50 protein-coding genes and 3 pseudogenes (2 of these 53 only partly in view) are annotated in these 57,671 nt (G+C 31.0%); 13 read left to right on the plus strand and 40 right to left on the minus strand.

The features are described from left to right. The 3 genes in view from PG912_RS01110 to PG912_RS01120 are tightly spaced (at most 33 nt apart) and all read right to left on the minus strand, a layout consistent with a single transcriptional unit that may run on beyond the window. On the minus strand, positions 1-1,960 hold the 5' portion of the coding sequence (locus PG912_RS01110) for a M20/M25/M40 family metallo-hydrolase (protein ID WP_275688146.1). The gene continues 341 nt to the left of window position 1, outside the view; 1,960 of the gene's 2,301 nt are visible here — the first part of the coding sequence; its start codon is at positions 1,958-1,960; its stop codon lies off the left edge, out of view. A gap of 33 nt (positions 1,961-1,993) precedes the next feature. Continuing rightward, the gene (locus tag PG912_RS01115) at positions 1,994-2,344 is read right to left on the minus strand and encodes a hypothetical protein (protein WP_275688147.1); all 351 of its coding nucleotides are present in this window, start codon (positions 2,342-2,344) and stop codon (positions 1,994-1,996) included. After that, positions 2,334-2,876, minus strand: a complete 543-nt coding sequence (locus PG912_RS01120) for a GNAT family N-acetyltransferase (RefSeq protein ID WP_275688148.1) — start codon at positions 2,874-2,876, stop codon at positions 2,334-2,336. Before PG912_RS01120 ends, PG912_RS01115 begins: the two co-directional genes overlap by 11 nt. A gap of 161 nt (positions 2,877-3,037) precedes the next feature. On the opposite strand from PG912_RS01120, the gene PG912_RS01125 reads away from it, so the two are divergent. Both PG912_RS01125 and PG912_RS01130 read left to right on the plus strand, forming a co-directional pair. Further along, the gene (locus PG912_RS01125) at positions 3,038-3,373 is read left to right on the plus strand and encodes a single-stranded DNA-binding protein (protein ID WP_260585245.1); all 336 of its coding nucleotides are present in this window, start codon (positions 3,038-3,040) and stop codon (positions 3,371-3,373) included. Between the two features lie 144 nt (positions 3,374-3,517). Beyond that, complete coding sequence (locus PG912_RS01130; RefSeq protein ID WP_275688149.1) at positions 3,518-4,375, plus strand: YitT family protein; 858 nt, start codon at positions 3,518-3,520, stop codon at positions 4,373-4,375. 19 nt (positions 4,376-4,394) lie between these two features. Here the strand turns inward: PG912_RS01130 and PG912_RS01135 are convergent, their stop codons facing one another. From PG912_RS01135 to metG, 7 genes are all read right to left on the minus strand, one after another. After that, positions 4,395-6,527, minus strand: coding sequence for a Tex family protein (locus PG912_RS01135; RefSeq protein WP_275688150.1), 2,133 nt, complete (start codon positions 6,525-6,527; stop codon positions 4,395-4,397). A 68-nt stretch (positions 6,528-6,595) separates the two neighbouring features. Then, on the minus strand, positions 6,596-7,660 hold the full coding sequence (locus tag PG912_RS01140; RefSeq protein WP_260585242.1) for a phytase: 1,065 nt from the start codon (positions 7,658-7,660) through the stop codon (positions 6,596-6,598). Between the two features lie 3 nt (positions 7,661-7,663). Continuing rightward, a complete protein-coding gene (locus PG912_RS01145) occupies positions 7,664-10,399 on the minus strand; it encodes a TonB-dependent receptor (RefSeq protein ID WP_275688151.1) in 2,736 nt (911 codons plus the stop codon). Positions 10,400-10,632: 233 nt separating this feature from the next. Then, positions 10,633-11,406: a hypothetical protein gene (locus PG912_RS01150; protein ID WP_275688152.1), complete on the minus strand. Its 774-nt coding sequence runs from the start codon at positions 11,404-11,406 to the stop codon at positions 10,633-10,635. A gap of 65 nt (positions 11,407-11,471) precedes the next feature. Continuing rightward, complete coding sequence (locus PG912_RS01155) at positions 11,472-12,017, minus strand: hypothetical protein (protein WP_275688153.1); 546 nt, start codon at positions 12,015-12,017, stop codon at positions 11,472-11,474. Continuing rightward, a complete protein-coding gene (locus PG912_RS01160; RefSeq protein ID WP_275688154.1) occupies positions 12,017-13,321 on the minus strand; it encodes an AAA family ATPase in 1,305 nt (434 codons plus the stop codon). Before PG912_RS01160 ends, PG912_RS01155 begins: the two co-directional genes overlap by 1 nt. Before the next feature lie 51 nt (positions 13,322-13,372). Beyond that, positions 13,373-15,508 (minus strand): methionine--tRNA ligase, encoded by a 2,136-nt coding sequence (gene metG, locus PG912_RS01165; RefSeq protein WP_275688155.1) that lies wholly within the window; start codon positions 15,506-15,508, stop codon positions 13,373-13,375. Positions 15,509-15,700: 192 nt separating this feature from the next. Between metG and PG912_RS01170 the strand changes: the two genes are divergently transcribed. Then, positions 15,701-16,615, plus strand: coding sequence for a S66 peptidase family protein (locus PG912_RS01170; RefSeq protein ID WP_275688156.1), 915 nt, complete (start codon positions 15,701-15,703; stop codon positions 16,613-16,615). After that, the gene (locus PG912_RS01175) at positions 16,615-16,974 is read left to right on the plus strand and encodes a YraN family protein (protein WP_275688157.1); all 360 of its coding nucleotides are present in this window, start codon (positions 16,615-16,617) and stop codon (positions 16,972-16,974) included. The genes PG912_RS01170 and PG912_RS01175 overlap by 1 nt, the downstream gene beginning before the upstream one ends. 61 nt (positions 16,975-17,035) lie before the next feature. Here PG912_RS01175 and PG912_RS01180 read toward each other — a convergent pair whose 3' ends face one another. Further along, entirely contained in the window at positions 17,036-18,409 is a 1,374-nt protein-coding gene (locus tag PG912_RS01180; RefSeq protein ID WP_275688158.1) for a TlpA family protein disulfide reductase, read from the minus strand. Positions 18,410-18,535: 126 nt separating this feature from the next. Here PG912_RS01180 and PG912_RS01185 point away from each other — a divergent pair, with 126 nt between their 5' ends. Continuing rightward, positions 18,536-19,330: an SDR family oxidoreductase gene (locus tag PG912_RS01185; RefSeq protein WP_275688159.1), complete on the plus strand. Its 795-nt coding sequence runs from the start codon at positions 18,536-18,538 to the stop codon at positions 19,328-19,330. Positions 19,331-19,392: 62 nt separating this feature from the next. Here PG912_RS01185 and PG912_RS01190 read toward each other — a convergent pair whose 3' ends face one another. Next, positions 19,393-19,752, minus strand: a complete 360-nt coding sequence (locus tag PG912_RS01190) for a hypothetical protein (protein ID WP_260585235.1) — start codon at positions 19,750-19,752, stop codon at positions 19,393-19,395. A gap of 263 nt (positions 19,753-20,015) precedes the next feature. On the opposite strand from PG912_RS01190, the gene PG912_RS01195 reads away from it, so the two are divergent. Then, positions 20,016-20,549, plus strand: a complete 534-nt coding sequence (locus PG912_RS01195; protein ID WP_275688160.1) for a CvpA family protein — start codon at positions 20,016-20,018, stop codon at positions 20,547-20,549. A gap of 52 nt (positions 20,550-20,601) precedes the next feature. Here PG912_RS01195 and PG912_RS01200 read toward each other — a convergent pair whose 3' ends face one another. The 13 genes and pseudogenes from PG912_RS01200 to PG912_RS01260 form a co-directional block, all read right to left on the minus strand. Next, complete coding sequence (locus PG912_RS01200) at positions 20,602-21,237, minus strand: carbonic anhydrase family protein (protein ID WP_275688161.1); 636 nt, start codon at positions 21,235-21,237, stop codon at positions 20,602-20,604. A 5-nt stretch (positions 21,238-21,242) separates the two neighbouring features. Beyond that, positions 21,243-23,114, minus strand: coding sequence for a SulP family inorganic anion transporter (locus tag PG912_RS01205; RefSeq protein ID WP_275688162.1), 1,872 nt, complete (start codon positions 23,112-23,114; stop codon positions 21,243-21,245). A gap of 140 nt (positions 23,115-23,254) precedes the next feature. After that, positions 23,255-24,040 (minus strand): universal stress protein, encoded by a 786-nt coding sequence (locus PG912_RS01210; protein ID WP_275688163.1) that lies wholly within the window; start codon positions 24,038-24,040, stop codon positions 23,255-23,257. Between the two features lie 11 nt (positions 24,041-24,051). Further along, positions 24,052-25,631, minus strand: a pseudogene (locus PG912_RS01215) (SulP family inorganic anion transporter). Positions 25,632-25,717: 86 nt separating this feature from the next. Then, positions 25,718-26,014: a hypothetical protein gene (locus tag PG912_RS01220; RefSeq protein WP_275688164.1), complete on the minus strand. Its 297-nt coding sequence runs from the start codon at positions 26,012-26,014 to the stop codon at positions 25,718-25,720. 64 nt (positions 26,015-26,078) lie between these two features. Next, entirely contained in the window at positions 26,079-26,840 is a 762-nt protein-coding gene (locus PG912_RS01225) for a tetratricopeptide repeat protein (RefSeq protein WP_275688165.1), read from the minus strand. After that, on the minus strand, positions 26,840-28,603 hold the full coding sequence (locus PG912_RS01230) for a BatD family protein (RefSeq protein WP_275688166.1): 1,764 nt from the start codon (positions 28,601-28,603) through the stop codon (positions 26,840-26,842). Before PG912_RS01230 ends, PG912_RS01225 begins: the two co-directional genes overlap by 1 nt. Positions 28,604-28,651: 48 nt before the next feature. Continuing rightward, on the minus strand, positions 28,652-29,452 hold the full coding sequence (locus PG912_RS01235) for a tetratricopeptide repeat protein (RefSeq protein ID WP_275688167.1): 801 nt from the start codon (positions 29,450-29,452) through the stop codon (positions 28,652-28,654). A gap of 17 nt (positions 29,453-29,469) precedes the next feature. After that, the gene (locus PG912_RS01240) at positions 29,470-30,510 is read right to left on the minus strand and encodes a vWA domain-containing protein (RefSeq protein ID WP_275688168.1); all 1,041 of its coding nucleotides are present in this window, start codon (positions 30,508-30,510) and stop codon (positions 29,470-29,472) included. 3 nt (positions 30,511-30,513) lie between these two features. Further along, entirely contained in the window at positions 30,514-31,521 is a 1,008-nt protein-coding gene (locus tag PG912_RS01245) for a vWA domain-containing protein (RefSeq protein WP_275688169.1), read from the minus strand. Next, positions 31,508-32,425, minus strand: coding sequence for a hypothetical protein (locus PG912_RS01250; RefSeq protein ID WP_275688170.1), 918 nt, complete (start codon positions 32,423-32,425; stop codon positions 31,508-31,510). The genes PG912_RS01245 and PG912_RS01250 overlap by 14 nt, the downstream gene beginning before the upstream one ends. A gap of 30 nt (positions 32,426-32,455) precedes the next feature. Then, positions 32,456-33,319: a DUF58 domain-containing protein gene (locus PG912_RS01255; protein WP_275688171.1), complete on the minus strand. Its 864-nt coding sequence runs from the start codon at positions 33,317-33,319 to the stop codon at positions 32,456-32,458. A gap of 76 nt (positions 33,320-33,395) precedes the next feature. Beyond that, positions 33,396-34,387: pseudogene (locus tag PG912_RS01260) on the minus strand (AAA family ATPase). Positions 34,388-34,616: 229 nt separating this feature from the next. Between PG912_RS01260 and PG912_RS01265 the strand changes: the two are divergent. Beyond that, on the plus strand, positions 34,617-37,232 hold the full coding sequence (locus tag PG912_RS01265) for a TonB-dependent receptor (RefSeq protein ID WP_275688172.1): 2,616 nt from the start codon (positions 34,617-34,619) through the stop codon (positions 37,230-37,232). Positions 37,233-37,281: 49 nt separating this feature from the next. Here the strand turns inward: PG912_RS01265 and PG912_RS01270 are convergent, their stop codons facing one another. Then, positions 37,282-38,049, minus strand: coding sequence for a UDP-2,3-diacylglucosamine diphosphatase (locus PG912_RS01270; protein WP_260585642.1), 768 nt, complete (start codon positions 38,047-38,049; stop codon positions 37,282-37,284). A gap of 63 nt (positions 38,050-38,112) precedes the next feature. Between PG912_RS01270 and PG912_RS01275 the strand changes: the two genes are divergently transcribed. Beyond that, positions 38,113-38,565 (plus strand): nucleoside deaminase, encoded by a 453-nt coding sequence (locus tag PG912_RS01275; RefSeq protein WP_260585643.1) that lies wholly within the window; start codon positions 38,113-38,115, stop codon positions 38,563-38,565. A 251-nt stretch (positions 38,566-38,816) separates the two neighbouring features. Here PG912_RS01275 and PG912_RS01280 read toward each other — a convergent pair whose 3' ends face one another. Genes PG912_RS01280 through PG912_RS01290 form a run of 3 tightly spaced genes read right to left on the minus strand, consistent with a single transcriptional unit; the run spans position 38,817 to position 40,474 of the window. Continuing rightward, the gene (locus tag PG912_RS01280; protein WP_275688173.1) at positions 38,817-39,296 is read right to left on the minus strand and encodes a methylated-DNA--[protein]-cysteine S-methyltransferase; all 480 of its coding nucleotides are present in this window, start codon (positions 39,294-39,296) and stop codon (positions 38,817-38,819) included. 8 nt (positions 39,297-39,304) lie between these two features. Continuing rightward, a complete protein-coding gene (locus PG912_RS01285; protein ID WP_275688174.1) occupies positions 39,305-39,703 on the minus strand; it encodes an NUDIX hydrolase in 399 nt (132 codons plus the stop codon). Positions 39,704-39,709: 6 nt separating this feature from the next. Further along, positions 39,710-40,474 (minus strand): TatD family hydrolase, encoded by a 765-nt coding sequence (locus tag PG912_RS01290; RefSeq protein ID WP_260585646.1) that lies wholly within the window; start codon positions 40,472-40,474, stop codon positions 39,710-39,712. A gap of 36 nt (positions 40,475-40,510) precedes the next feature. Here PG912_RS01290 and PG912_RS01295 point away from each other — a divergent pair, with 36 nt between their 5' ends. Next, positions 40,511-40,993 carry a retropepsin-like aspartic protease gene (locus PG912_RS01295; RefSeq protein ID WP_275688175.1) on the plus strand — a complete coding sequence of 161 codons (483 nt, stop codon included), beginning with the start codon at positions 40,511-40,513 and terminating at the stop codon, positions 40,991-40,993. Positions 40,994-41,207: 214 nt separating this feature from the next. Further along, positions 41,208-41,423, plus strand: a complete 216-nt coding sequence (locus PG912_RS01300) for a hypothetical protein (protein ID WP_275688176.1) — start codon at positions 41,208-41,210, stop codon at positions 41,421-41,423. 36 nt (positions 41,424-41,459) lie between these two features. On the opposite strand, the gene PG912_RS01305 is transcribed toward PG912_RS01300, so the two are convergent. From PG912_RS01305 to PG912_RS01315, 3 genes are all read right to left on the minus strand, one after another. Next, positions 41,460-42,308, minus strand: a complete 849-nt coding sequence (locus PG912_RS01305; protein ID WP_275688177.1) for a hypothetical protein — start codon at positions 42,306-42,308, stop codon at positions 41,460-41,462. Between the two features lie 127 nt (positions 42,309-42,435). Further along, entirely contained in the window at positions 42,436-43,623 is a 1,188-nt protein-coding gene (locus tag PG912_RS01310) for a pyridoxal phosphate-dependent aminotransferase (RefSeq protein ID WP_275688178.1), read from the minus strand. A gap of 25 nt (positions 43,624-43,648) precedes the next feature. Further along, entirely contained in the window at positions 43,649-44,740 is a 1,092-nt protein-coding gene (locus PG912_RS01315) for a fatty acid desaturase family protein (RefSeq protein ID WP_275688179.1), read from the minus strand. A 146-nt stretch (positions 44,741-44,886) separates the two neighbouring features. On the opposite strand from PG912_RS01315, the gene rsmG reads away from it, so the two are divergent. Then, the gene (gene rsmG / locus PG912_RS01320) at positions 44,887-45,516 is read left to right on the plus strand and encodes a 16S rRNA (guanine(527)-N(7))-methyltransferase RsmG (protein WP_260585652.1); all 630 of its coding nucleotides are present in this window, start codon (positions 44,887-44,889) and stop codon (positions 45,514-45,516) included. Here rsmG and PG912_RS01325 read toward each other — a convergent pair. The 8 genes and pseudogenes from PG912_RS01325 to PG912_RS01360 all read right to left on the minus strand — a co-directional run bounded on the left by PG912_RS01325 (position 45,517) and on the right by PG912_RS01360 (position 56,274). Beyond that, positions 45,517-46,118: pseudogene (locus tag PG912_RS01325) on the minus strand (arsenate-mycothiol transferase ArsC). 18 nt (positions 46,119-46,136) lie between these two features. Then, positions 46,137-46,604, minus strand: coding sequence for a DUF6428 family protein (locus PG912_RS01330; RefSeq protein ID WP_260585654.1), 468 nt, complete (start codon positions 46,602-46,604; stop codon positions 46,137-46,139). Positions 46,605-46,652: 48 nt separating this feature from the next. Continuing rightward, entirely contained in the window at positions 46,653-46,982 is a 330-nt protein-coding gene (locus tag PG912_RS01335) for an ArsR/SmtB family transcription factor (protein ID WP_275688180.1), read from the minus strand. Between the two features lie 3 nt (positions 46,983-46,985). Beyond that, a complete protein-coding gene (locus tag PG912_RS01340; protein ID WP_333780676.1) occupies positions 46,986-48,323 on the minus strand; it encodes a DEAD/DEAH box helicase in 1,338 nt (445 codons plus the stop codon). 68 nt (positions 48,324-48,391) lie between these two features. Continuing rightward, entirely contained in the window at positions 48,392-49,513 is a 1,122-nt protein-coding gene (chrA, locus tag PG912_RS01345) for a chromate efflux transporter (RefSeq protein ID WP_275688181.1), read from the minus strand. A 174-nt stretch (positions 49,514-49,687) separates the two neighbouring features. Then, entirely contained in the window at positions 49,688-50,881 is a 1,194-nt protein-coding gene (locus PG912_RS01350) for a multidrug transporter (RefSeq protein ID WP_275688182.1), read from the minus strand. 39 nt (positions 50,882-50,920) lie between these two features. Beyond that, positions 50,921-53,737 (minus strand): TonB-dependent receptor, encoded by a 2,817-nt coding sequence (locus tag PG912_RS01355; RefSeq protein ID WP_275688183.1) that lies wholly within the window; start codon positions 53,735-53,737, stop codon positions 50,921-50,923. A gap of 209 nt (positions 53,738-53,946) precedes the next feature. After that, the gene (locus PG912_RS01360; RefSeq protein ID WP_275688184.1) at positions 53,947-56,274 is read right to left on the minus strand and encodes a TonB-dependent receptor; all 2,328 of its coding nucleotides are present in this window, start codon (positions 56,272-56,274) and stop codon (positions 53,947-53,949) included. Positions 56,275-56,383: 109 nt separating this feature from the next. Between PG912_RS01360 and PG912_RS01365 the strand changes: the two genes are divergently transcribed. Together PG912_RS01365 and PG912_RS01370 are read left to right on the plus strand one after the other, a co-directional pair. Next, entirely contained in the window at positions 56,384-57,040 is a 657-nt protein-coding gene (locus PG912_RS01365) for a metal-dependent transcriptional regulator (protein WP_275688185.1), read from the plus strand. Between the two features lies 1 nt (position 57,041). Beyond that, positions 57,042-57,671 carry the 5' portion of a metal ABC transporter solute-binding protein, Zn/Mn family gene (locus tag PG912_RS01370; RefSeq protein WP_275688186.1) on the plus strand. It continues 282 nt past the right edge of the window, so 630 of the gene's 912 nt are visible here — the first part of the coding sequence; its start codon is at positions 57,042-57,044; its stop codon lies beyond the right edge, outside the window.

Here is a 57,671-nt window from a genome sequence, read left to right on the forward strand (position 1 = left end):
TAAAATTCAACAATCTTTCATTGTTAATAATTGTATCTTGATTTATAGCAATGTTAGAAATACTAAAGTTTCTGTTTTCTGCTTTTTTGTGATAACTAAAAGTAGTGTTGTATTTACTCTTTCCTTCTGTATATGGAATGTTTCCTTCGATATAATCATCTTCAAAAACTTGTTTGGTAAAACCATCTAAAGTTTTATTATAGGTTGCCCAATAAGAAGTATTATTATCAGAATTCTGAATAAAAACAATGCTGTTTGGTTTTTTCTTGTCGATTGAAAATCCGCTATTAAAAGTTGCGAATCCGAAGAAGAAAATCGTTGCTAACCCTGTAATAGTTTGCCAACCATTTTTCTTTTTTTGTTGATGAAAAATTGGTAGTATAAATCCGAAGACTAAGACTAATAAAAAAGCTGATAGAAACAATATTTTTAATCCTAAGGCTACCGGAAATAATCGGATCATAGGCACAATCATGTAAATTGTAGGAATAGAAATTATGGCAAACAAAGTAGCTTTTGATTTTGCCTTTAGATCCATAAAAATTAAAATCCCTAAAATTAATAAAGCTACATAAATAGGGATGATAAAAAATCCAGCACCTGGTAAATATTGTGTAATAAAGAGGTTTAAAACGAGCCCGATAAAAATAGGCGCAATAAAAAGATCGGTAGTTTTCTCTTCGTTAAATTTATTGTATATTTTAAATAAAAGCCAACAATTTAGTAAGATAAAAGCAATTATATATTGATATCCGTTATAAGTAAAGCCGTGTAATATATCCGCATATTCTGGATGGATAAGTAAAATTAATTGCCATAATCCGTAAGATATACCAGTACAAAGAACAAGTGCGATTGTATAAGGAATAAATCCTTTTACGACACCATGAACTGTTATTTTAGCTTTTTTTAATCCGAAGAAAATAAGTGCGATAAAAATTAGTAAGGCAATTAAAAACATCGGAAAAACCCATGAAAACGGATAGTTTAAAAGTTTCATGAAAGGAAAGTTTACATAAATATAATCTACATCACTATTGGTGTTTGTTAAATTTGAATTTGCAAAATAATTAAGTGAAGTTGTAAAGTATTCCGCCTGATGCTGTAAAGTTGTTCTGTCGAGTCTTTCGTACGAATCTTGCGCAGTATGGTAATCAAAATGATCATCAATAAAGGCAAAGTTGAATCCGTTTATATTCCCGTTTTCTCTAAAAACTGTTAAATCAGTATCGTTGGGTAATTTTTTATAGATGCTGTACATTAATGAGTTTGCAGCTGGATAATTGGGATTAGAGTTTAAAAATTCGGTTAATATTTTTTTATTCTTTCCGTTTGTTTCCATGAGCATATAACTAGCACCTCCGCTTCCTCTGGCTTCAAAATTTAAAACCATTCCGATATTTTTGGCAAGAGGATGATTTTCAACAAAAGCCTGAGCGCCAAGTAATCCTAGCTCTTCTGCATCAGAAAAAAGAATAATAATGTCGTTTTTTGGCTGTTCGTTTTTAGCTAAATAAGCACGAAGCCCTTCTAAAATTGTTGCTACTCCTGATCCAGCATCGCTGGCACCTAAAGAAGAATGTGGATTCGAATCGTAATGCGTTAAAAGTAATAGTGATTTTCCGTTTCCGCTACCTTTAATTTTTGCAATAATATTCTGAGCCGTAGTACTTGCTCTCCATTTTTTATTGATAACTGTTTGTTGTTGTATTTCGGTGGTTAAACCTAATTCTTTTAACTCGTTAACAATATAATCTTGTACAACTTTATGTTCTGGAGATCCAGTATGATGTGCTCTTTTAGAAATGTTTCTTAAATGAAACAGTGCATTACTTAAAGAAAAATCAGTGGTTTTAAACTCTTTATTAGCAGATGGAATTACAGGAGTTGTATCGCTAGAGGCCCAATAAACTGTTAAAATGATGATGATAACAGCCAGGAAATTATTTAATGATTTCATATTGAATTTTATAATATTATAAAAGTAAGTAAATTAATCTTGTTTGACTAACAGAAAAAGTTCGTTCTCTAACTCTAAATAACCTTGATCATATACATAATAATAAGTGTTTCCTGTTTTTGTTGTATAAATTGAGGTAATAAATTTAAAATCGAAACCCTTATCAAACAACTTACGCCTGCTTACTTTTGTTTTACCTGTTGTATTTAAGTCGGTAAGAATTTTATAGTTTTTACGTAAACGATTATTGGTATTTCTTATAAGATTTTTACTGTCCTTATTTACTTTGTTATTATAGGAATTTCGGCAATAATCTGAGCAGAATTTTTTATCAACTCTACCAATTACTTTTTCTTCGCATTCTAAGCATTTTTTACTTTCCATAGTTCGCTTTTTTAAGTTCATACCAATTCACTTTTACTTCTTTGTAATTAAATTGATTTACAAATTGTAATCCGATCTTGCGTAAAATTTTATTAGAACCAACATTTTCTATATCTGCAGCACCGTAAATAGTGTCGTAATTCATCTCTTTAAAACCAAATTTTAAACAAGCGAAAGCAGTTTCAGAAGCATATCCTTTTCTCCAAAAACGCGGAATAAAACGATAACCGATATCTACAAAATCTTTATGTTCATTTAGTTTTTCTTTTTCACCAGTATTATGTTTTAGGCCAGACCAACCTATAAATTGCCCTGTTGCCTTTTCAATACAAGCAAATCGTCCGATACCTAATTCTTTATATTGCTGATGAATAAACTGAATATTCTCTTCGGCTTGTAAAATTGTATTTATGGGTTTTTTGCCTAAATATTTGTGTACTTTTTCATCAGAATCTAATTCGAACATTCCGTTAATATCAGTTTTTCGTATTTCTCTTAAAATTAATCGATCAGTTTCTAAATGAAATTTCATAGTCTAAGTGTTTGGTAAACAAAGGTATTCAATTTAATTAAGCATTTACATTCATTTACAAACGAAAACAAATGATTACTAACCGTTTTTAATTTGTGTTGTGTTTCATCTTTGCAGTGTCAAAACGAATTGGCAAATAATAATCATTAAAAACTTATCTTATGAATACGTTAAGAAACAAAGTACAGTTAATAGGAAACTTAGGTAATGATCCAGAAATTATTACGTTAGAAAGCGGTAAAAAGTTAGCAAAACTATCAATAGCAACTAATGAAACTTATAAAAACGCTGCGGGAGAAAAAATTACCGACACGCAATGGCATAATGTAGTTGCGTGGAATAAAACGGCAGAGATTATAGAAAAGTATCTTAAAAAAGGAAACGAAGTTGCTATTGAAGGTAAGTTAACATCAAGATCTTATGAAACAAAAGAAGGTGAAAAGAGGTATATAACCGAAGTAATTTGTAACGAATTATTAATGCTTGGTAACAAGTAGTATTTTAAAAAGAATGTACAATTTTATACAGTTACAAAACTCAGAATTAAACATAATTCTGAGTTTTACTTTAATTAAAAACAGGGTTAAGCATGTAGCGTTTTTAATTTTAAGAGTATTTTTGCTTTGTGAAAAAGGCAAATTATGAAAGGAAAAAAAATAAAAACAGCGCTTAAAGATTATTTATTTATAATTAGTGGAAGTTTAATTTTAGCGATTGGAGTTGTTGGTTTTTTAGCACCAAATAAAATTGCGACAGGAGGTACTGCTGGTTTATCAATTGTATTAAATTTTGTATCTAATATTCCTATAGGATTATTATTGCTGCTTTTAAATGTTCCGTTACTTTTAATAAGTGTAAAATATATAGGGAAACGGTTTGCATTTAGAACAATGATTTCTATTGTTTCTTTAGCCTTGTTTATTGATTTATTTAGAGAAATGCTACATTTTCCGGTATTAAGTACGAATACTTTGCTTTCGACCATTTATGGTGGATTATGTGTAGGTTTAGGTATCGGAATTATATTTAAAGGAGATGCTTCTGCTGGTGGAGGAGCTATTATAGCCCGTATAATAAAAGATAAATACGGAATTAAACCAGGTACTGTAATTTTAACATTAGATGTTTTTGTGGTTCTTTTATCAGCAATTGTTTTTAAAAATTTAGAACTCGCTTTATGGGCAATGCTAAGTATTTTTGTAGCAAGTAAGTTTATAGATTTGGTACTTACGGGACGTAAACAAAACAAAATTGTACACATTGCGTCAGAGGATTTAAACACACTTAATAAAGTAATAACTTCTAGAATGGGAATTTCAGGAACCTTAATAGCAGGAAATGATTTGTCTCAAACAAATCAACGGAATATTATTTTTTTATCGATAAATAAAAACAGGATTATGACACTTAAAAACCTTGTTGAAAAACATGATCCGAAAGCATACATGATTGTTTTAGAAGCTACAGAAATGTTAGGTTCTTCAAGAGAGGTTAAATAACATTAAAGAATTTAATCTTCTATGAATTATTATAACTCATAGAAAGCTGAATTCTTTTTCTTTGCACATCAACTTCTAACACTTTTACTTCTACATGTTGTAGCAAGCTTACATGCTCACTAACATCTTTAACAAATGTATTAGAAAGGTTAGAAACGTGTACTAGGCCACTTTCTTTAACACCAATATCTACAAAACAACCAAAGTTAGTAATGTTGTTTACGATTCCCGGAAGTATCATTCCAGATCTTACATCATCGATGGTTTTAATATGTTCGTTAAAACTAAAAGCTTTTGCTTTTTCACGTGGATCTAGTCCGGGTTTTTCTAATTCTTTTACAATATCTTGTAACGTAGGTAAACCAAATGAATCAGTAATATAGTGTTGTAGTTTTAATTGTTTTAAAGCGGTTGTATTGCCTATTAAATCTGCTAATTTACAACCAGCATCTTTTGCCATTTGTTTTATTAAAGTATAACGTTCTGGATGTACAGCAGAATCGTCTAACGGATTGTCGCTATTTTTAATACGTAAAAATCCAGCAGATTGCTCAAATGCTTTTCCGCCTAAACGTGGCACTTTTTTAATAGCAATTCTATTTTTAAATGCGCCATTCTCGTTTCGGTAATTCACAATGTTTTCTGCCAATTTCGAGCCAATACCAGAAACATAACTTAACAACGAAGCACTTGCTGTATTTATATTTACACCTACTTTATTCACACAATGTTCTACAACGGTATCTAAGGATTTATTTAATTTTGATTGTTCTACATCATGTTGATATTGCCCAACTCCGATAGATTTTGCATCAATCTTAACCAGTTCAGCTAAAGGATCGGCTAATCTTCGCCCGATAGAAATAGCGCCACGAACGGTAACATCATAGTCAGGAAATTCATCTCTTGCAATTTTTGAGGCTGAATAAATAGAAGCCCCAGCTTCACTTATCACAAAAATATCAACCGTATTTTTAAACGGAATACTTTTTATTAATTGTTCAGTTTCTCTTGATGCAGTTCCGTTACCGATAGCAATTGCTTCAATTTGATGCTTATTAACTAATGAATTAATTTTATTTTTAGCTTCTGATGATTGATGTTGAGGTGCATGCGGATAAATATTTTCGTTGTGTAATAAATCACCTTGCTTATTTAAACAAACCACTTTACAACCCGATCTAAAACCAGGATCGATAGCCAAAATTCGTTTTTCACCTAAAGGAGATCCTAATAATAACTGCTGTAAATTTTTAGCGAATACGGTTATCGCATTTTCATCTGCTTTATCCTTTGCAAGCGTTATTGCTTCGTTGGTTAAAGAAGGTAATAGTAATCGTTTATAAGCATCAGCAATTGCTAATTCGATTTGAGTAGCACAATCGTTTTGAGAGTTGATAACTCTATCTTCAATTTTCTGAAGGGTTCTTTCATTATCGATAGCGATTTTTACACGGATAAAGCCTTCTTTTTCTGCACGAAGAATGGCTAATAAACGGTGAGACGGAATGCGATTTAAGTTCTCTTCCCACTCAAAATAATCTTTAAATTTCTGAGCGCCATCTTCATCTTTTTTAGTTTTTATTATTTTTGTTGAAATAGTAGCATAACGCTCTAATTGATGACGGATATTGTTACGAACATCGGTACGTTCATTTATCCATTCAGCAATAATATGCCGTGCGCCTTCTAAAGCACTCTCACTAGTTTCCACTTCGTGGGATGTATATTTTGATGCGGTAAAATCCAAATCGTTTACGCGCTGACTCATAATCATCTTCGCCAATGGTTCTAATCCGTTTTTACGAGCAGTTTCGGCTTTGGTTTTACGTTTCTTTTTATAGGGAAGATAAATGTCTTCTAACGTAGTAAGATCGTTAGTTTTTTCAATTTTAGCCTTTAATTCACTGGTTAAAACATCTTGTTCTTCCAAAGCTTTAAGAATTGTAGCTTTTCTTTTTTCTAAAGCTTCAAATTGTTCTTTAAGCTGCACTATTTGTCCGATTTCAACTTCGTCTAAATTCCCTGTTTTTTCTTTTCGGTAACGTGCAATAAAAGGAATGGTACAATCTTCATTTAACAATTCAATAGTACTTTGAATCGATTTTTGAGAAATAGTTGTACGAGAAATTATATAATTGAGGAGTTGCATAGCGTAATATTTAAAATAAAAAACCTCACTAAAAAGTGAGGTTTCAAATATAGTAAAATGTTGTTTTTTTATTTAAGATTTAATGCTCTTTCTATTTTTTTCCAATCGACTATTTTAAAATTTTGAGCTAAACTATCCTTGGCTGTGTTATTAGTTCCGTCTTGTGCTAAAAAAAAACCTTTAGGATATTTATCTCCGAATGAAATGCTAGTAACATCAATGCCATCGGTATCATTAGTACCATCAACAATACCATCTTTTAATGAAAAACTTCCTAAATATTGATTGCTTATTCTATCAAAAACTGCATAACTATTGTTTCCTTGAGAAGATAATAAAATATAGCCTTTTCCGTTTCCAGAATCATATAATGTTACGCCTTCAAAATCAGATTTCATATTTAAGTCTCTCGTACCTATTATTTTAACTCTAATGTTTGATGAGTTTGGTTCCGCATCATATTTCCAAAGTGCTTTATCTTCTTGACCGATATAAACTTTTCCATGAAAATCATCAGCAACAATACCTTCTCCTTGTCCGCCTAAAATGATATTTCTAACAATTTTAGCATCTATTTTTCCGTTCTTTTCGAAGAGTTCCCATTGTTCTACTCCTCCTCGTTTACCAACAATAAAAACATAAAAAGTGTTTGTTTTGGTGCTTTTGTACATACCTAAACCATATACTTCTTTCAGTGTTGATTTAATAGTACGTGCGGCAATATCTTGTAGCTCACCATTCTCTTTTACTATTAAAATAGAAAGTGTATTATAAGTTCTATTACTTCCAGTAACTATAGAAACAGTTTTTCCGTTTAAAACAAAACCATTACGAATATCAACATTATTAATGCGCCCTATTTTATAGGTTGCTAAACGTTTACCATCTAAATTATAGGTTTCTAAACCTTCCTTTTTATTGGTTCCTATAATTACTGACTGCATTACATTATTTGGGTTTATCCAAATACAAGGGTCATCAGCCGCATCATTAAAGGAAGTAACAGGTGTTGTTTCTGCATTTGCTGTTATTGCTATAACAGGTTTTAACTGTGGGTTAGTATGTAGTATTTTTGTTACTTTACAGCTAGCCAAAATAACACATACCATACTAAGGCTTATAATTTTTTTCATGAATTAGAAATTATATTTTATACCAGCATTCCAATTAAAATTATAAAATTCTGATTGCATCGTTTGGTTTTTTGTTCCTTGATAAAAACGTAATTCTTGATTAGTTAAATTTTTGGCTTCAGCAAAAACGCGTAAATTTTTAGTGATAGAATAACTAGTATTTAAATCGACAAAAAACTGTGTATCATAAAATCGATCTTTAGAAGCCTCTCCACCGTACTCATCAATATAATCACCTGCGTAATTTAACGAGGCTCTTAGAGTAAATTTATTTGTTTCATAAGCTAAAGAACCATTTATCATGTTTTTTACTGCACCAGCTAATGCTAAACCATCTTCTCTTTCTTGAATTCCAGTAGTTTTTGAATCAGTATAAGTGTAGTTTCCGTAAACTATAATGTTACGTAAAAAGCCTGGTAAAAAGTTCAATTTTCGTTGTATTGATGCTTCAAATCCGTATATTTCAGCAGTACCTCCATTTAAAGGACGTGTTACTTGATAGGTATTTGTAGTTCCACCAACTGTTAAATTTTCATCTTTAGTAATTTCATAAATAAAGTTATCTAAATCTTTATAAAATCCTCCGATAGAAACAATACCAACATTAGCAAAATAATGTTCAAACATTAAATCTAAGTTCATAGATTCGGTAGGTTTTAGATTTGGGTTACCAAATTCTGCTTCTTGATCGTCACTATTTAAATTACGGTAAGGAACCAAATCGAAATAATTAGGACGTGCTATGGTGTTTGTCCATGCTATTCTTGCAATGGTGTTATCTGTAAAATTATATTTAGCTTGTAAGTTAGGTAACCAATTGGTGTAATCTTTAGTTTGTGTAATAGTTGTTACATCATCTAAATTAGATGCTGTTTCAACGTCAATAGAATACCCTGTATATTCTGTATTTGTTTTTTCTACACGTAAACCAACTGAAAGTCTTAATTTATTACCTAAACGTTGTTTCCATAATGCGTAAGCAGCAAATATATTTTCGTTAGCATTGTAGTTTTCTGGCACAAATTCATCTAAAACTAATTCTCCGCTTTTTAAATCTAAATTTCCTAAAAATTCTTTGGATGCAAATGTTCCTGATTTATATTGACTTCCTGGTAAAAATCCTTTTAAGGTATAATCGGCACTTGGTGTAGTTGCTAATGTTGCGTACGAACTAAAATTATCAGTATCAAACTCATAAAAAATATTGTCTCTTAATTTCTCTTTATACTTATTTTTAACACCAAATTTTAAAGAGTTTTTATAATCACTTGAGTTGTTAAAAGGTATTTTAACATCCATATTTGAACTATATTTTTTTTCTTCTGTATATTTGTTTTCTTCAGAAATTTCATCTAATTCAAATTCACTGGTGTTGTTATTAAATCCTGAAACAGATGTAAAGTAAGGAAAACGAGTATTTAATCCTTCTTGAGAGATATCAATATCTGAACCTTTTTGTTTAGCTTCATAAGTTATATAGCGTTCATTTGGTCGTTCTTCTTTTGCTTTTGATAAACTTGTTTTCCAGTTTAATTTTACATTACCAAATATAATATGTTCTCCACCGAAAGATAGTTTATAAACACTCTGTCTTTCTAAACGAGTATTATTGTTTTCATCATTATTGACACCTCCTTTTGTTTGTCTTGAAATTTTATATTGATCTCCTTTCTTTTTATAGCGTAAGCGATAACGGTTTTCATAATCGTTTCGTTTGGTATAAATTGATTTAAAATATAGAGTACTGTTAGAGTTCATTGTATAATCTAAATTCGCAGCTACACTCATACGATTACGTTTAACATCGTAACGACGAATATCATGCTCTTTAATTTCGGTAGGAGACTTCCATTCAAACTCTACGTTGTCAGAACCATATTCATTAGAATTATAAGTAGTGTTAATCACATAGCCTAGTTTTTTGTTAGCAACTCTATTAGCTACTAAAGCAGAAAAATTATAATTAGGTGTGTTTCTAATCGGGTTTTGACCATAAGCACCTGTTAAATAAGCTCTAAAATTGGCAGGAGCAGAACGAGTAACTAAGTTTACTGATCCACCAATAGCATCACCTTCCATATCAGCAGTAACAGCTTTATTTACTTCTACTAATTGAATCATTTCGGTTGGAATTAAATCCATTTGTACACGACGATTATCACCTTCAGCAGAAGGTATTTTGTCACCATTTAAAGTAACCGAGTTTAATTGTGGGGCTAGACCTCTAATGATTATATCACGTGCTTCTCCTTGATCATTTTGCATTGTAATACCAGGTATTCTTTTTAAAGCGTCTCCTATGTTAGCGTCTGGAAATTTTCCTATTTGATCTGCAGCAATAATATTGGTTATATTATCTTTGTTTTTTTGTTGATTCAAAGCTTTAGCTTGCCCGCGAGTAATACTTCCTTTAATAATAATTTCTTTTAAATTATTAGTTTCTGGTTTTAAAGAAAAGTTTTCTAACTTAATTGTGTTAGTTACTGTAACTGTTTTGTTTAAGGATTGATAACCTATAAAAGAAACTTGAAGATTGTAAGTTCCTTCTGATAAATTTAAGATTTCATAGTAACCATTAAAATCAGCATAATTTCCAGAGTTTTCAGAATTAACGATAATAGTTGCCCCTATTAAAGGCATGTTATTTTCATCTAAAATTCTACCTTTTATACCTGCTTTTTTCTGAGCAAAAGTAAGTAAAGTAGTTAATAATGTAAATAGTAGTAGGAATTTTTTCATTGAGTAAGTTTTTGTTGACCACAAAACTATTTCTGTTTACTCGAAATGAAGTTTTAAAAAGGTTAGTAAAAAGTTACAAGTGTATTTCTTTAACATTACCGAAATATTAACAATATTACCTGTAAATTAAATAAACCTAAAACTAATGTATTTTGATTATGAATTTTGAATAAAAAAACCTCACAATTTTTAAATTGTGAGGTTTGTTATATGTATTTTAAAGAGGTAGGGTATTATCCTAAGTTTTTAATATATTTATCTACGTTAATTTCTACATCATCTTCTCCTTGTTGGTCAAAAGGATTTTCTAAATGCGCTTGAATGTTATCTAAAGCGACTAAAATAACACTAAACAAAACAGGAACAGCAAATTGTAATCCGTAATTAAAATTGGTAGCATTTTCTGCAAAATGAGGATCGTAAATTATTGGAAGAAGTACAATGAAAATATCACTATAGGTTCGTAATGTTCTTGGAGTTCTATATTGATAGATATGTTTAATACGCTCGAAAGAAATCATCATTTTACTTAAAAATTGATTCGAACGAGAGGCTTCACCTGATGGCAATCCGTAACTTCTTAATTTTTTTATAAATAGCGATAAGTTTTCAAAACTATTATAAATATCTTTTTCTCTTTTTTCTAATTCAGGTATAGGATGCGTAAACATTTCTTTACAAGATTGCAATAATTCTCTTAAATGTTTTTTTAACTCGGTAGTTAATTCTTTAGGTGGGTTTTCTAACCAATGATTTACAGCAAAATATAAAGCTCTACCATGTGCTTTTATTGAGCCATATTCATCTAAAGCAACTTCTCTACGTTTATAAGCACCACCAATTGAAAATACAATAGGAAAAACAATAGCCGTACTTATTAAGGTTAATGGAAAGTTAGCTTTTATATGAAAGTGCAAACAAATAGTGGTAGATAAAACAGATAACCCAGCAATAATAAGAGTTTTTAAATTGATGATTAAAGAGACACGTTTGAATAGTTTTTTCATAGTTTTTTTGATATAAAAAGCCTCGCAAATTATTGCGAGGCTACGAATATACTAAAATGTTGTTTTTATAGGCTTAAAAAATTTCCTTCATGAAGTTCAGTAAATCCACATGCCTTTTGAAATTCTAATATCCTTACTTGAGTTGCTGTCGTAGGAATATTACTAGGAATACTTAACGGTGAATATGGAGGGAAACAAATTAAACCAGCAACATTATAATTACAAAAATCAATTCCTTTATTTTTAAAGTCATTAATCGTAGACGCTATTTGTGAAGTTGCTTTTTTTCTGTAATTTTTTTTTCGTTTTTTGAACTGTTCTCTACTTCCTTCTTGACTAATTTCTTTTAATTCAATAAACCAAATGGTTTCTTTTTTTGTAACAAGTACATCACATTTTTCAATAGAATTATCACAAATAAGACAGCTATCAACAGCTATGAAATCTATTTTAGTGTTGTCGGTGTTTTCTATTAAACAAGTAGCATTCATAACAGATGTAGAAGTAATGCATTTACCATTTGAAATGTCATTTATATAGAAATTAGTTAAATGTTCTTCGTGACAAATATTATTACAACAGTTGTATTTTTGTTTAATTTGATCTATCATTACACTATTGAGGCTAAATCTTTAAAATCATCAATCATTAATTCAGAAACTTCATCAATAATTGTCTCTTCAATTAATTTAATTTTAGAATTAAATATTTTTTTGACAGTACCATCTTTTACTTCATAAGCATTAAACTTCTCTGGATTAATCCAACTTGATGAGTCTATAATTTCTTGAACTTCATCTTTATTTGTTTTTCCTTTAGAGTTAGCTAATAATAAATTATTTACAGCGGTTAAGATATAAGGACTGTGAGTAGTAATGATTAAATTCTTAGATTTTAGGTTATTTTCCCCTGTTTCTAAACAATTTTTAACTAAATATTTAATTAGCTCATACTGAGCTTTAGGGTAAAGATTTAATTCTGGTTCTTCAACTACATAATTAAGATTAATATAATTTTTGTTTTGTAAGGAAGATTCAATAAGTAATAAAATAGGTAAAACACTTTGAACTCCAGAAGAGGCTTCCTTTAGTTGAATTTTTTGACTTCTATTATGGTAAATATATGATGTTCCCGCTTTTCTTTTGTATTTCAGATCTCCAATAATATTTAAATCGATAGATTCGACATTTTGAATAGCCTTTTCAAATTCCTGAGTGACTTGAATTATATGACTAGGAATATTAACCTTGTTATGTATTAAACCAGCAATATTAGAACTAATAATTGGTAATAACATTCTTTCAGCAGGAATATACATAGAATCCATAGGTCTGATAAAAGGGAAAACTTTACTTACGACATCGAATAAATGTTCAAGAACATTTAAGTCAGTAGTATCCATGTTATAACATTCCAAAATAACTTCAACGTATAGGAAATGCTCTGCAAAGTTTATTTTTTTAAGTTTCTGATTAATCCCAAAAAAACTATTTTTATATAATTCATCGAATAAGAGTGATAATTTGTCATCAATATGAATGCTAATTATCATTAAATTAATAAGATCTATTTTTATTTTTAAATTTTTATTTTCAAGTTTAAAGCTTTTATAATAACTTTCATAATCAAGCTTTATCTCCTCATTTTTACTGTAAGTAAAATTAAAGAATAATGTTTTGTATTCTATCTTAGTATTACTTTTTAAAAATGATTCTAAATTATATTTTTTTAATTCATCAACTAATTTTATATTTTCATTTTGCTTAAAATTAAAATCATTTAGAATGGTAATTAACTTAGCTAAAGTGCTTTTTCCAGAGGATTGTGATTCAATAAAAAGTAACATATCTTTAATGTCTATTAGAGCCTTTTTTATAGGATCAAAATTTTCTATTAATAATTTACTTTTTTCCATATTATCACCTTTATAAAAGGTTTTTTATTTTGTTGTTCAATTTAGTGAATTTTAAGAAATAAACTCTCCGTTAGTTACTTTTTCAGAAGGCTGAACAAAGGCTAGTTTACCATCAGGAGTATCCGTCATTAAAATCATTCCTTGACTTTCTATTCCTTTTAATTTACGTGGTGCTAAATTACAAACAACACTTACTTGTTGTCCAATAATAGTTTCTGGTTTAAAGCTTTCAGCAATACCCGAAACAATGGTGCGAATATCTAAACCAACATTAACGGTAAGTTTTAAAAGCTTTTTAGTTTTAGCAACTTTTTCAGCTTCTATAATTGTACCTATACGAATGTCTATTTTTGTGAAATCATCAAACTCAATAGTATCTTTCTGAGGCTCTAAAACTCTATTTTCAGCTTCGTTTGCTTTTTTAGTAGCTTCTAATTTTGCCAGTTGTTTTTCAATTTCAACATCTTCAATTTTAGAAAACAATAATTCAGCTTCGTTAATTTGATGATCAGCAGCAATTAAAACTTGTTTTTCAGAAACATCCTCCCAAGTTAATTCGTCATTGCGAGTCAAGTTTTTTCTACTTGATGTGGCAATTTCATTATCAGAAGAGATAACTTCGTCGGAAAACTCCTCGTTATGACTGATATTTAAGATGTTTTTTAGTTTCGTAGAAGTAAAAGGTAAGAAAGGTTCAGATAAAACAGCTAATCCTGTAGCAATTTGTAATGCTACATTCATAATTGTTTTAGTACGTTCTTCATCAACCTTAATCATTTTCCAAGGCTCTTCATCAGCTAAGTATTTATTACCTAAACGAGCTAAATTCATTAACTCTTGAGAAGCTTCTCTAAAACGATAACGCTCAATAGATTTAGCGATTACATTCGGAAACTCTTTTAAAGAAGCTAAAGTGTCTTCATCTACTTCAGATAAATCTCCAGCAGCAGGTACTTTACCATCGTAATATTTATTTGTTAAAACAACTACTCGATTTATAAAATTACCGAAAATAGCTACTAACTCATTATTATTTTTTGCTTGAAAATCTTTCCAAGTAAAATCATTGTCTTTACTCTCTGGTGCGTTTGCAGTTAAAGTATAACGCAATACATCTTGTTGGTTAGGAAAGTCTTCTAAGTATTCATGTAACCAAACTGCCCAGTTTTTAGAAGTTGATAATTTGTTTCCTTCTAAATTTAAAAATTCGTTTGCTGGCACATTTTCTGGTAATATAAAATCGCCATGTGCTTTTAACATACTAGGGAAAATAAGACAGTGAAATACAATATTATCTTTACCAATAAAGTGTACTAGCTTCGTATCGTCTTTTTTCCAATAATCTTCCCAGTTTTTACCTTCACGTGCAGCCCATTCTTTGGTAGCAGAGATATAACCGATAGGCGCATCAAACCAAACATATAGTACTTTTCCGTCAGCTCCTTCAATAGGTACAGGAATTCCCCAATCTAAATCACGAGTTACGGCACGTGGGCGTAAACCATCATCAATCCAAGATTTACATTGACCTAAAACATTAGGTTTCCAATCATGTTTATGTCCTTCAACAATCCATTTACGTAAAAAGTCTTCATGTTTATCTAAAGGTAAAAACCAGTGTTTTGTTTCTTTTAAAGAAGGAACATTACCAGTAATTGCCGATTTAGGATTTATTAAATCTGTAGCGTTATGACTTGTACCACATTTTTCACATTGATCTCCATAACTTTCTTCGTTTCCACATTTTGGACAAGTACCTACAACAAAACGATCTGCTAAATATTGATTTGCTTCTGCATCATACAACTGTTCTGTTACCTCTTCGATAAACTCACCGTCGTTGTATAATTTTATAAAAAAATCAGAAGCCGTTTTATGATGAATTTCAGAAGAAGTACGTGAGTAATTATCGAATGAAATTCCGAAATCAACAAAAGATTTTTTGATAATTCCGTGGTATTTATCAATAATATCTTGTGGAGTAACACCTTCTTTTTTTGCACGCATTGGTATTGCAACACCGTGTTCATCAGAACCACAAATGTAAATTACATCTCTTCCTTTTTGACGTAAAAAACGTGCGTAAATATCTCCAGGAACATATACGCCTGCTAAATGGCCAATATGTATTGGTCCGTTTGTATAAGGTAATGCTGCTGTAATTGTATATCTTTTTGGTGTACTCATTTTTTTATGCTAAAATTAAAGCGCAAAAGTACGAAAAAGCAATTTTTTAAACTGTTATAAAATGGGTACATTTACATAGATTATACTTATTAGATTAATAGAATTAAGAAAAAAGACCAAATTTTGAAGAGAAACTTATTAATATTATCTTTTTTACTAACAATTTCATTAGCTTTTTCACAAACACAAACTATGAAATTAATAACTCCGCCTTCTTTAAAAATAGGTGATACAATTGCAATTGTTGCTCCTGCGGGAATTTTAAAAAACAGAAAACATGTTATAAACAAAGCTAAAAAGTTAGCTGAAAGTTGGGGATTGAAAGTTGTTTATGGAAAACACATGTTTAATCAAGGACATCATTTTGCGGGTACCGATGAGGAGCGTTGTGAAGATTTTCAAGAAGCAATTGATAATCCGAATATAAAAGCAATTTGGTCGGCTCGTGGTGGCTATGGTTCGGTACGAATTTTAGATAAATTAGATTTTTCTAATTTTAAGAAAAATCCGAAATGGGTAATAGGTTACTCAGATATAACTGCTTTTCATAATCATATCCACAATTTAGGAGTTGAGACGATTCAGGGAATTATGGGAACAAGCATGCAAGATGCTCCTGAAGTAATAGCAAAAAGTGTTGAATCGCTTAAAAGAGCATTGTTTGGTGAGAGTTTAGAGTATGAAATTCCGAGTTCGAAACACAATCGACCAGGAAGAGTAAATGGAGAATTAGTAGGAGGGAATATTGCCATTTTAGCATCAATGTTAGGATCAAAGAGTCAAATATCTACGTATGGTAAAATTTTATTTATTGAAGAAATAGGAGAGTATAAGTATTCGATTGATAGAATGCTACAAAGTTTAAAGCGTGCAGGATATTTTACGAAAGTAAAAGCAGTAATTGTAGGTGATATGACAAAAATTAAAAAGAATACAACGCCTTGGGGAACTTCAATAGAACAATTAATTTTAGATGTTCTGCCAAAGGATATTCCTGTTTTATTCGATTTTCCTGCGAGTCACGAACCTGATAACAGAGCTTTAATTATGGGTAGAACAGTTGAGATTGGTATTCAAGAAAAAAAGACAACCATAAATTTTAATTAGTGGCACAACATAACGAACTTGGTAAGGAAGGAGAAAAATTAGCGGTTGAATATTTACAAGAAAACGGGTACTTAATTATTGAAAAAAACTACCGATTTAAAAAAGCGGAGGTTGATATTATTGCACAAAAAGAAGCTGTTTTAGTTGCGATAGAAGTTAAAACACGATCGAGTACTTATTTCGGAAATCCGCAAGATTTTGTTAATCCGAAGAAAATAAAATTACTAGTTATGGCAATAGATAATTATGTAATTGAAAAAGACTTAGATGTTGAAGTACGGTTTGATATTATTGCGATGCTAAAAAATAAAGACAATTATAAGATACATCATATAAAAGATGCGTTCTTATATTTTTAAAACAAAAAAAACCAACAATTAAATTGTTGATTTTTTTTGTTTTTACTTATTTAAGTATTCTTTAATTTTTCTCAAAGTATTTTTGAACATCTTCCATGTGATCTGGCATAGCGATAATTTTCTTATTACTATCTAATACAAAATAAGAAGGAGTTGCTAATAATTGGTATGCTTTTACAGTTTCATTATCCCATTTCCATGTTGGATGAGTTCCTATAGCATTATGCCAATTAGGTAACGTTTTAACAAACTCAGTCCATGCAATACTGTCTTTTTCAATACCAAAAGAAACGATAGAAATGTCGTTACGTTCTTTCATAGATTCATGTAAAACAGGTATTTCTTTAACACAATGAGGACAACCAGTACTCCAAAATATTAATAAATACTTTTCACCATCATTTAAGGTAGATAACTTTATTTCTTCTCCGTTTTCATCCCAAGAAAAATCTGGCGCAATTCTACCAATAGTAGCTCTTAATAGTTCTAGTTTTTCTTTCTTAAAGTCTGCGTCAAATTGATCGGCAGGTAATTCATCATAATATTCATCTAACACCCAATCTACAGCTTCACCATTACGTTTATCAGCTAAAGAAGTTATTAAAAACTCTATAGTAGCTTTTTTTAATTTACCACTAGGGATTTTTTTCATTACAGTAACAATAGCTTTTCGAAGAAGTTTTTGTTGTAATTGCTTGTCTTCAGAAGAATTTAAATAGAAAACATAATCGGTAATACGATCCATTAAAAAAGATGAATTGTATAAAGGATCACTATTAAAATCAATATATTTAAAAAAGTTATCGATTGTAGATGTCCTGTAGTCTTCCATATTGTCAATAGGACTAGATGGATTGTATCGTTGTGTTGCTTTGATAAAATGGTTTACAAGCATACCTTCCGATTTATTTTCGTACATATCCTGCACATCCTCAAGCTCTTTTAATCCTTTTTTATATGCTTTTTTGGCTTCTTTGTCGCCATCTGTAACATAAGTACCTTGATTTCCGTCAATTTTATTTTGAACTGAAGCATAAGCTTCTAAATATTCATTATACAATTTGTTTTCTCTAGAAGCAGTAAAAACAACTGATTGGTCTGGATATTTAGGGTTGAAAATAAATTCTACATTTTCTTTGTTAAAGTAAAAATCTACAAATCCGGCACCTTTGTTTCTGTAAGTAGCTCTGTACGCACCAGGTTTAGCGTCTTCTGATAAATCAAGTTGAAACTTTCCTAATACTTGTTTTTCTCCACTAACAATTATAGTATCGAATTTTATTGTGGAATTTGCAATGAATTTTTGCTTAGCTCCTTCTATTTTATAGAGAATAACCCAATCGGTTTTCTCTGGAGGGGTCATGGTTCCTTTAACGGTATATTGAGCGTTAACTATTGAAGTGGCGAATATTAATAGAGCCAGTAATTTTTTCATCATTATAATTTAAAGGGTTGCTAATAAGGTTTTAAAACTAATCATTTGCTAACTTCTATCCAAGAAGTGTACCGTTTTTATTTTTTCTTGCTTATTTTAGTGAAGTTTTATAAAGCAAATATAAATATGAGTCTTAAAAATAAAGTGTTTTGGATTACGGGAGCCTCTTCTGGTATTGGTAAATCATTGGCAATTGAATTATCAAATTATGATGTGAATTTAATTTTATCGTCTAGAAATAAAAACACCTTAGAAGAAGTTAGAAATGTGTGTAAAAATCCTTCAAAAGTAAAAATTGTTACACTTGATTTAGAAAAGTATGAAAACATGAAGCCTAAAGTTGACAAAGCAATGTTGTGTTTTGGAACAATTGATGTTTTGGTTAATAACGGAGGTATTAGTCAACGTTCGTTAGTAAAAAACACGGATGTTTTTGTGGATAAACGTTTAATGGACGTGAATTATTTAGGCACCGTGGCGTTAACTAAAGCATTATTACCTTATTTTATTAAAAATAAAGCAGGTCATTTTGTGATAACTACCAGTATTGTTGGTAAAATTGGTACTCCACTGCGATCGAGTTATGCGGCAACGAAACATGCATTGCATGGTTTTTTTGATAGTTTACGTGCCGAGCATTATAGCGACAATATTTCGGTAACTTTGGTTTGCCCTGGTTTTGTAACCACAAATGTGTCTAAAAATGCATTAACGGGTGATGGAACTCCGCAAAATAAAATGGACAGCGCCACCGAAAACGGAATTGATCCTGACCGTTTTGCTAAATTGATGCTAAAAGCTATTAAAAATAAACGTGAGGAAGTGTATATCGGCGGAGCCAAAGAAAGGTTAGCGGTGTATGTAAAACGTTTTTTTCCTAAAATTTTATCAAAAATGATTAGAAAACTAAGTGTTACTTAAATAAAACAAGAGCAATCTCTTTTTTATGAAATTGCTCTTGTTTTATTAGAAGTAACGACTAATTACTGTTTAAAAAAGTTAATCAATTCAAAATAATTGATTATTGCTTCTTTTATTAAAACAGATTGCTCGCCAGGTTTTAAGTTTGGCAATTCGGTTAAGGTTTTATAATGTGGCCAACCATCTTCATCAAAGAAATCGAACTCGTAATATCCGTAAGGTTCTAAAAGCTTGCAAATAGCAATATGCATTAAGTTTACTTTTTCATCCTTTTTAAATTTTCGTTGCCCTTGCCCTAATTCTTGTACGCCGATTAAATAAATAACAGCATCTACATTTAACTCGTCACCGTCGGCAAATTGATCTGATAAATTTTTTATCAGAAAAGCCCATTTTTCTTTTAAGTTAACTTCTTTCTCCATCTGAGTTTTTTGAGTATGCAAAGATACAAATGAGTTGTGTATATTTGGTGCACAATCTGCACACATAATTTTTGAGTGCTTTTTATTAGAAAAAATGAATCCCCATTTTGATTCATAACTCAATATCAAAGCGTCATTCTGAATTTATTTTAGAATTACATCTTTTTAGTAAATAGTACGTTGTGATGAGAACTTGAAACGAGTTTAGGTTGGCGTAAGGGGAGTTGTTACAATTTTTAGACAAAAGACTTTAAAACATACTGATGAATACATTTGATATTATTATTGCGGCTTTACTTCTTTTTGGCTTTATACGAGGATTGATGAAAGGTTTGTTTGTTGAGGTTGCTTCTTTGGTTGCTTTAGTAGCTGGAGTTTATGGCGCAATACACTTTTCTTATTTTATTGCCGATTGGTTAAAAGATAGTGTTACTTGGGATGAAAAGTATATTTCATTAGCGGCATTTGCAGCAACATTTATTGTTATTATAATTACAATATCCTTATTAGGTAAAGCATTAACTAAAATTGCTGATTTTGCCTCACTAGGAATTATTAATAAAATATTAGGTGGTGTTTTTGGCGCTTTAAAAATAGGCTTAATTCTAAGTGTTGTTTTTATTTTCTTCGGAAAAATGAATGATACGATTCCGTTTGTAAACAAAGAAAATTTAGAAGAGTCTATTTTATACGTTCCTGTTAAAAAGATAGCGCCAACAATTTTTCCATCAATAATTAAAGATGATGGAGAAGTAACAATTCCTGAGATTGAAGAAACTTTAGAAGTCGAGATATAAAAAAATCCGAAGTGATTAGCTTCGGATTTTAAGTTTTAAAAATTATTGTAGTTTATAGTAAAGTTACTTTTCCGCTACTAATGTGGTAAACTCCACCAACAATTTTAATTTCTCCACTTTCTTCCATTTCATTTAAAATAGGACTTTTCTCTCTAATTCTCTGAATGGTTAACTGTACGTTGTTTTCAATTGTTCTGTCAACAAACTCAGTGTTAGAAGAGTTATGATCTCCAGAAATTTCCTCAGTAGATTTTTTTACTGCAGGCTGAATATTGTTTAACATTGATGTTATGTTTCCTAGTTCTACGTGATCACAAGCGGCTTTTACAGCTCCACAACTTTCGTGACCCAATACAAAAATCAATTTGCTTCCTGCAACTTTACATGAATACTCCATGCTTCCTAAAATATCTGTATTTTCGAAGTTTCCTGCTACACGAGCAACGAAAACATCACCAATAGTTTGATCGAAAATTAATTCGACAGGAACTCTAGAATCTATACATGAAAGCACAATTGCTTTAGGATGTTGACTATCTGTTGTTTGATCAATCAACGCTTTATGATCTATTGTGTGAACTTCATCTCTAATAAAACGAGAGTTTCCTTCAATAAAATCTTGTAACACAATCATTGGTGTTAATTTGTCTTGAGCGTCTTTTGTTATTGCTTTATTTCTGTGTGGCATAATTTTTATTTTTTATTTTTTTTATTTGATACATTTAATTTTACCCATGAAAGGCAATCGTTAAAGGTGTCGAAAATATGATCTTCAGATATTAAATCAGGAATTATATCAATACGTTCCATCATATAACGAGGTTGTTTTAATACATCTACCAGTAAAACAGTTACGCCGTTTTTTTCTAAATCTACTAACATATCTTCTAAAGCATATAACCCAGATTGATCTATATACTGCATTCTTCCCATTCGAATCACTACTTTCGATGCCGTGTTAGGAATTTGTTTTGCCAATGCTTGAAAATCGCTTGTTGAACCAAAAAATAAAGTGCCTTTAATATGCTTGATAAAAACTTCTTCTTTTAATTCTTTCGGAAAGTCTTTTTCATCTGCCCAAGCTTCTTCATTTAATGATTTTACATCAGAACGTTCGGCAGTTAAATCGCCAATTTTCTTCATAAACATTAACGAGGCAATTACTAAACCAATACCCACGGCGTATACTAAGTTCCAAAAAGTAGATAATAGTAATACGACGATCATAATGATTACTTCTGAACTAACCTTAAAAGGTCCGATTTTAGCATCACGAGGTAAATTAGGAATTGCTTTTAAACCTTTATAATCCATTACACCAATACCTACAGTAATTAAAATACCGGCTAATACGGCAGCAGGAATTTTAGAAGCAATAGAGCCTAGTCCTAATAGAATTATCAATAACATAACACCAGCTACCATACCTGATAGTTTTGTTTTACCACCAGAATTGATGTTTACAACGGTTCTAATAGTTGCTCCTGCTCCAGGGATTCCTCCAAAGATTGCAGCAACACTGTTACCAATACCTTGTCCTATTAATTCTTTATTAGGTTTGTGCTTTGTTTTAGTCATATTATCCGCAACTACTGAGGTTAATAATGAATCAATTGCACCTAATAACGATAATGTTAATGCTGTAAAAATATAAGGCGTGATACTTGAGATACTAAAATTAGTGAAAATATCCATATTTGGAATCGGAAATCCTCCTGGAATTTCTTCGATAGGACGATAGTTTAAACTAAAACCTAAGGCGATACTTGTCATTACAACCAAGGCAACTAGTGTACTTGGTACGGCAGTGGTAATTCGTTTAAAGCCGTAAATAATAATAATAGTTCCCAGTGCTAATAATAATTCTAACCAGTTGATATTGCTTAAAGCTCTTGGTAATACTTTTAGGGCACCTAAAGCACCAGAAGCTTCTTTACCAGCTAACGTTTTACTTTCTTTTAAAATATCAGCTTGCGTAGTAGCCTCAGATCTTTTAATGGTTTCTCTAAAATCTTCTAAAACTAAAATACCTTCACCTGCTTCTTCTTTTAAGATGTTTTCTAAAATTAGCTCTTCTGCTTGCGGTTTAAACTGTTCTACAAATTGTGCGTCTTCTTTGGCGTAATAACCTACAGAAGGTAAAATTTGAGTGATCAGAATAATCAATCCAATAGCAGTCATAAAGCCTGATACTACAGGATAAGGAATGTAACGGATGTATTTTCCTAAGCCTAAAATACCTAATAAAATTTGAAATAATCCTGCTAGTAAGAATACAGTTAAAATGGCAGGCATGGCTTTATTAATATCACCATCATTGGCTGCTAATATACCAGCAACAACAACCATGCTTACGGCTGTCATTGGGGCAGTTGGTCCAGATATTTGCGTATCTGTACCCCCAAAAAGGGCAGCAAAAAAGGCAATAAAAATTGCACCATATAAACCAGCACTTGATCCTAATCCTGAAGATACTCCAAAAGCTAATGCTAAGGGAAGTGCTACAATTCCGGCAGTAATACCACCAAATAAATCTCCTTTAAAATTTGAGAATAATTTTTTCATAAAAATATTACGTTAAGTAGCTACCAAGATAATTAATTATTAAAAAATAAAATAGGATATATGTATTTATGTTAGCTTTAAAAGAAAACATTTTCTTAACTTTTTATATTTTAAACCATTTCATGGAATTTGTACTGCTGCTATGTTAATACTAGCGATACGTTTAATTTGTTAATTACAGTTTTAATATCTGTTTTTGTTAAATATTCTTTGTTGTCTTTTCTGTTTATATGTAAAAGATGTGTTTTGTTTTTTACCAAGTAACTAGCTAAATTTTTAATAGTATTACTGTTTTTTTCAAAAACATAACTAACATCTTCTTTATCTAAATCATTTTTAAGAACACTTGCTTCTTCTTTGTTTTTAAAAAGGTTAAAAGATACAATTGGTTTAACAACATGTGTTGCAATACTTTTTGTAGTTTTAGATGTTAAAAAAGATTTTCCGCTATTTAATACCCCTAATGATATTGGTTTGCTAGGTTCTAATTCATTTTTATCCTGAATTATAAAAACAGTACCATTAAATTTATTTATAATAAAATCGGTAACATTATTGTTTAAAAGATTAAAAGGCGATTTTTTTTGTTTACCTAAAACAATTACATCGGGCGATTTTTCTTTTATATATTGTTCTACTTCGTTTTTAAGATTACCAACAGAAAATTTATAATTAATAGTAAGACCGTATTTTTTTGCAGTCGGATCTATAATGTTTTTAATTTTCTTACTGGTTTCGATAGAATCTTTATTTAAGGTTCTAATTGCTGATAATTGACTCTCTTTGGTAACAACATCGATTGGTTTTTTTACATGAAGTAAATCGATATTTCCATTAATCATTTTAGCAATACTAACAGCACTTTTTAAGGTGCTGTTAGTAGAGTTTTTTAAGTCTGAAAGCACTAATATGTTTTGTTTTTTCATAATGCTTAAGTTTATGCTGCTTTTGGACGTAATTTAAAAAACTGAATAAAACTAGGTGGGTTTTCGATAATCCCTCTTTCAGAAATAAGTTTAATATTAATATCTCTTTCTTTAGCTTTATATGCAAAGTCTTCTAAAATTTCGACAATATCATTGTCTAAATATCTAGTCTTGGTTACATCTAATTCTAAATACGTATCTCTTGGTAAGCTATCTAATTCTTTTAATACTGCTCCTTTGTTAAAAAAAGTTACTTCTTCAGCAAGGGTCATTTTAATTTTATGTACTCCATTACTTTTATCTTCAATATGTAAAAAGTGAGAGTTTTGGTAACTTTTAATTAAAATTACAACTACTCCTACAGCTAAACCTAATGAAATACCTGTTAATAAATCAGTAAAAACAATACCAAGAACTGTTACTGCAAAAGGAATAAACTGTTTCCATCCTAAAGTGTACATTTGTTTAAATAAACTTGGCTTTGCTAATTTATAACCGACAATCAGTAAGATTGCTGCCAATACAGAAAGCGGTATTTTGTTTAATAAATTCGGAATTAAAATTACCGATATTAACAAAAGTAAACCATGAATAATTGCCGACATTTTTGTTCTACCACCAGATTGTATATTTGCAGAACTTCTAACAATTACTTGTGTAATTGGTAAACCACCAATTAAACCAGATAAGATATTTCCTGTTCCTTGCGCTAATAATTCTTTATTAGTTGGAGTAACATTTTTATGCGGATCTAATTTATCTGTTGCCTCTACACAAAGTAAAGTTTCTAAACTAGCTACTAATGCAATTGTAAAAGCTGTAACCCAAACATCAGGATTAGTAATCGCACTAAAATTTGGAAATGTAAATTGATCTAAAAATGAAGCTAAATTTTCAGGAATTGGTACACTAACTAAATGTGATGGTTGTATAGAAAATGTTTCGCTACCTTGTGTTGCTACAAAATAAATAATACCCACTACAACGGTAACTAAAGGCCTTGTATTAATTTAAAAATTTTACCTTTTTTACTAAGAACTTTATCCCATAATAATAAAATACCTAATCCAATAAAACCAATAACCATTGATCCTACAGTAATATTATCAAAAACATTTAAAATAGCAGAAAATGTATTTTCTCCTGATGCTTCAATAAAACTATCGGCACCTTCTGGTTCTGCATCATATCCGAAAAAATGTGGAATTTGTTTTAAAATAATAATAATACCAATACCGGTTAACATTCCTTTAATTACTGATGATGGAAAGTAGTAACCAATAATTCCGGCTTTTAAAATACCAAAAACAAGTTGAATAACACCTCCTAAAACAACGGCAACTAAAAAGTTTTCATAACCACCTAAAGTTCCGATGGCAGTTAAAACAATGGCAGCTAAACCTGCTGCGGATTCACTAACTCCAATTTTAGAACCACTTAAAGCTCCTACAACGATACCTCCAATAATCCCAGCAATTACTCCAGAAAAAAGAGGTGCTCCACTAGCTAATGCAATACCTAAACATAATGGTAATGCTACGAAAAACACTACAATACTTGCAGGGAAATCGTTTTTAATTTTTTTAAACATAAAATATATATTTATACTCCGAATGAAAATTCAGAGTGATTTTTTTGATTGAAAAATGAATAATTTGTACTAAATAATTTGAAAAATTAGATAGCAAATTCTGGTGGAGGAGTTGTTATTTTTAAAAATTCAGAAACGTAATTTTTAGAAAGATAAATTACATTTTTTATTTTCTGATTTTTTGTGAAAAATATATCTGAATTAGTAGTAGAATATATTTTTATTTCTTTCGTGTTTTTTTTTGCTTGATTTTCCTCTTCCTCTTCAGTTAAGTTTAAAAAGATAGATATATCTTGATCTTGGTCAATCAAAGTAATAATTGTAGGCGCAACAATCATGCTCGTAAATAAAATAAAGAAAAAGAGTGCGATTTTTACTTTCAATGAATTGTTTTTATAATTGCGTGCAAAAATAAGAAAGGTTTTTGTCTTTTTTGTTAAATTAAAATTAAAACTTGTTTAACGACTTTAAATTTTCAGAAAGCATCCATCCTGTTTTTCCATCAGTTAATTTAATTTTATTCCATTTATCAACCGTATCTATTATTTTTACTTTTGTTCCTTCGTGTAGCGTAAATATTTCGCTAGCGTCTTTTGTTGGTTCATTTGTTATTTCAACTTCTTCAGAAAAAATAATAGCTTCTACTGTATTTTTTGATTGGTTGTATTGTGAATAGGTTATAACCAAACCAACAATCAATAGTAAAAAAGAAAAGTTACTAGTTATAAAAAAGAGTCTTTTTTTACTTGGTGTAAACGAAAAATAAAATAATAAAAATAGAGCAGTGGCTAAAAAAGAAAGTATAACAACAAGTGTAGCCCAAGTGTTGTAAGTGAATTTTTGCAAGAAATTTTCATTTATTTTTTGAAAAATAGATTGAGGTAATTCTTCAATTCTATCTAAAGTTAATCGTTTTGCGATGATTAAATTATTAAGAGCATCTTCATTTAAAGCATTTAATTGTAGTGCCTTTTCGTAGTTGTAAATTGCGGGAGCTACTTTATTTAATTTATAATATGCGTTCCCTAAATTATAATACAATTCAGACGAAACGTTTTTTGTGGTTTCTATAGCTTCATAATTTTTAATTGCTTCTAGGTATTTTCCATCTTTATATAAAGCGTTGGCGTTTACAAATAATTTGTCAGCAGTTTGTGCTAACATAATAGTTGTGGTAAAAAACAATAGTAGTGCAATAACTTGTTTCATTATAATTGTTTGTCTAGTTGTGTTATTACTTGTTTTGCTTTTTCATATTCTTCTTTCATCTGTAAGTCGGTAATTGGCGTATATCGAGCAAAATCACAATCATTTAAAACTTCAATAAAGTTTTTTGTAGCGGTATTGTTAACTTTTTTTTCATGTAATAAATCAGTGATTTTATCGCTACTTATATCCAACGTTTCTATTCCTAACTTAGCTTTTAAATAGTTATGTAAAGCTCTTTCTAAAGCTTCATAAAAAGCTTCTTTATTTCCTAGCTCTTTTTCAGCTTCCGATAAATATTTTTTAGCTAAACGATCTGCCTTACGTTGTTTGTTTCCTACAACATCTCCATCGCGTTCTTCTTTTTTCTTGTTGATAAAAATAGCAACAGGAATTAAAATTATAGGCAACAGCAATAAAATGTAAAATAAGATAGATTTAAAAAAATCTGATTTCTCTATTGATTCAAAACTACTTGAAGTTTGAATGTACTTAAAATCGGTTCCAGTAATTTTTACATCTTGTTTGGTCGTAGAATTTGATTGCGTATTTGTAGGCAATTCTTTTCCTTCTAAAACAACAACATATAAATCATTAGTTGTAATAGTTTGGTATACTTTTTCTTTCGGATTAAAGTATGAAAAACTTGTTTTCGGAATTTTATATTTTCCTTTAAATTCAGGTACTACGGTATAAGTATCGGCAACCGAACCTCTTAATCCGCTTGCGGTAACACTTACTTTTTCTTTTCTTTCTGGTTGATAAATCTCTAGTTCTTTAGGTGTTTCTACTTTCGGAAGTTCAAATAATTTTAAATTTCCTTTACCATTAACTGTTACTTTTATTTGTGAAGATTCATTAGCCTTTAATGTTTGTTTACTTAAAGAAACATCAAAAGAAAATTCACCAACTGCACCAGTAAAATTTTCAGGTTTATTATCAAGAGGTAAAGCTTTTGCTCGAACTACTTTTTTGGCAGAAGAAAACTCTTTTCGAACTTGTTTTGTGATTACATTTCCGAAAAAATCGGCACGCCCAGTAGGTACGGCAACAACAATATCCATCTTCATAGGGTCTATTGTTAGTTTTCCGTCTTTTGTTGGTACTAAAAGTGCTTTATGTAATATGGCATAACGGTAACGTTCACCATTATACATTCCTGTTTTTACAGGGCTTCCGTTTCTTTTTATCTCTTGATTCCAAAAACCATTGTATTGTGGAGCTTCTGTAATTGCGTTATCGTAAATACCTACATTGTCACTAAAATATAAGCGATATTCAACATAAATACTCTCACCAACATAGGGTTGCGATTTAGATAATTCTGCAACTAAATGAATATTTTGATCTGCAATATAATTTGGATCGTTAGGATTTTTAGGAACATCAACAGCAGCTATAACAATAATTTTTATAGGGTTTGATTTTACTGTTTTCCCATCAATTTCTATTGATGCAGCAGGAATATTGTATTCTCCTTTTTGCTTTGGCTGAATAATATAAGTATACGATTGGCTAAAGGTTGCTTTACCGTTTATCCATGATTGACTTACCGATTGACTTGAGCCACCTACAACTTTAAAGTTTTTAAAGTTTGGAGCTTTAAAATTATCAGCGCCTTGTTTGTTAATCGAAAATTCAATTCGCAAACGTTGATTAACGCCTAACTTATTTTTACTAACAGTTGCTTTTAATGCAGCTTCTTGTGCACTAATAGTTAGTGTTATAAAACAGATTAATAATGATGTGTATAATTTAAACTTCATATTCATTTTCAAAAGCATAAAATAACTAAGATTTTAAAAATCGGAAATTTACCAATCTTTTTCTTGTTTTACTTTTCTTCCTTTCGATTTTTTAACATTCATTTTCTTTTGCGTCTTCTTCTCTTCATTATTTAAGCTCTCTAGCAGTTGCTTCATTTGCTCAGGAGACATTTTTCCTTGTTGAGGTTTGGGCTTTTGCTTTTCGTCTTTCTTGTCATCCTTGTTAGGCTTGTTCTGGTCTTTTGGATCCTTCTTGTCCTTGTCGTCGCCCTTTTTGTCTTCCTTTTTATCCTTCTGCTTGTCTTTGTCGTCCTTATCTTTCTTGTCCTTCTGATCCTTTTTGTCCTTATCTTTTTTATCTTTATTCTTATCTTTTTTGTCTTGTTGTTGCTGTTTCTTTAAATCTTTTTGAGCAGCAGCTAAATTATAACGGGTTTCATCATCATTCGGATTTCTTCTTAATGCATTTTTATATGCATCTACAGCCTGTTGATATTGTTTTTGCTCCATTTGTGCATTTCCAATATTGTGATATGCCTCGGCTTTTGCAAATTTATCTTTTGATGTTTTTGCGGTTACTTCAAATTGCGCAACAGCTTCCTTATATTTTTTTTCTTGATATAAGGTATTTCCAAAATTATAGCTTGCCTTGTCGTACGTACTGTTTTTTCCTAGCGCTTTTCGGTAAGAAATGGCAGCATCACTAAATTTTTGTTTGTTGTACAGTTTATTTCCTTCACGTAACAAACTTCTTGCTTCACGCTGTAGTTTTAAGGTGTCTAGCTGTGCTGATACAGTTATAGTTATCAACATTAAAAATAATAATAGTATGTTTTGTAGTTGTTTCATTTCTTATAAAATAAGTTCTATGAACCTTCTTCGTTAAATAAATCTGCTTTTTTAACCCATTTAGTTTTCTTCTCGAAAAAGAATAAATCAATAATTAAAAATAGCAATCCGATTCCTAAAAACCATTGAAACTGATCTTTGTAATCAGAAAATTGTTTTGTTTCAAATTCGCTTTTTTGGGCATTGGTAATAATATTTTCAATAATTTTAACAGGATTGTCCGTTTTATTACCGTCAATATATTTTCCTTCGGATGCTTCAGCAATATCTTGTAAAACAGTTGTTGTTCTTTTGGTAATTACGGTTGCTCCTTTTCTGTCTTTTTTGTAACCAATAAGCGCACCATTTAATTTTATAGGAATAGGACCTCCTTTTTCGGTACCAACACCAATAGTATATACTTTTACGCCTTCGTTAGAAATATTCTGAGCAACCTGTTTTGTTTCCTCTTGATGATCTTCACCATCAGAAATGATAATTAAAAAACGATTGGTTTGCTCGTCGTTATCATAATAAGTTTTAGCTAAGTTTAAGGCTTCGTTAATAGCGGTTCCTTGGCTCGAAACCATATCTGGATTTGCATTTTGTAAAAACATTTTAGCCGCCGCATGATCGGTGGTAATTGGTAATAATGGATATGCGTTACCTGCGTAAATTATAATTCCGACTCTGTCACTTCCTAACTTATCAATAATTTTAGAAATAATTTGCTTTGATTTTTCTAATCTATTTGGCGCAATATCTTCTGCCAACATACTTTTAGAAACATCTAAAGCAAAAACTACATCAACACCTTCACGTTTTACTGTTTTTAACTTGGTTCCCATTTTAGGGTTCACCAATGAAACGATTAAAAAAGAGAGTCCGATTAAAAGGAAAATCAATTTTAAAATCGATTTAAAAGTAGATGAATTTGGTGCGATTTTAGCGAATGTTTTTGCACTTGCGAATTTTTTCTGAGTGCGTTTTTTCCACCATAAAACCAACAAGAAAACAACAATTATTATTGGAATAATTGCAAACAGATAAAAATATATTGGTTCTTCTATACGATACATTGTTTATATAAAACTTTTAAATAAGGTGTTTTTTAATGTGAATTCTAGCAATAAAAAGATACCAGCTAAAAATACCAATAATCGATATTTTTCAGTATAATTATAGTACTTAAATTCTTCTATTTTTGTTTTTTCAAGCTTGTCTATTTCATCATAAATAGCTTTTAACTTCGTGTTATCTGTGGCTCTAAAATATTTACCAGCCGTTTCATTAGCAATATGTTTTAGCAAGGCTTCATCTATTTCAACTTGTTGTTTTCTAAAAGAAATTTTACCTGTTCGAGGATCTTTTGCCCAAGGAAAATCTGCCATTCCATTAGTTCCAATTCCGATAGTATATACTTTAATATCGTTTCCTTTTGCTAGTTCGGTGGCTGTTTTCGGATCTACAAAACCTGCGTTGTTTACACCATCTGTTAAAAGAATAATAACTTTACTTTTAGCTTTGCTTTCCTTTAATCTGTTTACTGCAGATCCTAATCCCATGCCAATAGCAGTTCCACCTTCTAATTGTCCCCATTTAATTTCAGAAATGGTTCTTTTAATGATAGATTTGTCGCTCGTAATTGGTGTTTGAGTAAAACTTTCACCTGCATAAACCACAATACCGATACGGTCATTTGGTCGACGATTTACAAAATCGGCCGCCACTTTTTTAAGTGCTTCTAGTCGATTTGGTTTTAAATCTTTAGCCAACATACTTGCAGATACGTCAATTGCCATAACAATATCAATACCTCTGTTTGTTTTTGTTTTTTTACTTACTGCTACATTTCTTGGTCTGGCTAAAGCAACAACCAAACATGTTAAAGCAGCTAGTCGTAATAGGTATAATAAAGGTTTTAATTTCGGTAAAATTGAACCTTGTACTTTAAAACCTTTAACGCTTGATATTGTTAATTGAGCACTATCTTTTTTTCTAGAATAGTAATTCCAGAAAGCTAATAACGGAATTAATATCAGCAACCATAAAAATTCGGGATTATGAAATTCAAAATTATTCCACTTCATCTTCTATTGGTTCTTTTTTAGGTTTCAAATTATCTAATACACTTTTAGCATCTTTACGATCGCTTTCAATTTGATGTGCCATCGGTTTAGACTTCGCAAATTTTACTAAATCGGATTCTTGTAATAATTTTCGTAGCTTATAAATCGTTTCTTTATCTGTTTCAATCGATTTAACTTCGTTTAAATCATCTAAAATAGCAACTAATTCATCCGTAGTAATTTCTAGTGCAGGTATGTTTAATTCCCTTTCTATATAACCTCTTACAATTTCGGTTAACTCACTATAATATTTTTTAATTTTATTGTTTTGCCACAATAATTTTTTATCTAACTCTTGCAGTTTTTCAATAGCTTCTTCATAAGGCGGTAATAACGGAACGATAATTTCTTCTTCTGTTTCTTTTTTCTTTTTGATAACAAAGAAATAAAGTAATAACCCTATTACAATAAGGATAGCAAATGCCCACCAGAAATAATTTTTAAAATCATCAAATTGATATGCTTCTCCTTTAATTCCTTTAATCGGGAATTTTTTAATTTTAGTAGTGTCAATAGCTACGGTTGCTACATTAATTAACAAGCTATCTGTTAAATACGGTTGGTTTTTAATGAAAACCTGTTGCTGCGGAATGTAAAATGCACCACTATCAAAACCTGTTAAAATATATTTTTGAATTAATTTATTTTTAACAGTATCTATTTTTAATGTATCAATTATCTCTAATCCTTTTAAGTTTTCTAATTTAGGAAGGATAACGTTTTCAGTTTCAGCTACCGAAATTTTGTATTGAAATTGCTCTCCAATTCTAATATTGGTGGTATCAATTTCAACTTTTATTTTGTCAGATTGTGAAAATCCAACGCCATAAATAAGTAAGAATATGTAGAGTAATTTAGTCTTCATTTTTATCTTGTCGATTAAAATAGATAGTTTTTATTTTCGTTTAAAATAACCTAGTAATTTTGTCACATAGCTTTCATCTACGCGAGTATTTATGGTTCCTGAACCGCTTTTCTTAAAAGTAGTTTCGAAATAATCAGTTAATCTTAAGGCATTTGCTTTGTATTGTTTTCTTACGGATGATGAGCTTGTGTTTACTAAATGTGTAGTTCCTGTTTCAGCATCAACCATCGGTACCATTCCTAAATTCGGAATTTCCTCATCATGTTTGTCATATACCCTAATACCAGTAACATCGTGTTTGTTACCAACTAGTTTTAGTGTGCGCTCATAATTATCATCCATAAAATCAGAAAGTAAAAAAACAATCGCTTTCTTTTTCATAATGTTTGATAAGAATTTTAAAGCCTCACTAATATCTGTTTGCTTGCTTTTAGGTTTAAATTCGATCAATTCTCTAATAATACGCAACACATGACTTTTCCCTTTTTTAGGAGGGATATAAAGTTCTACTTGATCAGAAAATAAAATCAATCCAACTTTGTCGTTGTTTTGTGTGGCTGAAAAAGCTAGTGTTGCAGCAATCTCGGTAACGGTATCTTTTTTAAATTGATTAGAAGTACCAAAAGATTCAGAGCCAGAAATATCTACCACTAACATCATGGTAAGCTCACGTTCTTCTTCAAAAACTTTTATATAAGGTTCGTTATAACGCGCAGTTACATTCCAATCAATCGCTCTAATATCATCTCCGTATTGATATTGGCGCACTTCAGAAAAAGTCATACCACGACCTTTAAAGGTTGAGTGGTATTCTCCTCCAAAAATATGATTAGACAAACGACGTGTCTTAATTTCTATTTTACGAACTTTTTTTAGTAACTCTTTTGTATCCATTTCTTTTCAATTGTCAGTTAACAGGTTTCATAATCAGCAATATTTTTAATACTGATTGTTGTTTCTTGATAATTGATTATGGCACTTGTACTTCGTTAATTATTGAATTTATAATATCTAAAGAAGTAATGTTTTCAGCTTCTGCTTCGTACGTAATTCCAATTCTGTGGCGTAAAACATCGTTTACAATTGCACGAACATCTTCAGGTATTACATAACCTCTTCTTTTAATAAAAGCGTAACATTTTGCTGCTTTTGCTAAATTGATACTTCCACGAGGCGAAGCACCGAAACTAATTAAAGGCTGTAGTTTTTCTAGATTATAGCGTTCAGGATAACGAGTAGCAAATATGATGTCTAGAATATATTTTTCTATTTTCTCATCCATATATACTTCGTTTACAACTTCACGAGCTTTTATAATCTGGTCTACAGAAATAACCGGATTCACTTTTTCAAAAGCACCACTTAAGTTGGCACGCATAATTTTTTGTTCATCTTCTAACTTCGGATAATCAATCACTGTTTTTAACATAAAACGGTCAACCTGAGCTTCAGGAAGCGGATACGTTCCTTCTTGTTCAACAGGATTTTGAGTTGCCATTACTAAAAAAGGTTCTTGTAACTTAAAAGTTTCATCGCCAATAGTAATCTGGCGCTCTTGCATTGCTTCTAATAAAGCAGATTGAACTTTAGCAGGCGCACGGTTAATTTCATCAGCTAATACAAAATTAGCGAAGATTGGTAGCCTTTTTTAATCATGAAATCGTTTTCTTTCATGTTGTAAATCATGGTTCCAACAATATCGGCAGGTAATAAATCTGGGGTAAACTGCACACGACTAAAACTACCTTGTACTGCTTTAGATAAAGTGTTAATGGCAAGGGTTTTTGCTAAGCCAGGTACACCTTCTAGTAAAATGTGTCCGTTACCAAGAAGCCCTATAAGTAATCGTTCAATCATATATTTCTGACCAACGATAACTTTACTCATTTCGTTTGTTAATAAATCAACAAAAGCGCTTTCTCTTTCGATCTTTTCATTGATAGCTCTTACATCTACATCCATAGTAATTGAAATATGTTTTATTTTTCGTGAAACAAAGCTACAATAATAAGAAAATAACCGTTGTTAAAGTATGGTTAAAGCTGAAAAAATAAAACCTACAATTATGAAATATATTTATTTAGTGTTATAATTTTACACATTTACTTGTTGTGTATTGTATATATTAGTATTTTTAACAAAAATTAACTATTTTAATATGGATATAAAAATTAACCAAAAAAACACAGTAATGCAAAAATTAAAAATTTTTACATGTGTTTTATTAATGACTTTTACCTCTACTTTAATTGGGCAAACAATTAAAGGTAAAGTAATAGATGAAAGTGGAGAACCGCTTCCTTTTGTGAATGTTTTGAAAAAAAATACCGTAAGAGGTGTTAGTACAGATGAAAATGGAGAGTTTTCTTTAGATGTAAAAGAATTACCAGTTACTTTGGTGTTTTCTTCTGTAGGGTTTACATCAATGGAACAAATAGTTTTTGAAAATTACTATGTAAACGTTGTTTTAAAAGAAGGAAATGTTCTAAACGAGGTTGTATTAACAGGTAACCGTTCGAAGCCTAGAACTATTTTAGATTCGGCAGTACCTATTGATAATGTAAGTTTAAAAGAGTTAGAAGCTACTGGTCAAACAGACATTGCTCAAATGTTAACGTATGCAATACCTTCTTACAACTCAAGTACTCAGGCAATTTCTGATGGTACCGCTCACTTTGATCCAGCAGATTTAAGAGGATTAGGACCAAGTAGAACATTGGTTTTAGTAAACGGTAAACGTAAAAATCAAAGTGCTTTAGTATATGTAAACGACACTCCTGGTAAAGGAGAAGTTGGTGTAGATATGAAAAGTATTCCTACAGCAGCAATCGAAAGAATTGAAGTTTTACGTGATGGAGCATCTGCACAATACGGTTCTGATGCCGTTGCAGGAGTTATCAATATTATTTTAAAGAAAGATATCGATTTCACGAAAGTTAATGTTAGCGCTGGAGTAACAAAAGAAGGCGATGGTTTTAATACTGCAGCAGATGTAAACCACACATTTACATTTGGTAATGGTGGTTTTGTAAATGCTACACTTGGGTTGAGTTATCAAGAAAAAACAAATAGACCTAACTCTGTTACGAAAGATGTTTTGTTTGGAGGGGTTATAGATAACCAATGGACACAAGACAATCCTGGTTTAGGAATGCAAATTGGATTGCCAGAAATGAAAAAAGGAGATTTATTTGTAAATGCTGAGTTTCCTTTAAATGAAAACACAAAGGTATATGCTTTTGGAGGGTTTAATATTAGGCAAGGTAGCAGTTTTGCACTTTATAGAACACCTTATTTTCCTGGTATACCTACTGATCCGGCTGACAACCCTTTTAACGATGGTAATGGAGATTATCAAGGTTTTCAACCAACTTTCGAAACTGATATTAAAGATTTCTTGTTTACAGGAGGAACTAAGTTTAAGTTAGGTGAATTTGATGCGGATTTAAGTGCTACTTATGGTAAAAATTCTGTAGGATATACAGTAGGGAACACTTTTAATACATCTTTAGGATTGGCTAGCCCAACATCTTTTGATGTAGGAGCGTATGCTTTTAGTAATATCATAGGGAATTTTGATGTAAGTCGTTCTTTTGGGGACGTAAGTATAGGTCTTGGTTTTGAAGGGCGTCAGGAACAATTTGATGTAACTGCTGGTCAGGAAGAATCGTATGTTAATGGAGGAGCTCAGTCTTTTCCAGGATTACAACCAGGTAATGCTTTAAGTGAAACTAGAACCAATATAGGTGGATATGCTACTTTAGATTGGGATGTTTCTGAAAAATTCTTAATTGCTGGGGCTGTTCGTCATGAAAATTATTCTGATTTTGGAGGAAATACTTCTTGGAAAGTAAGCTCGAGATATAAATTAGGTGAAGCAGGGGTGTTACGAGCTTCATATGGTACAGGATTTAGAGCACCTTCTTTACATCAAGTATATTTAAGTAACGTGCAAACATTGCTTACTGCGGGTGTAATATCAAATCAAGGAACATTTAATAATGTAAGTCCAGTAATTAAAGATTTAGGAGTGGCTTCATTGTTTGCTGAAACTTCTAAAAGTTTCTCTGGAGGTTTAACTGTAAAGGCATCTAATAACTTTACAATTTCATTAGATTATTATAATATTAAAATTACTGACAGAGTTGTATTTTCTGGAGAAATTACAGGAACAGATGATAACGGAAATGCAAATGCTGATGTGCAACAAATTTTAGATGACAATAGTGTAACAAGTATTAAGTTTTTTATAAATGCTGCAGATACTGAAACAGAAGGTATAGATTATACAATGCGTTATAAAAATATTGATTTTGCTTCAGGTAAATTAGGACTAAACGTAGCTTTAAATCTTAATAGCACAAAATTACAAGGTGAGGTAAAAACACCAACGAAATTGTCGGGTTATAAGAATGCTATTTTTAATAGAAAAGAACAGGCAAGAATTATTAGCGCTAGACCAAGTACTAAGTTCTTGTTTGGAGCAGATTATAAAATTAATAAGTTTACAGCGAATTTAAATAACACTTATTTTGGTGAAGTAACATGGCAACATGCAACAGATCCAGCTAATGATCAAACTTTTAGTGGAAAAGTAATTACTGATTTATCTTTTGGTTATGAATTTTCAGATATGATTTCTTTCACAGCACAGGTGAATAACTTATTTGATATTTACCCAGATGTGTTAGATCCTAAAGGTGATCTTTCTACGAATTTAGGAGGCCGTTTTAAATATCCTTGGGAAGTAAATCAATTTGGATTTAGTGGAACAACATTTAAAGCAGGATTTGCATTTAAATTCTAAAAAAACAACAATTATCTATAAATAAAAAGCACCTGAAAAGGTGCTTTTTTTATGACTTATATTTTTTTAAAGATAATTTTTCACCTTCAAAAACTCCGTAGGTAAAATATTGCACCCAATCGCCAGTGTTTATATATTCACTGTTTTCTTGCAGTTTAATTTCTAAAGGAAGATGACGGTGGCCAAAAATAAAATAATCATAATGTTTGGTTTCTAATTTGCGCTTGCAATATTGAACCAGCCATTCTTTGTCCTCTCCTAAAAATTTAAAATCTTCATCGCCAGAAATCATTTTGTTTTTAACGGACATGTATTGCCCTAATCGTACTCCTAAATCAGGATGTAACCAACGAAATAACCATTTAAAAGGTTTAAAAGTAAATACTTTTTTCATACGTTTATAACCTTTGTCTTCTGGGCCTAAACCATCACCGTGCCCAATTAAAAGTGTTTTTCCGTTTATAGAAAACTCTTGTGGACTATGAAATACAGGGATATTTAATTCCTTCTCAAAATAATCAGCCATCCATAAATCGTGATTTCCAACGAAGAAATAAATCGGAATTCCGCTATCTTTAATTTCGGCTAATTTTCCTAAAACACGCACAAATCCTTTTGGAACCACGGTTTTATATTCAAACCAAAAATCAAATAAATCACCTAATAAAAAAATAGCTTCAGCATCTTCTTTAACTTCATTTAACCAGCGAACAAACTTCTGTTCTCTAGGAAAGCTAGCTTCGGCAGTTGGTGCGCCTAAATGTTGATCAGAAGCGAAATAAACTTTTTTATTTTTGGTGGTGTTGATAGAAATCAAAATTGTAATTTTTGGTAAAAATAACTAATTTGAGCTACTTTTGTAGAAAACACTACCAATACCATGGAAATAAATCCGTTTGACGATACTTATTTTATGAAAAAAGCGCTGCAAGAAGCTGAAACAGCTTTTGATAAAGGAGAAGTTCCTGTAGGTGCAGTGGTGGTTTTTAAAGATCAAATAATAGCAAGGGCTCATAACTTAACAGAAATGTTAAATGATGTAACTGCGCACGCCGAAATGCAAGCTTTTACTGCAGCTTCTGATTTTTTAGGTGGAAAATATTTAAAAGATTGTGTGCTATATGTTACGTTAGAACCTTGCCAGATGTGTGCAGGGGCAAGTTATTGGACACAAATAGGAAAAATAGTATACGGAGCCAGCGAGCCAAAATTAGGTTTTAGTGTATTGCAAACAAAACTACATCCGAAAACGAAAGTGGTAACAGGTGTTTTAGAAGAGGAGTGTGGTTTTTTATTGAAGAAATTTTTTATTGAAAAACGTAATTTGAATTAATAAGAACTTGAATCCATTAACCTGAATTTAGTTCAGGTTCGAATTTTTATTATGCAATATTCTTTACAGTATGCGATGCCGAACTAAATTAAATGCATCATGTTGATGTTTATTACTGTTGTGGATTTACGGAAAACACTGAAATTACATGATAGTTTTTGTTTTTAGCCCCGATTGTAGCATTTGTTTGAGCTCCTCGCAGAGAGCGAGTGCGAAAAGCGGGAAATAGCTTCGAATAATTATGTTGAGTTTTAAAATAAGACTTGTTGTTTACAGCCGCTTTCATGTTCTAATAACCATTTTTTGCGCCATATTCCGCCAGCATATCCTGTTAAAGAACCATCTGAGCCAATTACTCGGTGACAGGGAATGATTATCCAAATAGGGTTTTTGCCGTTGGCAGATGCTACTGCTCTAATTGCTTTTGGGTCACCAATTTGTTTGGTTTGCTTTAAATAAGTGCTGCTTTTATTAAAAGGAATGTTTAATAATTCATTCCAAACCTTTTGTTGAAATTCTGTGCCTTGTGGATTTAATTTTAAATCGAATATTTTTCTGTTTCCGTTAAAATATTCGTTCAACTGTGTAACACAGTCTTGCAAACAAAGTGGAATTTTTGCGGAAGTTTCAATCGCATCATTTATAACAGAAACAGTTTGAATACCGTTGGCATCACCTACAATTTTTGCAGTACCAATAGGCGTTTTGTAATATGTAATTTCTGTTTTCAAAATACTAATTAAGTTAACTCTCCTTTTTCTTTTAATTTCTTGAATATCTTTTTATCGACTTCCGAAATGATGCCTAAATCGTTGGAATTTAACCATTTTATTTCTCCTATTTCACTAGTTGGTTCTGGTATTCCTAAATATTCAGCTTTATAACAAGTCATTTTTACAAGAATTCCTGTTTTGTCGCCATCAGATTGTGCTATAAAAGTACCAAAATACATAATTGTATTGGGTGTAATAGCTACATTTAATTCTTCTTTAATTTCTCTAATTAGGGTTTCCTGATCGGTTTCCTGACTTTCTCTTTTTCCTCCGGGAATATAAAACTTCTTTTTTCCCTTAGATCTTGTGCTTAATATTTTTCCGTTTACAATTTTAATTAAAGCGATTTTGTCAATCTCTTTCATGCTTTTTTACACTTTAAAAATGTCTTTTGAATTTTGAGTGGTAATTTCAGCAATTTCATTGAAAGTTAACCCGTAAATATCTACTAATTTATCTACCACATTAGCTACATAAGCACTCTCATTTCTTTTCCCTCGGTAGGGAGTTGGCGCTAAATACGGTGAATCGGTTTCTAAAACAATATGTTTGATATCAATTTCGTTTAAGAATTTATCTATTTTACCGTTTTTAAATGTGGCAACTCCTCCAATTCCTAATTTCATGTTGTAAGAAATAGCTTTTTGTGCTTGTTCTAAAGTTCCTGTAAAACAATGAAAAATTCCGAATAAATCAGTCCCTTTTTCACTTTCTAATACCTCAAAAATCTCATCAAAAGCATCACGACAATGAATTACAATAGGTAATTTTTTTTCTTTTGCCCATTGAATTTGAGTCCTGAAAACTTCTTGTTGTTGGGGTAAAAATGTTTTATCCCAATATAAATCGATTCCTATTTCGCCAATCGCATAAAAATTACGCTTGTCAATCCACTCTCTTACATGTGCGAGTTCTTCTTTGTAATTTTCTTTAACAGAGGTAGGATGTAAACCCATCATTAAAAACACATCGCTTGGGTAGTTTTTTTCTAAATCGAACATGCGTTCTGTGTACGAACTATCAATTGCAGGAATAAAAAAACGAGAAACACCCGCTTCTTTTGCGCGTTGCATCATTTCGTTTCTGTCTTCGTCAAACTGTTCTGAATATAAATGTGTGTGAGTATCGGTAATCATTTATTGCTGTATATTTACGTTACAAAAGTACAAGAAATGGCAGGTCTGAAAAAAATATTAAAGAAAAAGAAATATATTAAAATTAAACTTAAAAAAATAGTCACCAATCATTTAGAGCTAAAGGCAGAAATAAATGGTGTAAAGGGTACGTTTATTTTAGATACTGGTGCTTCGAATTCGTGTGTAGGACTAGATTTAATTACACATTTTAAGTTAATATCAGAAGAGAGTGAAGTGAAAGCGGCTGGAGCTGGCGCAACTGACATGGAAACTAGGAAATCAGATAACAATTCATTAAAAATCGGAAAATGGAAAACAAATCAATGTAATTTAGTATTGTTTGATTTAACACATGTAAATACAGCTTTAACACTACACAATGCCGAAAAAGTAACAGGAATTATTGGTGCAGATATTTTAGAAAGTGGCAAAGCTTTTATTGATTATGATAAGAAAGTGTTATATCTAAAAAAGTTAAAGAAAAAGAAGCGTAAACATTTATTTAAAGTGCCATTTTAGAGTGTGTATTTTAGTTAAAGTTTGTTAAATTTAACTAGTAGTTATTGAGGTTTATTGATAGTGTTTGTTGATTGGTGTAAGCCGTAAATATTGAGTTTTATAAAAGAGTCACTTCGTTTTATTATCGATTAATTAAGTGCTATTTAAAAATTGTGGTGTAACATTTTATTTTGATAGCCGTCGAATTAGTGTAGTCAATTAAAAATCAACAACCATGAAATCAACTGTAAATAATTTAGTCGTAGAAAGAGGAATTTTAACATCAGCATATAAACAAGAGATTCGAGAGAATATTAACTCGATGAAAATTGAATCTTTATTTAGAGTTAAAAATAAATTAAGAAGAAGTAGCGCTAACTTGTATAGTAAAACAGCTACAATTTTGAAGGTTTCAGTTTTTGGATTAGCTGTTGTAATGATGATTTTTTAAATAGTAGTATTGTGTGTTTTGTAGTGGCACTACTCATTAAAAAGATGAACTTATTAGGTTTAGGTAGTTTATTGCTTCTAAGATGATAAGGCCAAAATTAATAAAGGTTACATAATAAGATATAGTTTCTAATTTGTATTGTTCATTTTTCTTAGTTGATATTATTTTAGATATAAAGAATAAAATGAAAAGCAAGAAACCTCCAATCATTGGTATATAATAGATAATGGTTTCTCCTTCTCCAAAAAATTGCGAAAACGTAAGTGAATTACCAAATAAATAAATAATTACCCAATTAATACTAAAGAATAAAACCTGTAGTATTAAACTGCTTATCAATGGAGCTATCCAATCTGGATTCTCTTTTTCTACATTATTATTGGTAAGAAATAGGATAATATAAAATGGGCAAAAAGAATGTATTAGCAGTCTAATCCAAAAATTAATTTTTAATTCAGAAAGTTGTAGTGTTAAAAGTTTTTGATAAGATAATACATCAAAAAAACTAAATACAGTTAGCGTAAGGATAGATAATGCAAGTAATGGAAAAAATATAAAACCCATAATATTGCCTTCCATTCCTTTTAAATAAACACGCAGAGTAAACCCTGTTATTAACCAGGTAACGGCTGATATTAATAAGTTTTTAGGAACAAAAACGTCCCAAATATTAAAATCAATATATAAACTACAAAGATAAGTTAAGCTAAGTATAACAATAAGATAAATGGAATAGAAGCATAAATAAGGTACTAGTTTAAGTTTTGTAACATTTGTTGCTTCTTTAGTAAAAAAATACGAATTTTTTTTAAATGAAAAAGCTATAAAAATTAAAAAAGAAAAAGGGTTAAAAAGTATATTAATAATAGCAAGTAATATGTTCATTATAAGTATTTCTTTAAATAACAGCTTTGTAAAAATATCTTAAAAGAAATAAATAAGGGTAGTAATTTTAAAATTACTACCCTTATTTATTATAAAAACCTATTTAGATTGTTTGAATTCTAAAAGATTAACTCAATATTTCTTTAATTCTTTTTACAGCTTCGCGTAATTGTAATTCTGATGCTGCGTACGACATACGAATACAGTTTGGCGCGCCAAAAGCTTCTCCTGTAACGGTAGCTACATTAGCTTCTTCTAATAGCAACATAGAAAAATCACTTGCATTTTTAATTTCAGTTCCTTTAACTGTTTTTCCGAAGAAAGCAGAAATATCAGGAAAAACATAAAAAGCACCTTCTGGTACGTTTAGCTTAAATCCGTCAATTTCACCTAATAAACCTAAAATCATATCTCTACGAGTTTTAAATTCATCAACCATATATTGTACTTTAACAGGTTCTGCTAAAACAGCCGTAATTGCAGCACGTTGTGCAATACAGTTGGTTCCTGATGTAATTTGACCTTGCATTTTTGTACAGGCCTTAGCAATCCATGCTGGAGCACCAATAAAACCAATTCTCCATCCTGTCATAGCAAAGGCTTTTGCCAATCCGTTTACGGTAATAGTACGATCGAACATGTTTTCGATAGCAGCAAAACTAAATGGTTTTGTTCCGTAGTTAATGTGTTCGTAAATTTCATCAGATAATATATATATCTGCGGATGATTTTCTAATACTTTTGCTAACGCTCTGTATTCTGCCTCACTGTAAATAGTTCCGCTTGGATTATTTGGTGAGTTAAAGAAAATCATTTTTGTTTTAGGTGTAATCGCTGCTTCTAATTGTGCTGGAGTAATTTTAAAATCGCTATCGATAGAAGAAGGGATTTCAACAAATTTAGCTTCACATAAAGTTGCAATTGCTGAATAACTTACCCAATACGGAGCTGGTAATAAAACTTCGTCACCCGGATTTAATAATACCTGTGCAATATTTGCGATAGATTGTTTTGCACCTGTTGATACCACAATCTGATTCGGAGCGTATGTTAAATCATTATCACGTTTAAATTTTACGCAAATAGCTTCTTTTAATTCCACATATCCATCAACTGGAGTGTATGAATTATAATCTTGATTAATTGCTTCAATAGCGGCATTTTTAATAAAATCAGGCGTGTTAAAATCAGGTTCTCCTAAACTTAAACTAATAATATCTTTACCTGCTGCCTTTAACTCTCTTGCTTTAGCAGCCATTGCTAAAGTTTGTGAGATTGGTAAACTGTTAATTCTGTCCGATAATGGATGTGACATTTTGTTGTGTTGTTTGTTGTGTTGTTTATGCTAATTGTGGCTCTTTACCTAAAGAACTTAATTGTTTAAAGTGCTCGATAAGAGCTCTCGACATTGTTTTGTATTCGTTGTACGGTAAGTTAAACTCTTCCGCAGTTTCCTTTACAATTTTTGCTAATTTGTTATAGTGAACATGAGAAATATGAGGAAAAATATGATGTTCTACCTGATGATTTAATCCGCCAGTATAAAAGTTAACTAACCAATTTTTAGGAGCAAAGTTAGAGGTTGTGTATAATTGGTGAACTGCCCAAGTATGCTCTAAATTCCCTTCTTTATCAGGTAAAGGCATTTTTGTATTTGGTACTACGTGCGCTAATTGAAAAACAACACTTAAAATCATACCCGCTGTATAATGCATAATAAAAAAACCTAGCAAAACTTTCCACCAAGCAATATTTACAACCAATAAAGGCAATACAATCCACAACGAATAATAAACTACTTTAGATATTACTAATTTTGTCCATTCTACTTTAGGATTCGGAAATTTACCGTACGATAACTTACGTTTTAAATAACTACTCATTTGTTTAAAATCGGTAGTTATAGCCCAGTTAATAGTTAATAATCCATATAAAAATATAGAGTAAAACTTTTGAAACTTGTGTATTGGTAACCAAGTAGAATGTTTAGAGAAACGGATAATTCTACCCGCATCAATATCTTCATCATGTCCTTTTACATTGGTAAATGTATGGTGTAATACATTGTGTTGTACTTTCCAATTATACACATTACCTGCTAAAATGTAAATACTACTTCCCATTAATTTATTCAACCATTTTTTGCTCGAAAATGATTCGTGGTTAGCATCGTGCATTACATTCATACCCACACCAGCCATACCAATACCTGTAACTACAATAAGTAGCGCCATAAGCCATTGTGGCATTGTAACGGTTAGTATTAAAATAAAAGGAATTAAAAAAGTAGCAAACATGATAATTGCTTTAGAATATAGTTTCCAATTACCTGTACGCTTAATGTTATTTTCTTTGAAATATGAGTTAACGCGTTTATTTAGAGTTCGAAAGAACTTTGCGTTGTCTATCCTTGAGAAGTTTATTGTCTTCATTTATTGTATATTAGGGATCGCAAAAATAAACGTTTTTACTCGATGGTTATTGCTTAGTAGTAACTTTTTAACAAGAAATATATCTTTTGTTAGATAATTAACTATTACGAATTAGTTTTTTACTTTTGCAACGAAAAAAATAATCAATGGAACTTATAAAAAAATACTTTACCGATTTAACTGAAACACAGTTAGAACAGTTCTCTAAACTACAAGAATTGTATGAGGATTGGAACTTAAAAATTAACGTGGTTTCGCGTAAAGATATTGATGAATTGTACTTGCGACATGTATTACATTCATTAGGAATAGCAAAGGTTATGCAGTTTAAACCAGGTTCTAAAGTGATGGATGTTGGTACAGGTGGCGGATTTCCTGGTATTCCATTAGCAATTTTATTTCCTGAAACGCAATTTCATTTAGTAGATTCTATTGGTAAGAAAATAAAAGTAGTAAACGAAGTTGCTGAAGGTTTAGGTTTACAAAACGTTAAAACTACGAATGGTCGTGTTGAAGAAGTAAAAGACACGTATGATTTTATTGTAAGTAGAGCAGTAGCGCAAATGGAAACTTTTGTTGGGTGGACAAAAGGAAAAATTGCCAAAAAACAAAACCACGATTTAAAAAACGGTATTCTGTATTTAAAAGGTGGTGATTTAACCGAAGAGCTAGAAAAATATACATCAGCAACTACTTATGATTTACCAGATTTCTTTGAAGAAGAATTCTTTGAAACTAAAAAAGTTGTCCATTTAGGGATGAAGTTTAAAGCATAATTATTTTATAGCAGAAAAAACATAGTGCATTTCTGCTGCAATTTGTAAACTACGCTCTAAATATTTTTCTTTTTCTTGCGGAGTGTTATCATATATTTTAGGGTCTTCAAAAGTAATTGGGAACTTTTTTCTGCTCCAGAAATAAACGGACAGCCACCATCTGCTTGCGAACATGTCATGATTGCACAAAACGCTGAAACCGGATTAAAGTCATCATCATATTTCTTAGAAAAACCGATTATAGCAGGCAAGTTATCACTGTGTTTAATAGCATAAACAGGGTTTGTGTTTGCTGATAATGATTCAATTTTAAACCCGTTATCTCTTAATGTCGCAACAATTGTACTATTCATATTTGTAGCTTCGGTACCGCCCGAATAACTATTCACAAAAGAAACCGTATAATAATGCGCCATAGTTTGCGCCCAAACTTGTGCTAAGTGACTTCTTCTTGAGTTATGGGTGCAAATAAAATTAAGATTTATAGGCTCTTTTTTAGTCGCTTTTTCCTGAATGTATTGTAGTAAAGGATTCAATATTTGTTTTCTTTCTTCGGAAACAAAAGGTAAATCCAATATTGTTTTATTTATAGCTGGATACATTTTTATCAATTTAGTATATTAACAACAACCTGATTCTGGTGAACAAGCATTTTGTGTTTGTATTTCTGCTAACTTCATTTTAGGCTTTTCTTGCGGAATACCACAGTTATCTTTTGCTAAACAATCCGTTTTAGTAGCCGTTAACACGAAATTTGTTCCGTCAAAATCCAATCCATATTTACCAATTGTTGCGCCTTGATATTCTACTTCAATATCTAAATCTGCAATATTTAATACTTTTTCAGACAGCTCAATAATATGTGTTAATTTTTCTGGATGCAATCTATGATCATAATCATCAGCTTCCCATAACTGAAAGTTTGCTACTTCTTCGTTTCTTACAGTTCCGCCACAATCGATAAAGTTTTTAGTTACACGCCCAACTTCTGTTACGTGAAAATGGTTTGGCACTAAATCTCCATTTGGTAATTGAAAAGCAATTGTTTTTAAGGATGCTAAATGTTTTTTAATTTCTGATAATTTCATGTCTTTTTATTTTAATTGTAATATTACGATGGATAATTGTAAATTTTTTTAACAGCAATTATTCGATTCGCTGTCGAGGTTTAAAAAGTTATTTAATAAAGATTTTATGGTTGTCCAATTCTCTTGATCAATACAATAACAAACACTGGTTCCTTCGATGTTACCTTTTATCAATTTTAAACTTTTCAACTCTTTTAAATGCTGAGAAATGGTAGGTTGCGCCAATCCTATTTCATTTACTAAATCTCCACAAACACACGAATTAATTTTAAATAAGTGTTGCAGAATAGCAATACGAGCAGGATGGCCTAGCACTTTAGCTATTTTAGCAAGATCGTTTTGCTGTGGTGTAAATTTTTCTGATTTGGTAAGTCCCATTGTTTAATTATTATATTGCAATATTACGATTAATAATTGATTTAAAACAAAATGCTCCGATATTATTTTGTTATCGGAGCATTTTTTATTTTGTAAGTGGATTAATACCAGCGTTTCTTCTTCTTTTTTAGAAGCTTCAGATTTACGTCCTTTTTTATTTTTACTGATAGTATTTGGTTGTTTTATGTGTTTTGGTTTTACTAAAAGAAACGGGTGATCTTCAATGATTTTTATAGGTCTCTTTAAAAATTCTTGAATTTCTTTTATGTAGCTAGTCTCGTCTGCACTACAAAACGAAAAAGCAATACCCGATTTTCCTGCTCTACCAGTTCTACCAATTCGGTGAACATACGTTTCAGGTACATTTGGTATATCTACATTAATAACGGCATCAATTTTATGAATATCAATACCACGAGCGGCAACATCTGTAGCAATTAAAATATTTACTTTATTGCTTTTAAAATCTTCAATAGCTTGGTTACGTAAAATTTGTGTTTTATCTCCGTGAACACTTGTTACTTTATATCCGTTTTTTATAAGTGTTTGCTCTAATTTATCAACACCAAATTTGGTACGTCTAAAAATAAGAATACGACCTTGTATTGTATTACGTAGTAAGTGTAAACATAAATCTACCTTATGTTTTTTAGGTGTGTAGTATAATAGTTGACCAATTTTGTTAACCGTGTTATCAGTAGGAATTACGTTAACTGTTTCTGGCTTATATAGCATTTGCTTTGCCAAATCACTCACTTTTTCGGGCATAGTTGCCGAGCATAAAAGCGTTTGTTTTTTACGAGGACATAAGGCTTCAATCTTTTTAACATCTTGAATAAAACCCATGTCTAACATTAAATCAGCTTCATCTAAAACAAAAGTTTTTAATAAGCTTAAATCGATGCTTCCTTGTTCATTAAGATCTATTAAACGACCAGGAGTTGCTACTAAAACATCTACTCCTTTTGCTAAAGTTTCTTTTTGTGCTTTTGTTGATATTCCTCCGTATACAACGCCGGTAAGTATGTTGGTATGTTTTGCGTAGGTGTTAAAACTCTCTTCAATTTGTATGGCCAATTCTCTGGTAGGACTTACGATTAAAGCTTTTATTTTTTTAGGACCTCTTTCAGGAACTAAAGCTAATTCTTGCGCTAAATTATGGATAATAGGCAATGCAAAAGCTGCGGTTTTACCCGATCCTGTTTGCGAACCAACAATTACATCTTTTTTATCTAGCACTAACGGAATCACTTTCTGCTGTACTAACGTAGCTGTGTGATATTTTTCTTCGCTTAATGCTTTTAAAATAGATGGATTAAGATGTAAGTCTGAAAATTGCATTGATTATTTTTTTTGCAAAGATACTCTAAATCAAACAATATAAGTTCGATTAAAGTATTAGCAAAAATCTAAATATAAGTCAATGCATAACCCAGTATAGACCCCCCTAAAACTATAAAAGCACTATTCAGTTTTTTAAAGCCAAAAACAACAATTAAACTAGTAATAGCAATAACAATCGTTCGCCAATCTACTAAAGTATCTTTTGCCATATTTATACAAACAGCTATAATTAAAGCTACGGCAGCAACATTAACTGCGTCTAAAACCGAACGAATAATTTTAGAATTCCTCATTTTTGGTATTAATGGATTCAATACCAACACAAATATAAATGAGGGCAAAAAAATACCGATTGTAGCTACAATTGCACCAATTATTCCGTTTAGTTGCCACCCGATAAAAGTAGCGGTAGATAAAACAGGATCAGGAGTAATTTGACCAACAGCAACAGCATCGATTAATACTTGGCGAGTTAACCAGCCATTTGCTACTAATTCGGAGTCTAAAAAGGCAAATAATACATAACCACTACCATATAGTATGGCTCCGATTTTTAAGAAGGTTACTAGTATTTTTATGTTACTTAAGTTTACAAATTCACTTGCCTGAAAGGCTAATAGCGGAATAAAATTATGTAAATTGTTTTTGTTTCTTTTAAAGAAATACAATCCTAAACCAAGTATACCGCAGCCAAAAAGTGTTAGAATTTCATTAATGCCTAATAAACAAGTTACTAATGCAATGGCTCCTAAAACGGCCAATTCGGTATTTTTAATTGCTTTTTTACCAAGTCTGTAGCCTGCCATCACAATAATAGCAATTACTGCCGGTTTTATACCGTAAATAAAAGGTTCAACCTTTGGTAACTGTCCGTATTCTTGATACAGCCAAGCAAATACTGAAGTGATAATCACCGCAGGAAAAATAAAACAGAAGCCTGCAACGACTAATCCTTTCCAACCTGCTCTTTCATGACCGCAATGCATGGTCATTTCTGTTGAGTTTGGTCCAGGGATTAAATTAGTGGCGCCTATAAGATCTAAAAAATGTTCTTGGGTCATCCATTGTCTCTTTTTCACTACTTCATCTTCCATCATAGCAATATGAGCTGCCTGGCCACCAAAACCAATACTCCCTAGTTTAAAAAAGAGTTTTGCTATTTCTTTTAAGTCGTTTTTTTGAGGCATTTTTGGAATCTAATTAAATAATATTATACTCGTTTTTTAATGGTAAACAAAGCACTTAAAAACAGGGTTTAAGTAGTATCAAAAATAGTGTTTTTTAGTTTCGTTGCCTATAGTATTAAATGCAAAAAAACCGAGCAATTATGCTCAGTTTTTAATAGTTAAGAAATGTATTTCTTATTGTCTTGTCCAGTTAGCTCCCCAAGTAGCATAATCTGTACCTGTTGCTGCAGCGTTTTCAGTAACAAATTGAGCATCAGTAAAAGCAACACCTGTGTCGTTTTTTACTTTAACAGTTACATCATCAAACTTTACATCCGTAGCTTTTAAATCACCAGAGGTAACTCCGTTACCAGTAGGATTGTCAGTAGCGTCACCATCAAGGTCAAATCCTTCGGCAAAACCAACTAATAAAATGTTTGAAAAGATACCTTGAGTACCAGCTCTTAAACGGATAGCTTCATTAGCAGTTCCTGAACCTAAACCTTCAATAGTTACGTTTGTAACGGTAGGCTTAGAAAAGAAGTTAGAACTAGATAAGTTTCCGATATCAGTATTGTAACCATCGCATTCAAAACCTTTATCGTGATCAGTACCATGTTTTACATAAGCGTTTGTAATTGTTCCTGTATAACCCTCTGTCCAGTCGATAGAATCATCTTCAGCATTTACTACAGAAACATTACTTACGTTTACTGTACCACCAAAAAACTCTACACCATCGTCTTTTCCTTCGAACATTTGAATAAATTCTACTGTAGTATTGTTACCAACACCATAGAAAGAAAATCCATTGTTTTCAGAAGAACCATCAGCTTTACCACCAGAATACTCTACTCTTACATAACGTAAAACACCAGAATCGTCATTTGCAGTTTCACCACCATAAGGTAAACTTGCAATTTCTGAAGTAGAAGTAGCAGTACCACCAGTTACTGAATTGATAGGTGCTTTTCCTAATAAAATTAATCCCCCCCAATCACCAGCATTTGGTGTTGTTGCGTTAGATGTAAAAATAATTGGTTGGCTAGAAGTACCTTCTGCCATAATTTTCGCTCCTTGAGCGATTGCTAAATATACATCTGCACCAGTTGCAGCAGCTTTAATAATTGTTCCTGCAGGAATTGTTAATGTAGTACCGTTTTCAAAAATTACGGGACCTGTAATTAAATAAGATTTTGTAGCATCTAAAGTTAAATCTGCCGTGTAATTACCTTGCATTGTGATTACCTCATTGTTAGTAGACCCACCACCATTATTGTTGTTGGTAGTACTGTTGTCGTTGATAATAATATCTGCAGTACCATCTTCTACACAAGATGTAAGTAATGTAGCAGTTAAAGCTAATCCTAATAAAATTCTATTTTTCATTTTTTTAAAGTTTAATTATGTTTAAAGTTATGTTCTGTGTTAAAATTTATATTTAAGTCCTAAGCTAATATTGGTTCCTCTTTTGTATTCAGATAAAACTACATCGCCTATTGAAGTATTTTCTCGTACTCTTTTTATTGATGGATCTAAAAGGTTTTTAGCTTTTAGTGTTACATCCCATTTGTCACCAAATTTATTTTTCCAAACAAAATCTAAAGTCGGAATCCCTTTTTCTATTATGTTTCCTAATTTACCAGCTCCTAAGGCATCAATTCTGTCAGAGAAATAAGAAAAAACTAATGATGTAATAGGTTTATAGTTTTTAAAGTGGGTTGGGGTGTAGTTAATATTTGCATTTATTAAGAATGGTGACGCTCCTTGTAGCTCATCGCTATCTCTATTAAAAGTAGTGCTGTAACCAGAAATTCCGCTTACGTTTTCTTTTAAATCTTGGTGAGTATACATGTAAGTAAAGTTGAATCCAGCAGATAAAACAGTGTCATCATCTTCGTTTTTTACAAAGTTCTTACGAGCTTCAAGTTCTATACCTGCAACAGTTGCTTTGTCACCTGATCTAAAATAACGTTGATCTCCTGCTGCACTATTTGCAATTACTAAGTTTACAGGGTTGTTAATTTGTTTACCAAATGCTGAGACAGATAATAGTTCGTCTCTAGAGATAAACCACTCGTACTTTACATCTAAATTAAATATTTTAGAGTATGATGGATTGTTTAATAAATCTGGATTACCACCCACTCTTTGCCCTATACCTTCGTAAATAAAAGGGGCAACTTCTTTAAATTCTGGAACTGATACTGTTTGACTGAAGTTAAAACGTAAGTTCTGATCTTCATTTAATGCGTATTTAATATTTAAACTTGGTAAGAAAAATGTTTCAGAAGCATTTCTAAAACCAGGATCATTTGGATTGATATTAATTACGTTATAAGAAATATCTTGATTGAAAGATTCTACTCTTATCCCAGGAGAAAACACCCATTTTTCACCAGATTTAATCTCAGCAGAAATAAAACCAGCATGTATGTTTAATGTACCGTTGTAGGTGTTTTCGTCTAAACCAGGTAAGCTTGCAATATTACTGTTTTGAAAGTAAGGTAACTTTCTAAAAACATCTAACTTAAATAATTTACCTGTTTGATTTTTTAAAATTTGAGCATTGTTGATATTAAAAATAGCATTAAAATTATTTACATCTGTTACAGCGTATTGCTTATCTAAGATGTCATAACCATACCTGATATTTTTAAAATCTCTTTCTTTAGTTCTACCGTTATATCCGAAATTTAAAGTTAAGTTTTCATTAGCTTTATAAGCTAAACTTACTCTGCTGTTTAATTCTTCGTCTATAATTTTTTGAAAATAACGTTGGTTGTCAAATGAGTTGTTTGTGTAAAAAACAGCATTAGTACTTGGGTCGTTATCCAAGGTATGTTGAAAGTTTTCTATACTAATTCTTTTTCTATCAGGTTCGTGAGCAAATACATTGTTGTATCCAATTCCCCAGCTTACTTTAAATTTGTCATCTTCAAATTTGTGTTCTCCAGTTAATTGATTTACAAAAACTAAATCTTGATTGTACTGAACATTCATTTGATAAAAACCTTCATCTGTATTTCTTAAGGCATCTCTGTTTTTTCCTAATCCTTTATATCCGTAGTATCCAACTTCATCTCCAGAATTGTTTAGGAATAAAGAGGTGAATTTTACCTTATTATCGTTGTTTATTCTATATAAAGCACTTACCATTGCTGTGGTAGATGTTGAGTATTTGTATTCTTTTGCGTTTGGATATTCTTTTTTAAATACATTCGAAAAATCAGCAATTGAGCCTTCTCTATATTCAAAAGCTCTACTAAAAGAAGCGGTACCAAAAAGACTTAATCTTGCGCCACTTTCAAAATTGAATGATTTACCTGCGTTAAAGCTAATAGCGTTGTTAATTGGATTTCCTCCATTTACAGGATCTACACCATGAGAAAGTACGACTGCAAACGGATCATGTTTAAAACGGTTGTAGTATCCGAAATCTCCAGTTCCTTCACTCTTTTTAAAGTCTTCGCCCATTGCTCTTGAGTTTACGCCAGAGCTAATACTTACCTCTGCAAAACCGTTACCATTGTATTCTTTTGAAGAAATATCGATATTACCTGCAGCAAAATCACCGTAAAAATTTGATGAGTACGCTTTGCTAATCGATACATTTTGAATGATATCCGAAGGAAATAAATTTAAATCGATGTTCTTTTTAGCAATATTGTTTGATGGTAATGAAAGTCCGTTCATTGTTGTGTTTAAGTAGCGATCACCTAAACCACGAACATATACATTGCTAGAACCTTCTTGTTTTGATACTCCGGCTATTTTAGCAACTGCACCAGCGGCATCAGAAATTCCTTTTGAAGCTAATTCTTCGGCTCCAATACTTTCTTTAATTACGATTGCTTTCTTTTGGTCTAATAATAAAGCACTCGCTTTATCTTTACTTGTACTGGCTTTAATTTCAATTTCATCTAAAGCAACACCTTCGTTGGCGCCTAATTCTTGGTTAAGGGTTAATGTTTCATTTGTTTTAACAACAATTTGTTTTTCTACGGTTTGATATCCAACAAAACTAAATACAATTATTTGGCTCCCTGTTGGAACATTAAGTGTATACTTACCATCAAAATCGGTAGTTGCACCAATTGAGGTTCCTTTTATAAAGACATTCGCAAATGGTAATGCTTCATTATTCATCTCTTTATCTGTAAGTGTACCAACTACAGTTCCTTTGTCTTGAGAATAAACAAAGCTGCAAAGGCTTAAAAGAGTAATCACTATTATTTTTTTCATTATAACTAACTTGAGTTCTTAAATACACTGCAAATCTGGCGTTATATTGTAAAGCTAATGTTACAGGCAAATTATGCTTGTTTTATTAGAATGTTTCTTAAATGTTAATGAAAGCTTGTTTTGTTATGAGAATATTAACTGTAGATTACGAAAAAACCGTGCAGATTATATAATCTACACGGTTTCAGTATGCTGTATGTATTAGTTTGCTATTTAAATATTTTAAAGCCTAAAGTGTAAGTTCTTGGGTTTGCAGGATCGTAAATAAAGTTACTATCACGTTCCTTGCCTACATCGAAATTTGTTTGATAAGCATCAAAAACGTTTTTAATACCTACAAAAAATTCGATATTACTATCTAGCTTTTGTAATTCAAAATTATAACTTGTTTTAATACCTACATTAAAGAAGTTAGGAGATTTAAAATATTCATCTTCAATTAAGTTGTTAGTTGACGCTAGGTGCAATACATCCATGGTGCCAGTATACACTAAATTTAAGGCTGTTTTAAATTTTTGATTTGGTGTATATGTTGCTGTTGCATATCCGTAAGTAGTTGGAGTGCGTAAAAATTCTTTCTTCGGATTTAAAGCATCAGAATTATTAATGGCAGTATTATATTTACTTGATTGATACGTAAAACCAGCGTCAAACTGAAAAATTCCGTCATAGTTTAATCTTGTTTCTAAAGTAATTCCTTTTACAATAGCTCCATCACCATTTCTTTTTTCAAAAACTTCACCAAATTCATCTTCCCCTATAAATTCTAAAAAGAAAGCATCATTTAAGTTGGTATAAAAACTTTCAACTGTAAAGCCGTATATATAATGTTCTGTTGGTTGATCGTAATTAAAAGAAACGGTATAACTATTAGAGCGTTCTCTTTTTAAATCATCAGCAAGTTGTACTCTCGATATTCCGCCGCCTGCAAAGGCAATATGTAAATCGGTATCAAAAGCTTGTGGCGCTCTAAAACCGGTTCCCCAAGTGGCACTTATTTGTGTTTTATCAAAAGGTTTAAAAAGTAAAGAAACTCGTGGACTCGCCACATTATTGGCTATTAATTTTTTGGTTCCGTCTCTTTTTAAAGCATTTAATTTATGATGATCATAACGAACACCAGCAAGTAAATTCCACTTTTCGTTTATTTCCCAATCACTCTGAAAAAAAAACCCATAGTTTTTAGTAACCTGATCAACAACATATTTATAAGCATCAATTTCGTCATACACATCATCTTGCACAAATTCACCACCAATAGTTAATACATTATTTCCTTGTAAGAAATCTTCTAGTTTATGATTAAACTGAATTCCACCTTGATAAGTTGTCGTTTCAGAATTCCCGTAAGGTGGATTTGCCAAATGCGCTGTATCTTCTGGAGTACCTATTTCTGGGCGAATACCTGTGTAATGATCTCTGGCGGTGTATTGAGAAGCAAAATAGGTAATTAATGAGCTTTTATCTTCATTAAAATTAATTTGATAATCAATATTACCAACATATACATCATGTGTTCTTTCTTCGGATTGTAACGCAAAATGTGGTGTGTTTTTAATCATTTCGCCACCATAACGGTATTCATTCATTTTACTGAAGTTAATTTCTAACTTCTGATTTTCTGTCGGTAAAAAAAATAAATTAGTACCAAATGAGTTGTTTTTTAATTGTGGTAATTCAGAGAAGTTATCGCCATTGTGATCGTAAATTTCTCGAGCTCTATTGTTGATAAAAAAAGAAATTCCAGCATTTTTAGCATCATTAACAACCGTTGCATTACCAGCAATGATATGATCTGAAGCTCCTTTAAAATTTTGATAAGTATATTGAATACTATAATCGTCTTTTTTAGGAACATTGGTAATCACATTAACGGTTCCTCCAATAGCGCTCGATCCGTATAATGCAGATCCGCCACCGCGAACTACTTCAATGCGATCTATCATATTGGTAGGTATTTGCTCTAAACCATATAAACCGGTTAGCGGACTAAAAATTGGTCGTCCATTTATTAATATTTGAGAATAACCACCTGCCAATCCGTTCATACGTAATTGCGTGTAATTACAAGTTTGGCAATCGGTTTCTACACGCAGTCCAGTCTGAAATTTTAAGCCTTCAGATAAGTTGCATGCTTGTACGTCTGCTAAAGTTTCACTGTTAATTACGTTTACAATTACAGGGTTTTTAGTACTTCTTCTGTCTGTTCTTGTTCCCGTTACGGTAATTTGATCTAAAATTTCGGTAGTTTCTGTTAAAATAAAATCAACTTTTTTTTCTTCGGATGATTTTAAGCGGATGTTTTTTCTTTCTGATAAAAATCCAATAGAAGAAGCAATTAAAACAAATTTACTTTTTGATGTTTCTATCGTGTAATTTCCGTTTTCATCAGTTGTTGTTCCGGTGTTTGTTCCTTTTACAATAATGTTTACAAAAGGAACTGTTTCTCCTTTTGTATTGGTTGTTTTTCCTGTAATTATTTGTGCTTTTACGATGGTAGTTGTAAATAGAATAATTAAAAAAACAGCATTTTTCATGGGTACTTTATTTATTATTTTTTCACAAAGGTAAAATAATTTTTAGATAAGACTAAAAATTATTTTATATAAATGAAAATTTATATATTTGTAAAGTCAAAAAAATACAATGTTTAGCCAATCAGAAGAAAATTATATTAAAACCATTTATCACCTAGCAGCAATATCTGATAAAGGAATCAGTACAAATGCTATTGCTAAGCGATTAAAAACAAAAGCTTCTTCGGTAACAGATATGATTAAAAAGCTATCTGATAAAGAAGTGGTTGTTTATAAAAAGTATCAAGGTGTTACGTTAACCGAACTCGGAAAAAAAACTGCGGCGAGTATTATTCGTAAACATCGTTTGTGGGAAGTTTTTTTGGTAGAAAAACTTAATTTTTCTTGGGATGAAGTGCATGAAGTAGCAGAGCAATTAGAGCATATAAAATCGCCAAAATTAATAGACGAGTTAGATGCTTTTTTAGGACATCCTAAAAGAGATCCACACGGAGATCCAATTCCTGATAAAGACGGGAATTTACCACAAATAAAAAAAAGCTTGTTAGCTACCCTGCAAAAAAACGAAAAAGGAGTTTGTGTAGGTGTAAACGATACTTCTTCTGAATTTTTACGTTTTTTAGACAAGCAAGAAATCGGATTAGGACTCAATATCGAAGTGTTAGATAAAGAACCTTTTGATGATTCTTTTTTAGTAAAAATTAACGAGAAAGAAATGACGATTTCAAACAAAGTAGCAAACAATATTTATATACAAAAAAATTAAGATGAAAAGAATAGCATTATTATTTGTAATCTTATTAGCAGTAAGTTGTGGTAAAAAAGCAAAAAACGAAAATGATAAATTAAAAGTAGTTACAACGACTACGATGATTACCGATTTAGTAAAGAATATTGGAGGCGATAAACTAGAGGTTAAAGGTTTAATGGGTGCAGGAGTAGATCCGCATTTGTATAAAGCTAGCGAGGGTGATGTTTCAAAATTATTTAATGCTGATGTTGTTATTTACAACGGATTACATTTAGAAGGAAAGTTAGAAGAGGTTTTTGAGAAAATGCAACATCAAAATAAAAAAACGATTGTTGTTTCTGATGTAATTAATAAAAAAAACTTGATAAATTCAGCGTTGTTCGCTTCAAATTACGATCCTCATATTTGGTTTGATATTAATAATTGGAGTAAGATAACATCGTATGTAGCAGAAAAATTAACAGAAATAGACACTAAAAATGCTGCCTTTTATAAGCAAAATGCTAAAGAATATTTAGAGAAATTAAAAGCTTTAAATAAAGAGATTGAAAACAAAATAAACGAATTGCCAATAGAGAAAAGAATATTGGTAACTGCACACGATGCTTTTAATTATTTTGGAAATCAACATCAATTTAATGTTGTA

It is taken from the genome of Tenacibaculum retecalamus, assembly GCF_027941755.1.
GTDB classification, from domain to species: domain Bacteria; phylum Bacteroidota; class Bacteroidia; order Flavobacteriales; family Flavobacteriaceae; genus Polaribacter; species Polaribacter haliotis_B.

Coding starts and splice junctions, on each gene's coding strand:
- PG912_RS01115 (WP_275688147.1), bottom strand. CDS start 2,344: ATGGAAAGTAAAAAATGCTTAGAATGCGAAGAAAAAGTAATTGGTAGA.
- PG912_RS01120 (WP_275688148.1), bottom strand. CDS start 2,876: ATGAAATTTCATTTAGAAACTGATCGATTAATTTTAAGAGAAATACGA.
- PG912_RS01125 (WP_260585245.1), top strand. CDS start 3,038: ATGAATACGTTAAGAAACAAAGTACAGTTAATAGGAAACTTAGGTAAT.
- PG912_RS01130 (WP_275688149.1), top strand. CDS start 3,518: ATGAAAGGAAAAAAAATAAAAACAGCGCTTAAAGATTATTTATTTATA.
- PG912_RS01135 (WP_275688150.1), bottom strand. CDS start 6,527: ATGCAACTCCTCAATTATATAATTTCTCGTACAACTATTTCTCAAAAA.
- PG912_RS01140 (WP_260585242.1), bottom strand. CDS start 7,660: ATGAAAAAAATTATAAGCCTTAGTATGGTATGTGTTATTTTGGCTAGC.
- PG912_RS01145 (WP_275688151.1), bottom strand. CDS start 10,399: ATGAAAAAATTCCTACTACTATTTACATTATTAACTACTTTACTTACT.
- PG912_RS01150 (WP_275688152.1), bottom strand. CDS start 11,406: ATGAAAAAACTATTCAAACGTGTCTCTTTAATCATCAATTTAAAAACT.
- PG912_RS01155 (WP_275688153.1), bottom strand. CDS start 12,017: ATGATAGATCAAATTAAACAAAAATACAACTGTTGTAATAATATTTGT.
- PG912_RS01160 (WP_275688154.1), bottom strand. CDS start 13,321: ATGGAAAAAAGTAAATTATTAATAGAAAATTTTGATCCTATAAAAAAG.
- metG (WP_275688155.1), bottom strand. CDS start 15,508: ATGAGTACACCAAAAAGATATACAATTACAGCAGCATTACCTTATACA.
- PG912_RS01170 (WP_275688156.1), top strand. CDS start 15,701: ATGAAATTAATAACTCCGCCTTCTTTAAAAATAGGTGATACAATTGCA.
- PG912_RS01180 (WP_275688158.1), bottom strand. CDS start 18,409: ATGAAAAAATTACTGGCTCTATTAATATTCGCCACTTCAATAGTTAAC.
- PG912_RS01185 (WP_275688159.1), top strand. CDS start 18,536: ATGAGTCTTAAAAATAAAGTGTTTTGGATTACGGGAGCCTCTTCTGGT.
- PG912_RS01190 (WP_260585235.1), bottom strand. CDS start 19,752: ATGGAGAAAGAAGTTAACTTAAAAGAAAAATGGGCTTTTCTGATAAAA.
- PG912_RS01195 (WP_275688160.1), top strand. CDS start 20,016: ATGAATACATTTGATATTATTATTGCGGCTTTACTTCTTTTTGGCTTT.
- PG912_RS01200 (WP_275688161.1), bottom strand. CDS start 21,237: ATGCCACACAGAAATAAAGCAATAACAAAAGACGCTCAAGACAAATTA.
- PG912_RS01205 (WP_275688162.1), bottom strand. CDS start 23,114: ATGAAAAAATTATTCTCAAATTTTAAAGGAGATTTATTTGGTGGTATT.
- PG912_RS01210 (WP_275688163.1), bottom strand. CDS start 24,040: ATGAAAAAACAAAACATATTAGTGCTTTCAGACTTAAAAAACTCTACT.
- PG912_RS01225 (WP_275688165.1), bottom strand. CDS start 26,840: ATGAAACAAGTTATTGCACTACTATTGTTTTTTACCACAACTATTATG.
- PG912_RS01230 (WP_275688166.1), bottom strand. CDS start 28,603: ATGAAGTTTAAATTATACACATCATTATTAATCTGTTTTATAACACTA.
- PG912_RS01235 (WP_275688167.1), bottom strand. CDS start 29,452: ATGAAACAACTACAAAACATACTATTATTATTTTTAATGTTGATAACT.
- PG912_RS01240 (WP_275688168.1), bottom strand. CDS start 30,510: ATGTATCGTATAGAAGAACCAATATATTTTTATCTGTTTGCAATTATT.
- PG912_RS01245 (WP_275688169.1), bottom strand. CDS start 31,521: ATGAAGTGGAATAATTTTGAATTTCATAATCCCGAATTTTTATGGTTG.
- PG912_RS01250 (WP_275688170.1), bottom strand. CDS start 32,425: ATGAAGACTAAATTACTCTACATATTCTTACTTATTTATGGCGTTGGA.
- PG912_RS01255 (WP_275688171.1), bottom strand. CDS start 33,319: ATGGATACAAAAGAGTTACTAAAAAAAGTTCGTAAAATAGAAATTAAG.
- PG912_RS01265 (WP_275688172.1), top strand. CDS start 34,617: ATGCAAAAATTAAAAATTTTTACATGTGTTTTATTAATGACTTTTACC.
- PG912_RS01275 (WP_260585643.1), top strand. CDS start 38,113: ATGGAAATAAATCCGTTTGACGATACTTATTTTATGAAAAAAGCGCTG.
- PG912_RS01285 (WP_275688174.1), bottom strand. CDS start 39,703: ATGAAAGAGATTGACAAAATCGCTTTAATTAAAATTGTAAACGGAAAA.
- PG912_RS01290 (WP_260585646.1), bottom strand. CDS start 40,474: ATGATTACCGATACTCACACACATTTATATTCAGAACAGTTTGACGAA.
- PG912_RS01295 (WP_275688175.1), top strand. CDS start 40,511: ATGGCAGGTCTGAAAAAAATATTAAAGAAAAAGAAATATATTAAAATT.
- PG912_RS01300 (WP_275688176.1), top strand. CDS start 41,208: ATGAAATCAACTGTAAATAATTTAGTCGTAGAAAGAGGAATTTTAACA.
- PG912_RS01305 (WP_275688177.1), bottom strand. CDS start 42,308: ATGAACATATTACTTGCTATTATTAATATACTTTTTAACCCTTTTTCT.
- PG912_RS01310 (WP_275688178.1), bottom strand. CDS start 43,623: ATGTCACATCCATTATCGGACAGAATTAACAGTTTACCAATCTCACAA.
- PG912_RS01315 (WP_275688179.1), bottom strand. CDS start 44,740: ATGAAGACAATAAACTTCTCAAGGATAGACAACGCAAAGTTCTTTCGA.
- rsmG (WP_260585652.1), top strand. CDS start 44,887: ATGGAACTTATAAAAAAATACTTTACCGATTTAACTGAAACACAGTTA.
- PG912_RS01330 (WP_260585654.1), bottom strand. CDS start 46,604: ATGAAATTATCAGAAATTAAAAAACATTTAGCATCCTTAAAAACAATT.
- PG912_RS01335 (WP_275688180.1), bottom strand. CDS start 46,982: ATGGGACTTACCAAATCAGAAAAATTTACACCACAGCAAAACGATCTT.
- PG912_RS01340 (WP_333780676.1), bottom strand. CDS start 48,323: ATGCAATTTTCAGACTTACATCTTAATCCATCTATTTTAAAAGCATTA.
- chrA (WP_275688181.1), bottom strand. CDS start 49,513: ATGCCTCAAAAAAACGACTTAAAAGAAATAGCAAAACTCTTTTTTAAA.
- PG912_RS01350 (WP_275688182.1), bottom strand. CDS start 50,881: ATGAAAAATAGAATTTTATTAGGATTAGCTTTAACTGCTACATTACTT.
- PG912_RS01355 (WP_275688183.1), bottom strand. CDS start 53,737: ATGAAAAAAATAATAGTGATTACTCTTTTAAGCCTTTGCAGCTTTGTT.
- PG912_RS01360 (WP_275688184.1), bottom strand. CDS start 56,274: ATGAAAAATGCTGTTTTTTTAATTATTCTATTTACAACTACCATCGTA.
- PG912_RS01365 (WP_275688185.1), top strand. CDS start 56,384: ATGTTTAGCCAATCAGAAGAAAATTATATTAAAACCATTTATCACCTA.